The 57,671-nt window shown below is 37.5% G+C and carries 46 protein-coding genes, 1 tRNA gene, 1 pseudogene and 1 riboswitch (2 of these 49 running past the window's edge); of the genes and pseudogenes, 21 read left to right on the top strand and 27 right to left on the bottom strand.

Annotated features, from left to right (window positions below; genetic code table 11):
• Nucleotides 1–468, bottom strand: the 5' portion of a protein-coding gene (gene moaA, locus ACWIT3_RS05020) for a GTP 3',8-cyclase MoaA (RefSeq protein ID WP_457161700.1). The gene continues 546 nt to the left of window position 1, outside the view; only the first 468 of its 1,014 coding nucleotides appear in the window; the start codon lies at nucleotides 466–468; its stop codon lies beyond the left edge, outside the window.
• A riboswitch (molybdenum cofactor riboswitch) is annotated at nucleotides 457–596 on the bottom strand. It overlaps the preceding gene by 12 nt.
• Nucleotides 597–807: 211 nt before the next feature.
• On the opposite strand from moaA, the gene ACWIT3_RS05015 reads away from it, so the two are divergent.
• The gene (locus tag ACWIT3_RS05015; protein WP_457161699.1) at nucleotides 808–1,731 is read left to right on the top strand and encodes a gluconeogenesis factor YvcK family protein; all 924 of its coding nucleotides are present in this window, start codon (nucleotides 808–810) and stop codon (nucleotides 1,729–1,731) included.
• A gap of 60 nt (nucleotides 1,732–1,791) precedes the next feature.
• Here the strand turns inward: ACWIT3_RS05015 and ACWIT3_RS05010 are convergent, their stop codons facing one another.
• The 8 genes from ACWIT3_RS05010 to truA form a co-directional block, all read right to left on the bottom strand.
• Nucleotides 1,792–2,283, bottom strand: coding sequence for an NlpC/P60 family protein (locus ACWIT3_RS05010; protein WP_457161698.1), 492 nt, complete (start codon nucleotides 2,281–2,283; stop codon nucleotides 1,792–1,794).
• Between the two features lie 74 nt (nucleotides 2,284–2,357).
• The gene (locus ACWIT3_RS05005) at nucleotides 2,358–2,654 is read right to left on the bottom strand and encodes an integration host factor subunit alpha (protein ID WP_046338465.1); all 297 of its coding nucleotides are present in this window, start codon (nucleotides 2,652–2,654) and stop codon (nucleotides 2,358–2,360) included.
• A gap of 3 nt (nucleotides 2,655–2,657) precedes the next feature.
• On the bottom strand, nucleotides 2,658–5,045 hold the full coding sequence (pheT, locus tag ACWIT3_RS05000) for a phenylalanine--tRNA ligase subunit beta (protein WP_457161697.1): 2,388 nt from the start codon (nucleotides 5,043–5,045) through the stop codon (nucleotides 2,658–2,660).
• 59 nt (nucleotides 5,046–5,104) lie between these two features.
• A complete protein-coding gene (pheS, locus tag ACWIT3_RS04995) occupies nucleotides 5,105–6,088 on the bottom strand; it encodes a phenylalanine--tRNA ligase subunit alpha (protein WP_457161696.1) in 984 nt (327 codons plus the stop codon).
• A gap of 213 nt (nucleotides 6,089–6,301) precedes the next feature.
• Nucleotides 6,302–6,979, bottom strand: a complete 678-nt coding sequence (locus ACWIT3_RS04990; RefSeq protein WP_457161695.1) for a TIGR01621 family pseudouridine synthase — start codon at nucleotides 6,977–6,979, stop codon at nucleotides 6,302–6,304.
• Nucleotides 6,980–7,063: 84 nt separating this feature from the next.
• Nucleotides 7,064–8,392 (bottom strand): bifunctional tetrahydrofolate synthase/dihydrofolate synthase, encoded by a 1,329-nt coding sequence (gene folC / locus ACWIT3_RS04985; RefSeq protein WP_457161694.1) that lies wholly within the window; start codon nucleotides 8,390–8,392, stop codon nucleotides 7,064–7,066.
• Nucleotides 8,385–9,293 carry an acetyl-CoA carboxylase, carboxyltransferase subunit beta gene (gene accD, locus ACWIT3_RS04980; RefSeq protein ID WP_457161693.1) on the bottom strand — a complete coding sequence of 303 codons (909 nt, stop codon included), beginning with the start codon at nucleotides 9,291–9,293 and terminating at the stop codon, nucleotides 8,385–8,387. The genes folC and accD overlap by 8 nt, the downstream gene beginning before the upstream one ends.
• Nucleotides 9,294–9,376: 83 nt before the next feature.
• Nucleotides 9,377–10,171, bottom strand: a complete 795-nt coding sequence (gene truA / locus ACWIT3_RS04975) for a tRNA pseudouridine(38-40) synthase TruA (RefSeq protein WP_457161726.1) — start codon at nucleotides 10,169–10,171, stop codon at nucleotides 9,377–9,379.
• 165 nt (nucleotides 10,172–10,336) lie between these two features.
• Here truA and ACWIT3_RS04970 point away from each other — a divergent pair, with 165 nt between their 5' ends.
• Nucleotides 10,337–11,197: a patatin-like phospholipase family protein gene (locus ACWIT3_RS04970; RefSeq protein WP_457161692.1), complete on the top strand. Its 861-nt coding sequence runs from the start codon at nucleotides 10,337–10,339 to the stop codon at nucleotides 11,195–11,197.
• A gap of 312 nt (nucleotides 11,198–11,509) precedes the next feature.
• On the top strand, nucleotides 11,510–12,217 hold the full coding sequence (locus ACWIT3_RS04965; RefSeq protein ID WP_457161691.1) for an XRE family transcriptional regulator: 708 nt from the start codon (nucleotides 11,510–11,512) through the stop codon (nucleotides 12,215–12,217).
• A gap of 755 nt (nucleotides 12,218–12,972) precedes the next feature.
• Here the strand turns inward: ACWIT3_RS04965 and rplY are convergent.
• Nucleotides 12,973–13,257 carry a 50S ribosomal protein L25 gene (gene rplY, locus ACWIT3_RS04960; protein WP_457161690.1) on the bottom strand — a complete coding sequence of 95 codons (285 nt, stop codon included), beginning with the start codon at nucleotides 13,255–13,257 and terminating at the stop codon, nucleotides 12,973–12,975.
• A gap of 245 nt (nucleotides 13,258–13,502) precedes the next feature.
• Here rplY and ACWIT3_RS04955 point away from each other — a divergent pair, with 245 nt between their 5' ends.
• Entirely contained in the window at nucleotides 13,503–14,114 is a 612-nt protein-coding gene (locus ACWIT3_RS04955; protein ID WP_457161689.1) for a DedA family protein, read from the top strand.
• A gap of 77 nt (nucleotides 14,115–14,191) precedes the next feature.
• Here the strand turns inward: ACWIT3_RS04955 and bioD are convergent, their stop codons facing one another.
• Nucleotides 14,192–14,920 carry a dethiobiotin synthase gene (gene bioD / locus ACWIT3_RS04950; protein WP_457161688.1) on the bottom strand — a complete coding sequence of 243 codons (729 nt, stop codon included), beginning with the start codon at nucleotides 14,918–14,920 and terminating at the stop codon, nucleotides 14,192–14,194.
• A 169-nt stretch (nucleotides 14,921–15,089) separates the two neighbouring features.
• Nucleotides 15,090–16,307, bottom strand: coding sequence for an ROK family protein (locus ACWIT3_RS04945; RefSeq protein ID WP_457161687.1), 1,218 nt, complete (start codon nucleotides 16,305–16,307; stop codon nucleotides 15,090–15,092).
• Nucleotides 16,308–16,595: 288 nt separating this feature from the next.
• Between ACWIT3_RS04945 and asnS the strand changes: the two genes are divergently transcribed.
• Nucleotides 16,596–17,999: an asparagine--tRNA ligase gene (gene asnS, locus ACWIT3_RS04940; protein WP_457161686.1), complete on the top strand. Its 1,404-nt coding sequence runs from the start codon at nucleotides 16,596–16,598 to the stop codon at nucleotides 17,997–17,999.
• 69 nt (nucleotides 18,000–18,068) lie between these two features.
• Nucleotides 18,069–20,417, top strand: coding sequence for a penicillin-binding protein 1C (pbpC, locus tag ACWIT3_RS04935; protein WP_457161725.1), 2,349 nt, complete (start codon nucleotides 18,069–18,071; stop codon nucleotides 20,415–20,417).
• 50 nt (nucleotides 20,418–20,467) lie between these two features.
• On the opposite strand, the gene ACWIT3_RS04930 is transcribed toward pbpC, so the two are convergent.
• The 3 genes from ACWIT3_RS04930 to rsmI form a co-directional block, all read right to left on the bottom strand.
• Nucleotides 20,468–24,157 carry an nSTAND1 domain-containing NTPase gene (locus ACWIT3_RS04930; RefSeq protein ID WP_457161685.1) on the bottom strand — a complete coding sequence of 1,230 codons (3,690 nt, stop codon included), beginning with the start codon at nucleotides 24,155–24,157 and terminating at the stop codon, nucleotides 20,468–20,470.
• An 84-nt stretch (nucleotides 24,158–24,241) separates the two neighbouring features.
• Nucleotides 24,242–26,077 carry a hypothetical protein gene (locus ACWIT3_RS04925; protein WP_457161684.1) on the bottom strand — a complete coding sequence of 612 codons (1,836 nt, stop codon included), beginning with the start codon at nucleotides 26,075–26,077 and terminating at the stop codon, nucleotides 24,242–24,244.
• Nucleotides 26,078–26,289: 212 nt separating this feature from the next.
• Nucleotides 26,290–27,135 (bottom strand): 16S rRNA (cytidine(1402)-2'-O)-methyltransferase, encoded by an 846-nt coding sequence (gene rsmI / locus ACWIT3_RS04920; RefSeq protein WP_457161683.1) that lies wholly within the window; start codon nucleotides 27,133–27,135, stop codon nucleotides 26,290–26,292.
• 76 nt (nucleotides 27,136–27,211) lie between these two features.
• Between rsmI and ACWIT3_RS04915 the strand changes: the two genes are divergently transcribed.
• The 4 genes from ACWIT3_RS04915 (at nucleotide 27,212) to dolP (ending at nucleotide 30,537) form a co-directional block, all read left to right on the top strand.
• Complete coding sequence (locus ACWIT3_RS04915; protein WP_457161682.1) at nucleotides 27,212–28,930, top strand: penicillin-binding protein activator; 1,719 nt, start codon at nucleotides 27,212–27,214, stop codon at nucleotides 28,928–28,930.
• A gap of 1 nt (nucleotide 28,931) precedes the next feature.
• A complete protein-coding gene (locus tag ACWIT3_RS04910) occupies nucleotides 28,932–29,294 on the top strand; it encodes a YraN family protein (RefSeq protein ID WP_457161681.1) in 363 nt (120 codons plus the stop codon).
• Between the two features lie 2 nt (nucleotides 29,295–29,296).
• Nucleotides 29,297–29,881 carry a D-sedoheptulose-7-phosphate isomerase gene (locus ACWIT3_RS04905; RefSeq protein WP_457161680.1) on the top strand — a complete coding sequence of 195 codons (585 nt, stop codon included), beginning with the start codon at nucleotides 29,297–29,299 and terminating at the stop codon, nucleotides 29,879–29,881.
• A 71-nt stretch (nucleotides 29,882–29,952) separates the two neighbouring features.
• Nucleotides 29,953–30,537 (top strand): division/outer membrane stress-associated lipid-binding lipoprotein, encoded by a 585-nt coding sequence (gene dolP, locus ACWIT3_RS04900; protein WP_457161679.1) that lies wholly within the window; start codon nucleotides 29,953–29,955, stop codon nucleotides 30,535–30,537.
• A gap of 72 nt (nucleotides 30,538–30,609) precedes the next feature.
• On the opposite strand, the gene ACWIT3_RS04895 is transcribed toward dolP, so the two are convergent.
• Nucleotides 30,610–31,227 (bottom strand): riboflavin synthase subunit alpha, encoded by a 618-nt coding sequence (locus ACWIT3_RS04895; protein WP_457161678.1) that lies wholly within the window; start codon nucleotides 31,225–31,227, stop codon nucleotides 30,610–30,612.
• 56 nt (nucleotides 31,228–31,283) lie between these two features.
• Here ACWIT3_RS04895 and ACWIT3_RS04890 point away from each other — a divergent pair, with 56 nt between their 5' ends.
• Together ACWIT3_RS04890 and ACWIT3_RS04885 are read left to right on the top strand one after the other, a co-directional pair.
• On the top strand, nucleotides 31,284–32,678 hold the full coding sequence (locus ACWIT3_RS04890; protein ID WP_457161677.1) for an MATE family efflux transporter: 1,395 nt from the start codon (nucleotides 31,284–31,286) through the stop codon (nucleotides 32,676–32,678).
• Nucleotides 32,678–33,727, top strand: coding sequence for a Gfo/Idh/MocA family oxidoreductase (locus tag ACWIT3_RS04885; RefSeq protein WP_457161676.1), 1,050 nt, complete (start codon nucleotides 32,678–32,680; stop codon nucleotides 33,725–33,727). Before ACWIT3_RS04890 ends, ACWIT3_RS04885 begins: the two co-directional genes overlap by 1 nt.
• 293 nt (nucleotides 33,728–34,020) lie before the next feature.
• On the opposite strand, the gene ACWIT3_RS04880 is transcribed toward ACWIT3_RS04885, so the two are convergent.
• Nucleotides 34,021–34,097 (bottom strand) — tRNA-Val (locus tag ACWIT3_RS04880).
• Nucleotides 34,098–34,342: 245 nt separating this feature from the next.
• Between ACWIT3_RS04880 and pyk the strand changes: the two genes are divergently transcribed.
• Both pyk and ACWIT3_RS04870 read left to right on the top strand, forming a co-directional pair.
• Nucleotides 34,343–35,782, top strand: a complete 1,440-nt coding sequence (pyk, locus tag ACWIT3_RS04875; RefSeq protein ID WP_457161675.1) for a pyruvate kinase — start codon at nucleotides 34,343–34,345, stop codon at nucleotides 35,780–35,782.
• A 468-nt stretch (nucleotides 35,783–36,250) separates the two neighbouring features.
• Complete coding sequence (locus ACWIT3_RS04870; protein WP_457161674.1) at nucleotides 36,251–36,925, top strand: DUF7424 family protein; 675 nt, start codon at nucleotides 36,251–36,253, stop codon at nucleotides 36,923–36,925.
• Nucleotides 36,926–36,988: 63 nt separating this feature from the next.
• Here ACWIT3_RS04870 and cspE read toward each other — a convergent pair whose 3' ends face one another.
• A complete protein-coding gene (gene cspE, locus ACWIT3_RS04865; protein WP_046338519.1) occupies nucleotides 36,989–37,198 on the bottom strand; it encodes a transcription antiterminator/RNA stability regulator CspE in 210 nt (69 codons plus the stop codon).
• Nucleotides 37,199–37,543: 345 nt separating this feature from the next.
• Between cspE and tehB the strand changes: the two genes are divergently transcribed.
• Nucleotides 37,544–38,404 carry an SAM-dependent methyltransferase TehB gene (gene tehB, locus ACWIT3_RS04860; RefSeq protein ID WP_457161673.1) on the top strand — a complete coding sequence of 287 codons (861 nt, stop codon included), beginning with the start codon at nucleotides 37,544–37,546 and terminating at the stop codon, nucleotides 38,402–38,404.
• Nucleotides 38,405–38,531: 127 nt separating this feature from the next.
• On the opposite strand, the gene dapD is transcribed toward tehB, so the two are convergent.
• Nucleotides 38,532–39,356 carry a 2,3,4,5-tetrahydropyridine-2,6-dicarboxylate N-succinyltransferase gene (dapD, locus tag ACWIT3_RS04855; protein ID WP_457161672.1) on the bottom strand — a complete coding sequence of 275 codons (825 nt, stop codon included), beginning with the start codon at nucleotides 39,354–39,356 and terminating at the stop codon, nucleotides 38,532–38,534.
• 179 nt (nucleotides 39,357–39,535) lie between these two features.
• On the opposite strand from dapD, the gene ACWIT3_RS04850 reads away from it, so the two are divergent.
• A complete protein-coding gene (locus tag ACWIT3_RS04850) occupies nucleotides 39,536–45,262 on the top strand; it encodes an alpha-2-macroglobulin (protein WP_457161671.1) in 5,727 nt (1,908 codons plus the stop codon).
• A 102-nt stretch (nucleotides 45,263–45,364) separates the two neighbouring features.
• Here ACWIT3_RS04850 and cysB read toward each other — a convergent pair whose 3' ends face one another.
• From cysB to ACWIT3_RS04825, 5 genes and pseudogenes are all read right to left on the bottom strand, one after another.
• A complete protein-coding gene (cysB, locus tag ACWIT3_RS04845) occupies nucleotides 45,365–46,336 on the bottom strand; it encodes an HTH-type transcriptional regulator CysB (RefSeq protein WP_457161670.1) in 972 nt (323 codons plus the stop codon).
• 35 nt (nucleotides 46,337–46,371) lie between these two features.
• Nucleotides 46,372–47,232: pseudogene (rluB, locus tag ACWIT3_RS04840) on the bottom strand (23S rRNA pseudouridine(2605) synthase RluB); the annotation flags it as partial.
• Between the two features lie 229 nt (nucleotides 47,233–47,461).
• On the bottom strand, nucleotides 47,462–48,085 hold the full coding sequence (locus tag ACWIT3_RS04835) for an L-threonylcarbamoyladenylate synthase (RefSeq protein WP_457161669.1): 624 nt from the start codon (nucleotides 48,083–48,085) through the stop codon (nucleotides 47,462–47,464).
• 118 nt (nucleotides 48,086–48,203) lie between these two features.
• The gene (gene tyrA, locus ACWIT3_RS04830; RefSeq protein WP_457161668.1) at nucleotides 48,204–49,328 is read right to left on the bottom strand and encodes a bifunctional chorismate mutase/prephenate dehydrogenase; all 1,125 of its coding nucleotides are present in this window, start codon (nucleotides 49,326–49,328) and stop codon (nucleotides 48,204–48,206) included.
• A 3-nt stretch (nucleotides 49,329–49,331) separates the two neighbouring features.
• Nucleotides 49,332–50,393: a 3-deoxy-7-phosphoheptulonate synthase gene (locus tag ACWIT3_RS04825; protein WP_457161667.1), complete on the bottom strand. Its 1,062-nt coding sequence runs from the start codon at nucleotides 50,391–50,393 to the stop codon at nucleotides 49,332–49,334.
• A 380-nt stretch (nucleotides 50,394–50,773) separates the two neighbouring features.
• On the opposite strand from ACWIT3_RS04825, the gene ftnA (ACWIT3_RS04820) reads away from it, so the two are divergent.
• The 4 genes from ftnA (ACWIT3_RS04820) (at nucleotide 50,774) to uspE (ending at nucleotide 53,878) form a co-directional block, all read left to right on the top strand.
• Entirely contained in the window at nucleotides 50,774–51,259 is a 486-nt protein-coding gene (gene ftnA / locus ACWIT3_RS04820) for a non-heme ferritin (RefSeq protein WP_046338528.1), read from the top strand.
• A gap of 15 nt (nucleotides 51,260–51,274) precedes the next feature.
• Nucleotides 51,275–51,775, top strand: a complete 501-nt coding sequence (gene ftnA, locus ACWIT3_RS04815; RefSeq protein WP_457161666.1) for a non-heme ferritin — start codon at nucleotides 51,275–51,277, stop codon at nucleotides 51,773–51,775.
• Between the two features lie 289 nt (nucleotides 51,776–52,064).
• Entirely contained in the window at nucleotides 52,065–52,823 is a 759-nt protein-coding gene (locus ACWIT3_RS04810) for an FNR family transcription factor (protein WP_457161665.1), read from the top strand.
• Between the two features lie 113 nt (nucleotides 52,824–52,936).
• The gene (gene uspE, locus ACWIT3_RS04805) at nucleotides 52,937–53,878 is read left to right on the top strand and encodes a universal stress protein UspE (RefSeq protein ID WP_457161664.1); all 942 of its coding nucleotides are present in this window, start codon (nucleotides 52,937–52,939) and stop codon (nucleotides 53,876–53,878) included.
• A 78-nt stretch (nucleotides 53,879–53,956) separates the two neighbouring features.
• Here the strand turns inward: uspE and ACWIT3_RS04800 are convergent, their stop codons facing one another.
• A complete protein-coding gene (locus ACWIT3_RS04800; RefSeq protein ID WP_457161663.1) occupies nucleotides 53,957–54,331 on the bottom strand; it encodes a cytochrome b562 in 375 nt (124 codons plus the stop codon).
• 78 nt (nucleotides 54,332–54,409) lie between these two features.
• Nucleotides 54,410–56,290 carry a signal peptide peptidase SppA gene (sppA, locus tag ACWIT3_RS04795; protein WP_457161662.1) on the bottom strand — a complete coding sequence of 627 codons (1,881 nt, stop codon included), beginning with the start codon at nucleotides 56,288–56,290 and terminating at the stop codon, nucleotides 54,410–54,412.
• 125 nt (nucleotides 56,291–56,415) lie between these two features.
• On the opposite strand from sppA, the gene ACWIT3_RS04790 reads away from it, so the two are divergent.
• Nucleotides 56,416–56,970, top strand: coding sequence for an NAD(P)H nitroreductase (locus ACWIT3_RS04790; RefSeq protein WP_457161661.1), 555 nt, complete (start codon nucleotides 56,416–56,418; stop codon nucleotides 56,968–56,970).
• Nucleotides 56,971–57,005: 35 nt separating this feature from the next.
• Here the strand turns inward: ACWIT3_RS04790 and ACWIT3_RS04785 are convergent, their stop codons facing one another.
• Nucleotides 57,006–57,671: the 3' portion of a LicD family protein gene (locus ACWIT3_RS04785; protein WP_457161660.1), read on the bottom strand. The gene runs 138 nt beyond the window's last position; only the last 666 of its 804 coding nucleotides appear in the window; its start codon lies beyond the right edge, outside the window; the stop codon is at nucleotides 57,006–57,008.

The following is a 57,671-nucleotide window of genomic DNA, read 5'->3' as shown; positions in this document are numbered from 1 at the left end:
AATGCCACGCATGACGTCATCAAACTTGTCCACACCAGTAATACGATGGAACATTCTTGGATCAAGACTATCAATACTGACATTAATTGAAGTCACACCAGTATCCTTCCAAGCAGCGACCTCTTTTGCCATGCGAAAACCATTTGTTGTTAATGCAATTTGGTTAATTCCCTCTATTTGTGCAAGGGTCTCCACAATAGCTAAAAAGTCTTTACGTAAAGTAGGTTCTCCCCCTGTAATCCGTACTTTTTCTGTCCCCATGGCAGCAAAACTGTTGACAACACGATGAATTTCATCGCGAGTCAGGAAACTTGGCTTATTGGCTTCAGGCTGATAACCATTAGGCAGGCAATAATTACAGCGGAAATTACATACATCTGTAATTGACAGACGTAAGTAATAATACTGACGTTGGAAGGCATCGACTAAACGATGATGCTCAACTTGCTTAATTGGAATAGATTGCATTTTACACCTTTCTAAAACATGAGAGGATAAACCGTTTCCAGCGTATCCCTGAATAGCCTCTTCTGCTATTGGCATTACAACCATATTTAAAAAAACGTAGGTTAGTAAGCTCGGAGTTATGCGATAATAAGTGAATCAAATTGTTACCCAGTATTGTAAAAGATATATTCAAACGATTGCAAACAAATAATATGATCTAGCGCATAAAATAGAAAAATTCTTTAAAATCAATTATATAAATTATTATATAGCGTGATTATATACTACCCAAAATGGTGTAGAAACGAACTTTATCATCTGTCATATGTCTGTATTAAATAGACACAAAAGGAAAATAACATGCCAGAATTAACACGTCATCAATATGAACATCTAGACAGCATACAGCGTATTGTCGCCATTGGTGGCGGACACGGTTTAGGTCGTTTAATGTCAGCATTGAGCTTTATGAAAGAACGTTTAACGGGTATTGTGACTACCACTGACAATGGAGGCTCAACTGGTCGAATTCGTTTAAACCATGGTGGTATTGCATGGGGAGATTTACGTAATTGCTTAAATCAAATTATTACCGAACCGAGTACAGCATCTGCTTTATTTGAATATCGTTTTTCTGGTCATGGTGAACTAGCGGGGCACAATTTAGGCAATTTAATGCTCAAGGCACTAGAAAACATGAATATTCGCCCTATTGAAGCCGTGAATTTAGTCCGAGATTTGTTACGTGTAAAATCACATATTATCCCCATGTCAGAAAGTCCTGTTCATCTCGCCGCGGTCTTACAATCTGGAGCTAGCATTGTTGGTGAAGTCAGCATTGATAATCTCACTGAGTTACCTAAATCTATTTTTCTTGTTCCTCTTGTTCCTGCAACACCCGAAGCAGTGAATGCTTTGAAAGAGGCAGATGTAATTTTGTTTGGACCTGGCAGTTTTCTCACCAGCATTCTACCTCCGATTTTACTTCCCGAGATCATTCAAACTTTAAAGCAAAGCCAGGCAAAAAAGATTTTTATTGATAATTTGGGGGTTGAACATAGTCCTGCCGCGGCATTGACCTTATCTGATAGAATTAATTGGATTCATGATACGGTGGGTAAAGCGATTATAGACGGCGCGATTGTCTCAACAAATGCAGTCGATTTTTGCGAAAAACTGAATATCAATGTGATGGCTCGTCCATTACAAGCAAATGATATCACTTATCGACATGATCGTACGCTACTTTCCAAAGCTATTGATGAATTAGTCGGTGAATTATAAACCGTCCCTTAATACGTCTGAATTTCAACCGCGCGTATTAAGGAACACGACTGACTCATGTTAAATCCGTCTGGCTTGCCAATATTTCTTTGACCAATAAGGGCTATTGAGCGATGAGTAAATCACGCCACCTTTTGTTGAGGCATGCAAGAATAAATTATCTTTGACATAAATCCCCACATGGTAGCCATTTGGGCCTCTTCCTGTTTTGAAAAAAACCAAATCCCCTGTTTGAATATCCGTTTTCGTGATAAATTTACCTTGTTTGGCTTGTTGTGAGGTCATACGAGGTAACGCAATATTAAAACGTTCTAAAAAAGTTTTTTGTACAAAACCAGAACAATCTATCCCTTTTCTACTCTGTCCACCTAAGCGGTAAGGTGTCCCTGCCCATTCTCGTTGTTGTTCACTAAGTAATGTGATCACCATAATGGGATCAGTTAATTGCCCTTGATAATGAATAGACTGCGAACCTGATTGAGTGGAACTGCCACAAGCGGAAAGCAAGACAGCACCACTTAAGATCATCAATGCTTTTAAACAATTTTTCATTTTTTGCTCTTATAAAAAACTAAAGCTATCCAAGGTTTCCCGTGGATAGCTTAATAAATAGCTGAATTGAGAAATTAACTTTTCACTTTTGCTCTTTCGACTCTTGCACGGAGCTTCTGACCAGGTTTGAAAGCAACAACTCGACGAGCCGAAACAGGAACACTTTCACCTGTTTTGGGATTTCTGCCTGGACGAGATGCTTTATCACGTAGTTCAAAATTGCCAAAACCAGAGAGTTTAACATCATCTCCCATCTCTAAAGCAACGCGAATTTCTTCAAAAAAGTTTTCAACCAATTCCTTCGCATCACGTTTATTCAAATTAAATTTCTCGATTAAGTTGTCTGCTAGTTCTACTTTGGTCAATGTCATAATTTAATCTCTCAAATAAGCATTAAAACGTTGTTTTAACTCAGATAACACAACAGAAACCACCGCGTTGATATCATCTTCCTCAAGGGTTTTTTCATTGTCTTGAATAATCAAGCTAATTGCTAAACTTTTGTGTCCTTCAGCAACCCCTGTACCTTGGTATACATCAAATAAATTGACTTGAGTTAATTTATCACCCGCTACCTCTCGACATACGTCAAGGATATCACTTGCCGCTACGGTATCCTCAACAACAAGCGCTAAATCACGTCGGTTGGCAGGAAAACGAGAAATTTCTTTAGCTTGAACTACATTACGCGTTGCAATAGCATTCCACAATATTTCAAAAACGATTGCTTTACTATTTAACCCAAGCTGTTTCGCTACATTTGGATGAATGGTGCCAATAAAACCAATTTCTTCATTATTCAACATAATGGCTGCCGATTGACCAGGATGGAGCGCTGGATATGATTTTGCTACAAATTTAACCAAATTACCAGCTTTTGTTAAGGATAAAATGCTTTCTAAATCCCCTTTGAGATCAAAGAAATCAACACTTTCTGATTTTCCAGTCCAATGTTCAGATTTTTTCGCACCAGTAATCACTGCAGACAAGACAAATTCTTGGCGAACACCAAATTCAGCATGGCTATCAGGCACAAAGCGTAAACCCGTTTCAAATAAACGAACACGTGTTTGTTGACGGTTTTGGTTGTATTGCACCGCACCTAATAAACCGCTTAACAATGATAAACGCATTGCGGACATTTCTACAGAAATTGGGTTTGGCAACACAAACGCTTCTTGTTGTGGGTGTAATAGACCTTGTACTTTTGGATCAACGAAGCTATAAGTAATGGCTTCTTGATAATCCGCATCCACAAGTGCAGTCTTAATACGCGCTAAATCTAAATCCGCTTCTTTGTGTTGACGCATACGTAAATGGGCTAACGGTGCATGGTTTGGAATGCTGTTATAGCCATAAATACGCGCGACTTCTTCAATTAAATCTTCTTCGATTTCAATATCAAAACGCCAGCTTGCTGAGGTCACTGTCCAAACCTCATCTGCGTAGCTAACTTCTAGACCTAAACGTTGGAAGATTTCAGTCACAGTTTCAGTTTCAATAGAGTGACCAAGTAATGCATCTAATTTTTCACGACGTAATTTCACTTGATTTAATTTTGGTAAAAATTCATCGCTTTTCACTTCGCAGATTTCACCCGCTTCACCACCACAAATTTCAATTAAAAGTGCGGTCGCTCTTTCCATTGCTTTGTGTTGTAATTCAAAGTCCACGCCACGTTCAAAACGGTGAGATGAATCAGTGTGTAAACCATATTGTCTGGCGCGACCTGCAATCGCTAATGGCGCAAAGAATGCAGCTTCTAAAATAACGTCTTTCGTTTCTGCATTTACACCACTGGCTTCACCGCCAAAAATCCCTGCCATTGCTAATGGGCCCTGTTGGTCTGCGATTAATAAAGTATTTTCTTTTAATTTTGCAGTTGAACCGTCTAATAACACTAACGCTTCACCGTCTTTCGCCATACGCACTTGTACTGGCTGCGCAACTTTCGACGCATCAAAAGCGTGCATTGGTTGACCAAGCTCTAATAAAATATAGTTGGTAATATCAACCACAGGATCGATTGAACGGATACCACAACGGCGTAATTTTTCTTGCATCCACATTGGTGATTGTGCTTTAACATTCACATTTTTCACCACACGTAATAAATAGCGTGGGCAAGCTTCAGGGGCTTGTAATTGAATCTCAACTTTGTCTGCAATAGTTGCTTTAACTGGCTCAACGTGCGGTGCAGTTACAGCAAGTTTGTTTACTACGCCGATTTCACGTGCGATACCCGCCATACTTAAGCAGTCTGCGCGGTTTGGTGTTAAGCTAATTTCTACCGCATTGTCATCAAGTTTTAAATATTCACGTAAATTTGTACCGATTGGCGCATCTTGCGGTAATTCAATGATACCGCTTGATTCAACATCAATACCTAATTCACTGAATGAGCAAAGCATGCCTTCGGATGTTTGTCCACGTAATTTGGTTTTCTTGATTTTAAAATCACCTGGTAATACTGCACCATCTGTTGCGCAAGCCACTTTTAAGCCTTGGCGGCAGTTTGGCGCACCACAAACGATATCTAATAAGCGCTCACCGCCAACATTGATTTTTGTTACGCGTAATTTATCTGCATCAGGGTGTTGAGCACATTCAACAACTTCACCAACAACTACGCCAGTAAAATCGCCAGCGACTTTTTCAACCCCATCGACTTCCAACCCTAACATCGTGATTTGGTCGCATAATTGTTCAGTGCTAATCGCGGGATTTACCCATTCACGCACCCATAATTCACTAAATTTCATTATTTCTACCTTAATTTTGTCAGAACCTGTTCAACAAGTTCATTAAATCTATAATCGAATTACTTAAATTGTTTTAAGAAGCGTAAATCATTTTCAAAGAATGAGCGCAGATCTGTGACATTGTAACGTAACATGGTTAAGCGCTCTACTCCCATTCCTACTGCGAAGCCTGAATATTCGTTTGGATCAATACCGACATTACGCAAGACATTAGGGTGTACCATGCCACACCCTAACACTTCCAACCATTTACCGTTTTTCCCCATTACGTCAACTTCAGCTGATGGCTCAGTAAATGGGAAATAAGATGGGCGGAAACGCACTTGTAAATCTTCTTCGAAGAAAGCACGTAAGAAATCATGAAGCAAACCTTTTAACTCCGTAAAGTTTGCTTTTTTATCAACATATAATAATTCGATTTGGTGGAACATAGGGGTATGTGTTTGGTCATAGTCATTACGATAAACACGACCTGGTGCCATAATACGAATTGGCGGCTGCATTTTTTCCATGGTACGAATTTGTACACCAGAAGTTTGGGTACGTAATAATAATTCAGGGTTAAACCAGAATGTATCGTGATCCGCTCGTGCTGGGTGGTGTTTTGGAATATTTAATGCATCGAAATTGTAATAATCACTTTCAATTTCAGGACCACTTTCCACAGAAAAACCTAACTCAGAAAAGAATTTGGTCACACGGTCAATCGTAATCGTCACAGGATGTAAGCCTCCTGTTTCGACTTTACGTCCTGGCAATGAAACATCAATTTTTTCTTTTGCTAATTGTGCATTTAACTCTGCGGCTTCAAGCTGTGCTTTTTTCTCATTTAATGCGTTTTGTGCAATTTGTTTCGCATCATTAATTTTTTGTCCCACTACTGGACGTTCTTCTGGTGAGACGTCACGTAAACCCTGCATTAATGCAGTAAATGGCCCTTTTTTACCAAAATATTCAACACGAATGGCGTCTAATGCTTTGCCATCTTCCGCTTTGGCAATAGCTTCCAACGCCTGTGCGGTAATTTGTTCTAGGTTTTGCATACCTGTCCTCTAAAATTCAATTATGCTGTGAAAAATACGATTAATGATAATATTAACTGATTAAAAAATCACGCCTTTATTCGTGTTTTTTATGTTTTCATCTCCTTGTTTTTGGATGAGTTTATCTCACTATCCAAAACAATTGATCTAAGAATGGCGTTTAAATCCGTCTTAATGTAAAACATACCCAACGGAATATCCTATGACGATGCGTTAAAAGCATGTTGATGTCTGCATGGACTCATAATTCGCTAGCAAGGATTCAAGCGCAATTGTTTGAAACCGCTCACCACTTGGCAGACAGCGAATATCAATCTCTTGAGTTTGATAAGTAAACTGTAAGCGATAAGCATGTAGATAAGTGCGGTCAACGTTTACAGTGTTTGAACCATAGCGCGTATCCCCTAAAATTGGGCTACCTAAGCTTTTCATGGCGACACGTAATTGATGTGTTTTGCCTGTTTGTGGCATCAAAATAAATAAACGTAAATTAGGTTCACAACTCAGCGAATAAAAACGCGTAATGGCTGGATTTTCTTTTGTCGGGCACAGTTTCCATGCCCCACCGCGTGTTTTCACCATATCCCCTACCACCAAACCTTGTTTTTTCTTAGGTTTATGCGTGGAAAAGGCTAAATATGTTTTTTTAACCTGATGCTCTGCAAAAAGTAATGCCAAGGTTCTCGCCGCATCTTGATTTAACGCTAAAATCAACAAACCCGAAGTCACTTTATCAAGACGATGTACTAACCATACTTGTGCCACACCAAGTTGTGCTGCAACAACCTGGGTGAGACCTGTCTCATTATTATCCTTGTGAACACTGACGCCACAAGGCTTATCAATAATCACAAAATCAGTATGTCGATAAACGATAGAAATTGGTTGCATAATAATGATATAAGCTTAGGTTTTTGCCCTATTTTATTCGTACTACGAGGAAAATAGGACGATGATAAGTAGAAATTAAGTACGTTAAAGCAATGATAAAAGTTCGCCAACGGTATGAAAAGAGCCAAAAACTAACACCACATCTTCTGAATTAGCTTGCTTAATGGCATATTTTACACCGAATTCAACACTATCATCACGATCGGCAACGAGAACATGCCCATTTGATTGGGCGAGATGTTGTAACGTCACCAGTAACGCGTCTCCAGTCTGTCCTCGATAACCTGTTAATGTCACACAATGCCATATATCAATAACAGGTAATAAAGGTGTCAGTACACCTTGCACATCTTTGTCTTTTAAAATGCCACACACGGCAATAATTCTGCCACGTATTTGAGCTTTAAGTGCGGTCAATTTTTCCGCCAAATAATTGGCAGCATGCGGGTTATGTCCAACATCAATGATAATACGTGGAAGCTCAAGCAAATTTTTATCACATTGTTTCGCAAATTGAGTTAATACTTCTTGTTTTAAGGTTTGGAAACGCCCTGTCAACTCAACGTCTTGTAATGATTGGCGGATTGTTGCTTCTGAAACAGAAAAAGGCAACTGTTCAATTGTTGCAAGCGCTGTTGCAGCATTTGCAAGTGGAATTTGGCAAATCGGTAAATTTTCAAACCGCATTTTTTGCCCAACCCAATCCCAGCCGTTTTCATTCACTACAAATGTCCAATCAAGATCACGACAAGCCGTTTTACATTGCAATGATTTTGCGTGATTTATCAATTTTTGAGGAATATTTGGCTCACCAATAATGGCTGGCTTATGGGTACGGAAAATTCCCGCCTTCTCAAAACCAATTTGTTCTCGATCTGAACCTAAGAAATCAACATGATCAATATCGATGCTAGTAATCACAGCCACATCACTATCGACAATATTTGTTGCGTCCAGACGCCCTCCCAGTCCAACTTCTAAGATCACTACATCTAGTTTTGCTTGCTTAAATAAATGCAACGCAGACAAGGTACTAAATTCAAAATACGTTAAAGATTCTGTTTTATGTGTATCAATAAAAGCGAAAGATGCCGTATGGGCTTCATCGGGTAATTCTTGATTTTGGATACGCACTCGTTCGTTATAACGAATTAAATGCGGCGAAGAATACACACCGACACGATAGCCCGCATTCAACAAAATTGTTTCAAGCAAGCGGCAAGTTGTACCTTTGCCATTTGTACCACCGACAGTAATCACAAAAGGGGCTGGCGCTAATAAATCCAATACTTCTGCAACAGATTTAATGCGAGCCAAACCTAAATCAATGGCTTTAAAATGGCTATTTTCTAAATAAGAAAGCCACTGCGCGAGTGGCGAAGTGGCTGTTAATAAATGATTTGGATTATGCATTTGTTTCTTGAGTTTTCTCAACTAACAATTCAGGCTCAATAAAAGGTGATGGTTTATTGCTTAATTTGCTTAATACGCTGGCTAAGGTATGACGCATATCACCACGTTTCACAATCATATCAATAGCCCCTTTTTCTAATAAGAATTCGCTGCGTTGGAAACCTTCTGGTAATTTTTCACGCACAGTTTGCTCAATCACACGAGGACCTGCAAAACCAATCAATGCTTTTGGTTCAGCAATATTGATATCGCCAAGCATTGCAAAACTGGCAGAAACCCCACCTAATGTAGGATCTGTCAACACTGAAATAAATGGTACGCCTTTTTCTCGCATTTTGGCTAATACCGCACTGGTTTTTGCCATTTGCATTAACGAAAATAATGCTTCTTGCATACGTGCGCCACCACTTGCGGAGAAACACACAAATGGACAGTTTAGCTCAAGAGCTTTTTCTGCGGCCTGTACAAATTTCGAGCCAACAACAGACCCCATCGAGCCTCCCATAAAGCTAAAGTTTGAGGCTGCCGCCACAATAGGCATGCCATAAAGTGTACCTTGCATCACGATAAGAGCATCCTTCTCACCTGTCTCTTTTTGAGCGGCAGAAATACGGTCTTTATATTTCTTTAAGTCTTTAAATTTAAGAATATCTTTTGGCTCTAGATCTGCGGCTAATTCATGAACACTATCTTTATCTAATAAAGCTAACAGACGTTCTCTTGCATCAATGCGCATATGATGACCGCATTTTGGACACACTTCTAAATGACGCTTTAATTCATCACGATACAACACTTGTTCACAAGAAGTACATTTGGTCCAAACGCCCTCAGGTACATTAGACTTACGAGACCCTGTCGAAGTCGTATTTTTACTAAAAATTCGATCAATCCAGCTCATTTTAAACCTTTTTATTTAACGAAAAATTGGATGTATTACACCATAATTTGAGCAAATATGCCAGAAATAAAGGTCTGATCTGGCTACCATAAGTTATCCTCTAAGAACAATGGTCCTAAGGCATTTTGGGGAATAGCAAACCGCTCAGGATACATCACATTGACTAAATAAAGCCCCTCTGCTTTTGCTGTTGGTGCGGCTAAAGTGCGGTCTTTTTGTGCCAATAACCAACTTATCCACTCAACTGGCTGATTCCCCGCCCCAACTTCAATCAAACTACCGACAATATTGCGCACCATATGATGCACGAACGCATTCGCTTGAATATCAACAATAATATATTCGCCACGACGAATAACCTGTAAATGATGAACATGGCGGAATGGCGTATTTGATTGGCATTGTGCTGCACGAAAAGAAGAAAAGTCATGTTCACCTAAAAGTGCCTGACCAGCCTGATGCATTAATTGGTGATCAAGGGCTAAATGACAATGGGTAATACCTTCAGGTAAAATCGCTGAACGTAATTTATTACAATATAAAATATAACGATAGCGACGGGCAGTAGCACTGAAACGCGCATGAAAATCCTCTTCTACAATTTTCGCCCAACTCACTGAAATATCATCAGGCAAATTCGCATTCACGCCAAAACTCCATGCTTTTTCAGGACGGTTTGCATTCGTTTCAAAATGAATGACTTGCCCCGTGGCATGTACCCCTGAATCCGTACGACCTGCACAAAAAATTTGACAAGTTTCATTTGCAACAAAAGAAATTGCTTGTTCTAATTCTTGCTGTACACTTGCAACACGTTCTTGTCGCTGCCACCCAAAATACTGCTTCCCGTTATATTGAATACCTAATGCAACTTTCATCATCTTTAACTGGTTTTTATTCGATTACAAACGCGTTATTATAGAGCAGATTTCTATCTGCAGTAAGTAGAAAATCATTTCCCTCTTTTCAAAAATGCTTGAGCTTGAAGAACATGTACAATGTGCGGTTTGGATTTCTAACGTTTTACCCATTAAGGAGAAAAAATGAAAGTCGGTTTAGTATTAGAAGGTGGCGCAATGCGCGCAATGTTTACAGCAGGTGTACTAGACGTTTTCCTTGATGAAAAAATTCATGTTGACGGTATTGTGGCAGTATCTGCTGGCGTATTATTTGGCGTAAACTTTCCAGCCAAACAGCGCGGGCGTGCACTTCGTTATAATTTAAAATATCTTAATGATAAACGCTATATGGGATTATCAAGCCTACTCCGCACAGGGAATATTGTGAATAAAGATTTTGCGTTTTATGAAGTGCCTTTTACATTAGACCCCTTTGATATTGATACCTTTCTCGCTTCAAAAACAGATTGTTACGCTACATTAACAAATATCGAAACAGGTGAAGCTGAATACATTAAATTGGGTAATGTATTTGAACAAATGGAAGTTTTAAGAGCCACATCTGCGATGCCTTTTGTATCAAAAATTGTCGAAGTAAATGGGAAAAAATATTTAGATGGCGGAATAGCAGAAAGTATTCCATTAAAAAAATGTCAAGAATTAGGCTACGATAAAATCATTGTGGTTCTGACTCGTCCATTAGATTATCGCAAAAAACCTACACCTTCTTGGATATTTCAGGCTTTTTATCGTCGCTATCCTAAATTAGTCGAAAAACTGTCACTTCGTTACCAAAATTACAACAATTGTGTTGAAGAAATCATTAAATTAAGCGAACGCAATGAGATTTTTGTTATCCGTCCATCACAAACATTACCCATCAAACGAATTGAAAAAGATCCTGTAAAAATCCAAGCGATGTATGACTTAGGCGTTCAAGATGCACAACAAAGTATAACAGCCTTAAATGCTTTTTTAATGAATAGTGATGATAAAAAAGAGTAACTTCTTTATCACATTTTCTGCAAATAAGTATGGGGATTGGCTTTTTTACTGATAAATTTTATGGTTACGTTATAATTTTGTCACGATGCTTCTTTGTTAAGTCTTTTATCTAGTTATTTTTTAATAAAACCCCCTTATTAAAAATGAAGATTTTGATAATTATTACTCTTAATAGATATTTCTTTTATAATGTAATTAGCTATAATGATTATAGCTAAGGCTATTGTTAAGTGAATAAGCTTTATAGATTTAGTTGTTTTGAGTTTTAAAACTAACGTTTTACAATGGTATCTGTATAGATTAGGAGAGCTTATGACTACATTAGCAAGCAGGTTGCAATTATCTAGAAAAAACTCTGGTTTTACACAAGTACAGCTTGCCAAGCTTGCGGGTGTATCACAAAATGCAATTCAAAAAATTGAATCAGGGCAAACAAAAGAGCCTAAAAATATTCTTGCTCTTGCCAAAGCATTAGGAATAGAGCCAGAATGGTTACAGTATGGGACTGGTAAACAAGTCAAAATTGAAACAAATCGAATTGAATCTAACGTCAAAGAAATAGGATCATTTGAACTATGGGATTGCCATACTCCACTCAATGACGACGAAGTCGAGGTGCCATTTTTAAAAGATATTCGTTTCGCAGCAAGTAATGGATTTACGGACGATATAATGGATTACAATAATTTCAAATTACGATTCTCTAAAGCAATATTGAGACGACAAGGCGTACAATATCACAATGCTGTTTGTATCACAGCCGATGGCGACTCTATGGAACCCGTCATTCCTGATGGTTCGACAGTGGCAATTGATATTGGGAATCGAACTATTCGTGATGGTAAAATCTATGCGATTAACCATGGCGGTTTATTGCGCATAAAGATCTTGTACAAAATGCCGAACGAACAAGTCCGCATTCGAAGTTACAATATTGAATCAACGCCAGAAGAAGTCGTTGATTTGTCAGAAATTACTGTATTAGGCAAAGTATTTTGGTGGTCTGTTTTGTGTGATTAATATGAGCGGTTTATGCCGCAAATAATCAACACAGAACTGACTTCTAAAATACGATAATATATTATATAACTTATTGTAGTATACGATTAAAATAGAACAATTTGATATAACAAATTTCCCTCCATACTTTTATAACAAGCCATAAACAGACACAAACCTTACGACTCGTCATGACAAATTTCGCTTCCCCACTCTCTTTATCTAGTATTAAAAATATTCATTTCACGATCTTTAGTTATGGTAAAGCTCACAAATACATCAATCAGTTAAGAAATTGCTAAAATCTTTTCCACTCAAAAACAACCTATTAACAACCCTTTATAGCCATAAATATGATCATTTTCATCCAAAAAACAACTAAAGCTATTTACAAAATAAAACTTTAGCTATATTATAAATAACATATATAGAACGGAATATTTATAATAAAATCATAAGATTATTTTTAATCTATTAGATAAATGATAGCCATTTCTCCGTTTTAACAAGGGATTAACTCATTAAAAATATGATGAAATATTTAAATGAGCCCATTAAGACACAGATAATGCAAGATATTATTGACAAGGGATGTGGATAGGATATGCAAATGAAGAATATCAACATCATTTGGTTTAAAGAAAAAGCTCCCCTACTTTTTTAAGTAGAAGAGCTTTAACATTGATTATGTTCTTGATGATATGATTATGCTTAGATGATAAGCAAGAAAACAATCCATCCTAGAACAAAACGATACGCGATTCTCTAATTAAAAATTATACGCGTTTAAAATCGATGTGAACTAATTTTGGTTTAAATGGGTGACGTTGCATCGCTTGAGCTTTAACAGCAACTTCTTTACCATCAATAACCAATGTAATGACATCAGTATAAAAGGCATCATGAGCCTGTGCGTTATTTAAATCATCATGATTTAAAATGATTGAAACAGGCGCTTCATTCCCACCATAAACGATAGCTGGGATTTGACCATTGTGACGCAGGCGGCGGCTCGCACCCTTACCTTGCGTTTGACGAACTTCGGCATTAAATTTAAACATTGTTACTATTCTCATAAATTTGAAATTAATAAGATAAAACCGCAGGCGACCCAGCGATTTTCCATAAATTAGCTCAAAGGATCACTTTGAGAGCGTGGATTATATTGGATTTGTATTGACAAATCAAATCTTAATCAGAAAATTACTGAAATTCCGCTGAGGTTTTTAGCGACTTTATGAAAAAAACAAGGTAAAATAAATGCCGTTTTCATAAAAATCATCATGTTAACTAAGTGGCGTAATAAATGGATCTTCTTATCTCCTTTTTTTCAGACTACGGTTACTTTGCTGTGCTGTTTGTCTTAATTCTCTGTGGGTTTGGTTTACCTATTCCAGAAGATATTACTCTTGTTTCAGGTGGGGTGATCGCTGGTCTCTACCCAGATGATATTAATGTACATATTATGTTAGTTGTTAGTATGTTTGGTGTATTAGCAGGTGATTCTACGATGTACTGGCTTGGTCGGGTTTACGGTGCCAAAATACTTCGTTTTAAATTAATGCGTAAATTAATTACGCTCAAAAGATTACGTGCAGTGCGTGATAAATTTGAAAAATATGGCAATCGAGTATTATTTACTGCGCGATTCTTACCTGGTCTAAGAGCTGTAATTTACATGGTGTCAGGTATTACAAGACGTGTCACTTATACTCGTTTTGTACTGATTGATTTCTTTGCTGCTATTATCTCTGTTCCTATTTGGGTCTATTTAGGTTTTTTTGGTGCTCAAAATTTAGATAAATTGCATCACCAAATCCAGCAAGGACAAACTTTCATTTATATCCTCCTCGGCTTGCTTGCTATTTTCTTAATTTGGCAATGGAAAAAAAGTAAAAAGGCGAAAAAAGAAAGTTAAATAAATAAACAACTCAAAAAATAAAGCGTTTTGTTAACATATAAACAAAACGCTTTATTTATTCATTATCATCCTTATCACAATACCGTTTCCATATAAGTTAATCTATCTAAATTAGTCATATAATGCCCTAATTCTTGCTCTTCAGGCTTATATAAATAAGGGATTTGACCAAGTAATGGACTATCAATTTTTGTTTTCAAAAAATCAATAATGTCAGCATAATGACCTAAACAAGGATTTATTCTATTGGCAATCCATCCTAACAACGGTAATCCCTTTTGTTGTATTGCTTCCACCGTTAATAACGCATGATTAATACAGCCTTCTTTAATGCCAACAACGAGAACAACTGGCATATTATGCTCACGTACCCAATCAGCAAAATAATAATGGTGATTGAGTGGCGTTAACCAACCGCATGTCCCTTCTACCAATACAGATTGGTACTTTTTGTTTAAACGCTCCAAATCAGCATTGATTTTTTCTACATGGATATCGTTTCTATCATGACAAAATACGGGTATAGCTTGCTTAAATGTATAGCTGTTTATTTCTTGATATGACACATTCATCTCTGTTGATTTCATCAAAGTCAGCACATCCATATTGTCTTCTGATGCGTAGTCACCATTTACTATATCAAGGCATTCTGTGTCGGGATACACCTCCTCTTCACGACTAAATGCAACGGGTTTATAACCCACAATTTGAATATTTTTATGTTGCAATGCCTGTATTATTGCTCGACTTGCTACTGTTTTTCCCACATTCGTGTCAGTGCCTGTTACAAAAAAACTACTCATTGCGAATCCCCTTTATCGTTATGTGCCTGCGATCTTAAAGGAATTCAATAGTAGAAAAATTGAGATAACACAACTTTTTTTGAATTAATGCGATTAATTCAAAAAATAAATAAAAAAGCACTGTTCACGTCAAAAGTAAAACAGTGCTCATTCATTTAACGACCTTATGCTAATCTTTAATAAAATACCCGAGTAAGCTACCATCATAGATACTTTGCTTAATCGCAGATGCAGCTACAACAGGCGTATTCCATTCATATTTTCCTGTGATCACTTCTACTCTTGAATTGTCATCGGCTAAATATTCCCATAGCTGCTGATTGACTCGATTTAGAAATAGCTCTTTTGATGATAAAAAGCTAGAACTCAACATGATTTTTTGGGGAGAAAAAATCTCCACTAAAGTCATTAAAATATAGGCTAAATTATCAGCAACATGAAATAAAATACGTTGTGCCTGTCTATCACCTTGATTGGCTGTTTCACACAAAAAAGCAATTTTCTCAGCATTATTTGACAAGGCATTCTGTGGGAAATAACGATCAATTAACGGGTAAATTGCTTTATGAGTAATTTGATTTTTTAATTGGTATTGCTCAACGTTATTCAAATGACTGCTAATTTGCTCTTGTAATTCATTCAATTTCGGTACAATCATTTTATTAATCTGACTTCTTACTTGATTTTTTTGTGACAGCAATTCACCTTTCGTCAACACATTAAAATTAATCACATCGTCTAATTGTAAAAATAAAACATTATCACAATTGATTACACTACCTAAGGTTGATTCGGCAAGTAACCATGTTTTAAAGTATTCTGTTACTAATACTGGAACTTTGAAATAAGGAGTAAAGAGTGTCTTTAAATCGAGATCAAGCGCAGTTTCACCTAATCTGATCAAGCGATTGTCATGATCAAACTCTCCCCCTACTGCAACAGAAAAGGTGATTAAATGATTGAGTTTATCCTGGGTTTCATTTAAAAACTGTTGCACATACTTGACTAAAACAACATCAAGATTGTTCAAATCTGTAGGCGTAAGTGGATAAATACTGTGTTTAATAGCGCCGCCATCAAGTTCACTTAAAATGATTTCAAATTGGTTTTCAACTAAAGTCGCACATAAAGATTGCCAATAAAATGGCGACACACATAAACCAATTGCAGGACGTCCGCGGCTTTCTGTATTTTGTACCGCTCGTTCAACAATTAATTTCTCTTGGATGAGCTCTCGAGTTAAAGATGTGATCGTAGCTGGCGCTAAACGCGACAATTTTGAAAGATCAATACGAGAAATTTCTTCAAACTGTTCAATTAAACGGTAAATACGTCCAAGTTGTTTTAAACGTAAGGGTAATTTATCTTCTTTTCTAATTTTGGGCATGGTCAATACCTAGTACACATATGAAGTTTAGTACGTTATTCACTTATTCAACATGCTGGCAACAGTGTCGATTAGATTCACTTACCAGTGACATTCTAATACAAATAAGAAATAACAAATTTTTTACTTATACCAGTTACGTTAATAAAAACAAGTCCTTTAATTCAATAATGAGTCCTATTTCACAAAAACAAAACGTTTAATACATTTTGGCAATTTTCCTAAGTTAAGGTAAACTATATCAGTTTATTTATTCACAAAATTTTGTTGAAAACTGAGGTTTTTTATATGACTAAAATTGCATCTATTGTTGATGTATTGCAAGGTAAAATTGCCATCGGGGAAAATGTGACTGTCCGCGGTTGGATTCGTACTCGTCGTGATTCAAAAGCAGGACTTTCTTTCTTAGCAATTTACGATGGTTCTTGTTTTGATCCAATCCAAGCGATTGTTAATAACGATATCGAAAATTATGATTCTGAGGTATTACGTTTAACGACAGGTTGTTCGGTAATTGTAACTGGTACAGTAGTGGAATCACCAGCAGAAGGACAAGCCGTTGAATTACAAGCAGAGAAAGTCGAAGTAACAGGTTGGGTTGACGATCCTGAAACCTATCCAATGGCCGCTAAACGCCACTCTATTGAATATTTACGTGAGGTAGCACACTTACGTCCTCGCACGAACATCATTGGTGCCATTGCACGTGTTCGCCACTGTTTAGCGCAAGCAATTCACCGTTTCTTCCACGAACAAGGTTTTTATTGGGTAGCAACACCATTAATCACCGCATCAGATACTGAAGGCGCAGGTGAAATGTTCCGCGTTTCAACCCTTGATTTAGAAAATCTTCCTCGTGATGACAAAGGTGCGGTCGATTTTTCACAAGATTTCTTTGGTAAAGAATCATTCTTAACCGTGTCTGGTCAATTAAACGGTGAAACTTATGCTTGTGCATTAAGTAAAATCTATACCTTTGGTCCAACATTCCGTGCAGAAAACTCAAACACAACTCGCCACCTTGCAGAGTTCTGGATGATTGAGCCTGAAGTTGCGTTTGCAACCCTAGCGGATAACGCAAAATTAGCAGAAGATATGCTGAAATATGTGTTTCGCGCAGTGTTAGCTGAACGCAAAGATGACTTAAAATTCTTTGAAAAACACGTTGATAAAGATGTGATTACTCGTTTAGAAAACTTTATTAACTCAGATTTTGCACAAATTGATTATACTGACGCGATTGAAGTGTTATTACAATCAGGCAAAAAATTCGAATTCCCAGTATCTTGGGGGATCGATCTTTCTTCCGAACACGAACGCTATCTTGCTGAAGAACATTTTAAATCACCAGTAGTTGTGAAAAACTATCCAAAAGATATTAAAGCATTCTACATGCGCTTAAATGATGATGGTAAAACAGTTGCAGCGATGGATGTGTTAGCTCCCGGAATTGGTGAAATTATTGGTGGTTCTCAACGTGAAGAACGCTTAGAGGTGTTAGACAAACGTATGATCGAAATGGGGTTAAATCCAGAGGATTACTGGTGGTATCGCGATTTACGTCGTTATGGTACCGTCCCTCACTCTGGTTTTGGTCTTGGGTTTGAACGTTTAATCGTTTATGTGACTGGAGTACAAAACATTCGTGATGTTATCCCATTCCCACGAGCACCACGTAATGCGAACTTCTAATTTAAAATAGAAATACATAGATAATTCCCCTTATTTTACGATAAGGGGAATTTTTTAGGTCACTTGATGATGAAGCTTTCTCGTAAAACTGGCATTTCTGCTTTAATTCTTACCGCACTTTTTTGTGCGCTTTGCATTTTAGTGACGCGACTCCTCCCTTATCCTTCTTTAAAAGATCATTTTCCTTACTCTACAGCAGTTTATGATGAACACAACAATCTGTTGCGTTTAACAACTGCAACAGATGAAAAATACCGTTTATGGACACCATTAGAAGACATTTCGCCTAAACTCATTGAAGCAGTCTTATTTCAAGAAGATGAATGGTTTTATTGGCACCTGGGGATAAACCCCTATGGCTTAATACGGGGAGCATGGCAAACCTATATTTTAAAAAATGCCCCACAAGGTGGGTCAACGATCACTATGCAGCTTGCTCGGGTACTTTGGCATATCGATAGTCGGACATTATCTGGAAAAATTGAGCAAATTTTACGTGCAATTCAGTTAGAAATCCGTTATTCCAAAAAAGAGATATTGGAAGCATACTTTAACTTTGCCCCTTATGGACGTAATGTCGAAGGGGCAGGAACCGCTAGCCTTATCTATTTCAATAAACACAATACGCAAATTAATTTAGCTGAAGCTATGACCTTGGCTATTTTACCTAAAAATCCTAACAGTTATATCCGCCAGAATAATCATCAATTAAATGCGGCTTTATTTAACGCTCGTAATTATCTTTATCAACGCTGGTTGCGCACTCACCCTGATGATGCGAAATGGCAAACTGATTTTCAACTTAACTATGCCCTACGCCCTTTAGAAAAACTGCCTTTTTTTGCACCGCACTTTGTGGATCAGCTATTACAGCAATACCCAACTAAAACCACACTTGTCAGCACATTAAACAGTAAGCAACAACGCTTAATTGAACGTATTACCCAACGTTATTTATCACAACAGTATCAATTAGGAATTCATAATGCGTCTGTTTTATTAGTTGATAATAATACAATGGAAATCAAGGCGTTAGTGGGTTCAGGGAATTATTTTAATTCTGCCCTATCTGGACAAATTAATGGCACATTAACTAAACGTTCCTATGGTTCAACCTTAAAACCGTTTATCTATGCGCTGGCGTTTGAGCAGGGACTTGCGCATAGCCAAACGATCTTAAAAGATTTACCTACAACATTTGGTGAATATCAACCCGAAAATTATGAAGGAAATTTTTTAGGTCCTGTGAGTGTCACCCAAGCTTTATTACAAAGTCGTAATATTCCAGCGATTGAAGTAGCAAGCAAACTTTCACCTGATTTATATGACTGGCTAAAACACGCCGATATCACTTTCCCTCAACCTAAATCGCATTATGGTCTTTCTTTAGTGTTAGGAGGCGCAGAACTGAATGCTCAACAATTGGCAAGTTTGTATGCTATGCTTGCCAACCAAGGCAATTGGTCACCTCTTAAAATGTTGAAAAATGCCACTTTACCCGCACCTAAATCACTGCTCAGTAAAGAAAGTACGGTCATGATTCACGATATTTTACGGCAGAATAGTCGACCAGATAGACAAAATAAAGCAATTCTCAGCCCTTTACCACTTTACTGGAAAACAGGTACATCAAATGGTTTACGCGATGCATGGACGGCGGGCTATTTTGGTCATTATACGTTAATTGTTTGGCTGGGAAATTTTAACAATAAAAGCAATCCTCACTTAATTGGTCGTCATCTCGCCGCTCCCCTTTTTCTGCAACTTGCAGATAGTCTAGTCGCGAATGAACCCAATATTCGTGACATTGTCACGGAAAATACGAATCTAAAAGATGTGTTAGTTTGTCAAGCTGATGGCAACTTACCAAATCAATATTGTCAGCAACAAATTAAAACGTTATTTATTCCAGGTACTTCGCCTATTAAAGTGAGCCAGCTGCACCAAGCCTTTACGGTCTTAAAAAATACGGATATGTTAGCTTGTCAGCCCTATTCCCCAGAAATAACCGAACAAAAAATATATGAAATGTGGTCGAGTGACTTTCAACAGCTATTTGCCCAAGCTGGTATCATGAAAAGGGTCCCTATTGTGAATCCAGCTTGTCCTTATGAACAGCAAAATCAGGCGTTACAATATCTACACGACAATAATCCCATCATTCAATCACCACTTGCCAATCGAGATTACTATATCAGCCCACAAGTTGAGAAAGATAACTTAACACTTTCTGCTACGGTGGCCGCAAATGTAAATACATTATTTTGGTTTGTTGATAATACATTTATTGGTGAAAGCAAACCTAATCAGCCTTTATTTTGGCATCCTAAAAAAGCGGGGAACTATCACATTGCCGTTACGGACGATCAAGGAAGAGAATCTTCTGTTCTCATTCGCGTCAAACTGAAAACTTTTTAAAAACTGACCGCACTTAAATAATAAAAGCAAAAATAGGAACGGATAGTCTCTTACTCTTGCTCCAGTTTTTGATGTAATGCTGTAATTTGTTTCAGTAAGTACAAATTCTCAGGTTGTTTAATAAATAATCCATCCCCAATTGCCAACGCCTGCTGGTAATAATAATGTGCTTGTGTTTCATTCTGTTGTAAACGAGCAAGATCACCTAACTCTTCATAAGCTCGCGATAAATCTGCCTGCATCGTTGGGTTTTCAGGTGAATTCAAATACAATGAATAGAGAATCATAAAACCTGATTGGTAATAATAACTTGCATTTAAAAATTCTTTTTTAGCCACTTCTGCCGCACCTAATTTATAATACAACATTCCCAAGAAACGCTGCACTTGTTGATTAGATGGGCTGTCTTCCGAAAGTTGATTAAAAATTTTAAAAGCTTGTTGATAATGTTCTGTCGCCTGTTCAAATTTCTGTTGATACAAAACAATGTCGCCTAATTTAGAATAAGCAATACCTAAATTACGCTTATTTTTACGATGATTTGGATATTTCGCATCGAGATTACGGAAAATTAATACCGACTCTTGTTGGTACATTAACGCTTTATCTAATTGATTTTGCTTTTGATATGTTTTACTGATTTTTTCATAAGACAATGCCAAATCATGCTGAATTTGTAAATTATCAGGATCTTGTGTGATTTGTTTCTTATCAATATCCAACATTTTTTTATAATAAAATAATGCTTCTTTTTGATTATTTTCAGCAAATTTAACATTACCCAGGTTTTTATAAGCAATGCCCAGATCTTGTAGGGCTCGTTGGTTATTGGGATATTTATCGACTAAGTGTTCTACAACAGCAAGCTCTTCTTGATAATAAGCAAATGCCCGAATATATTGATGCTGGGTTTCCATCAAATTACCTAAACTATCATAAGACAGTCCTAATTCTCGTTGTACATAATAATTATTCGGCTGATGCTGATAAAGTGCCTTATCAATTTTTAGGGCATCATTATAGTAATCAAGTGCTTGATTGGGTTGATGATTAAGATAACTCACATTGCCTAATTTTTTATAAACAACACTAAGACCTCGTTGCACATCAAAATTCTGAGGATTATCATTTAACAATCGCTTTCTGATTTTAAAGGCAACTTGATACTTTTCTTCTGCAGTCTTAAAGTCTTGTTGAATCTCAGCAAGATAACCTAAATTTTCATAAGCAGTACTTAAATCTTGTAATGCTTCTGTATTATCAGGCGATTTACACATTAAATGTTGAAATTCTTCAAACGCCCGTTGGTAATAAAAATTGGCTTTGTCTACATTTCCAATTTCGCGTGCATGATTGCCTTGATTCATATAAGCAATCGCAATTTGTCTCAATTCTTTAGAAGAGGCATCGTTTTCTAAATGCTGTCTTAATTTATCAATTTGATCATAAATCACCGTTTGCTTTGTTGTCGGAACATACTGTTCCAATACATCATGAACATCAAAGTTGAGAAAACGAATCTCTGTTTCAATTTCTTTTAATAATGTTTGAGATTTCTCAAGTTCCATTTGATATTTTAAGGTTTGCTGTACTGCCTCTTGCTTCTTTTCAAAAGCAAATAAGCCAACACAGATAGAAACCGTCAATAATCCAAACGAAATAAAAAGGCTGGATTTTACTCGTTTTAGTGCGAGGGAGCGCTCTTTTACTAATTTTTTTGCTTTTTTTAATTCATTGATTTCTTGTAATAATTCCTGTTCCCTACAACTATTCAAATACTCACGCTGTATTGGGGTAATATAAGCTTTAAATTTTCCTTCTTCTAAGCGAGCCATTTCTTCTAAACGGCAACCACGTAACCTAAGCCATTCTGGATGTTTTTGGGTGCGTAACCATACTGTCGTTTCAGCTTGCAACATTTCAAGTAAGAATAAATCTGCGATGTCCTCTTTTAGCCAATCTGATAACAAACGCCACTGACGTAAAATACTCTCGTGAGCAAATTCAACCGTAATACCCTGCTCATTAGGATGCCGTCCTTTTTTATCTAAAAATTGCACATTATAATCTTTAGTTAACAAACGGCTTTCTACTAAGCTATCAATAAGTGGACGAACATCTTCTGGAAAATCAGCATAATGTGCTACTTTACGATAAGGTTGATGTGTTTTAACGTCGATGCTGGCTAAATATGGAATAAATGCACGACGTAATAATGCAAGTCTGGCGTTGTCCGACTTAGGTAAACGCGGATCCTGTTGTGCATTCGTTAACGCTTCATCAATTGCAATAGAAACTGCGCCTTGTAACCCACCTAGTCCAGAGTGTTGTTGTGTTTTTTCATCTTGGAAAGTTAAATATTCTTTTAATTCTAGCTTTCCATTATTTCCATAATCTAAATACAAACGTTCCAAGGTGAATGCCAACAATGGTAACGCATCTTTCCCGCCATCTTGCTCCAAATCTTTTAATAAACGATCAGTCAATTGTGGATCAATCCACAATGGCTTCTGTGTTTTTTCTAATAACTTAGCGGGTCCTTCGATGATTTGTTGGTATGCGCCACGCACAATTGGAGGTAATGAAAAAAGATATTGGATAATCCCTTCTAACTTTTCAGCCACTTGTAATGAAGAATAGGCATCAGTACGAATAGTCGACAACACCATAACATCTAATTCGTGAGAAGTAATCAGTTCCGCTAACAAGGCCAAAAACAGATTGGTCTCTGTATTATATGAAGTAAATAATTCTTCTGCCTGATCGATGGTAATCACTAATGTGGGCAAATGAAGGGTTTGCTGAAATTCTAACCCTGTGCGCGTTTTCCGAATCGCAGAAATCAAGAGGGCTTTAAGTGCCTGATATCCCTCTTTTTGCATGACCATATCTGTAATCGCTTGTCTTGTGCACCGAATTTTTAAACCATTACAAAAATGTACTAATGCTTCAACCAAGCCCTTCTCACCATTCAACACTGATTGATTAGGACGAATAAGAGGAAGAATCACAAAATCCTGTTGTAAACGTGCCAAACGCGGCAAAATCCCAGCACGTAAGAAAGAAGACTTTCCTGAACCAGATGCCCCCTGTATCGCGATAAAACGAATATGTGTTGTATCACGCAAACGTTGTAATTCAGACATTAAGGCTTTAATTGCCCCATCACGTCCAAATAAAAGCCCTGCATCTTCAAACTCAAGTGGTTTTAATCCCTTATAAGGACTAGGCGGATCATTATATTGCGATAAAAGTGGCCATTGGAAAAAATCAGAATGGAGTCCAGCATAAGTCAAGCCGCGTTGTAAACTATTTAGCCCGATTTGACTGAACGATATCATCCGAGACTGTCCAGAAGGTAACAAAATGGGAATACTGACTTTCGGATGACCAATTTCTAAATTACCAATATTCCATTTGTCTAAAAGTGCATGAGGTATACTATATTGAGTCGGTGATTTAATGATTAAAGGGAAAATAGGTTTGTTTAATGCCTCAGCCATCTGGTATTCAAATAAGCAATGTGATGAACTTAGCCAGCTATCTGAAATCAGCAACACCATGCCTTCACATTCATTAATCGAATTATTTAACTTTTTTCGCCACATCTCCCCGACATGAATACCATTATTGGGATCTAAATCAAGAAATAATGACCATCCGAGTTCACTCAACCAATTATATAACGCAATTGCTTCAGCATTATCTACGCTAGAATGGCTAATAAATAATTGAGTCATAATTGAATTTCCTTATATAAAATAACACACTCTTCATTTCCAAAAATCATCTTTCCATATTGGAATGTCAGTAAACTAACGCATTTATTCTTTTAATTTCATTAATTGATAATATTGACGGACCATGGGTTGCGCTAAAATAAAAGGAATTAAGCGGATCATGCTCTCATCTTTATGTTTTTCTTGTTCTGAAAGTTTTTCGAATGGGATTAAGCTACTATTAAGCTGGCGTTTTTCATCATTTTTTTCAGCATATAACCAGCCATCCGTTAAACGTTCTTGATAAAAGCGTTGATGCTCCAACCGTAATAATGGCACTAAATATTGCTGAATTGCACAATTAAGCTCTGCTATCAACAAGTCATCTGAACGATTATCTTGCTGATAAACTAACTCGAACCCTAACTCTCTTAATTTAATAAAAAGATGATCAGCGGCACAACGACTAGAATGTCGAAACCCTTCTTGTAAGGATTCACGCCAATGTTTATTGGCTGATTCAATATTATCCAAAAAAGCATGTGCAAATTGTGGTCCAAATTCCACAGATTTAATTGATGGGAAAGGTCGACTGTGGATCGTTTGATACGCCGTGTGGATACTCAATGATAATACGTCATGAGAACGCTCATAAGGATAATTAATATTACTTTGAATAATGGAAAAGTAATAAATATCTTGATTATCAATTTTATTTTTTTGAATCGCCTCATTTAACTTTTCAATATCTTTTAGTTCTTTCCCCGCAAAACAAGCCGTCAAACTTGATGCAATTTGCAACGAAGTTAATACCTGACTCACCTTATACAGTGTCTCAAAAACGACATAGTCATTTTCATCAATAATATAAATGTGATTGAAATGTCCATATTGCTTCATCACATCTGACAGTAATGCAGGAGAAATATGTGTTTCCTGGCAGGTATAGTGCCTGATATGTACAGGTAAAACGCTCCCGCCATAAATATGTTTATTTTGATTTTCGGGTAATAGAACCGGATTTTCTTGTAAAAATTGTTCATATTGATCAGGAGATTGACTAAAAATACTTAAATGAATCTCTGTAATATTCAAATAGACGCAATTACGCATAATATTTAAGGCTAGCTGAGGAGTTAAGCGTCCATAACCGACAATACCAATATGCAGTACGCCATTCGTGACTAATGAACTACTGCGTAGTGGTGGACGTAATTGCAAAAGCAGTCGCGCCGCACTATGAATTGCATTTCCCCAAACAATTTCACCATTCTGATGACGATATTGTTGAAAAATCCGTTCTCGACTTGCAATGCGTAGCATTAATTGATTCGTCATATTAATTAATAGACGTGGTTTTCTCTCGCGTCGTTTAAAAAGTGGAATAATCGATTTTGCTAACGCTATATTTATTTCATCTCGTTGTGCAACAAGGTAAATCACATCCGCAGAGGGTAAGTTTAAACTTTTTAAATCAGCAAACGTGACTTCAGGAAAGTGTAATAATCGATAATTATGAGTAGGAAATCCCTCATAATAAGGAATGCCATCAGGAGAAATATCCACAAATAACTTTTTACCAGGATGACGTATAAAAATACTAGAAATAATCGCTGAACGTGTTGTGCCAATCATGACCATCCGAGCAGGACATAATTTAAGCGTTAAGAAAGTAAGTTTTTGTCCAATAATTTGTAGAAATAATTTAATTACTGCAACAATCGTAAATAATGGTAATGCAAAACGCGCTAACTCCACTTGCCAATTTGGGACATGAACATCGCCATTAATTACAATCAGCTTAATGCTACTATATAACGCATCAGTAAAAGAGAGATGGTATTCATGATACCCCCATACTCCAACACAAAAAAATATACTTAAAAGAAAATAGATCGCATAGCCTTTATTTTGCGCTCTACGCTTTAGTTGATTCATCATATTTGATTTATATTAGAAAAAGGAACTACTAATTGAAAACTACTTAATTGAACAACCAAGAAAGGAATAATACCCACAAAAAAATCAGGGTCGCGATTATAATCAAAAATAAGAACGAAAGACAAACAATTTATAACAAAATGGATTTATTTAATTTAATAAAAAAATGATCATATCTCATCATGAAATATAATCATTTTTATAGCGAACAATTAATTTAAATGTTCTAGTGCATATTGATATAAAAAATTCTTTTTATAATGATACAGTTCTGCCACTATAGCAGCCGCTTTTTTGAGTGGCAATTCTTGGCTAATGAGTTTCAACGCTTTAATTGCTTGAGGATCAATTTCATCTGTTTGTACTAAAACTTGTCCTTCAATAATTAATACCATCTCGCCTTTTGTTCGGTTTACATCCTGCTGTAGCCATTGACGTAAATTCGTCACAGTATCACCACTGATCGTTTCCCACGTTTTTGTAATTTCCCGAGCCAGCACCACATAGCGATCTGCCCCAAAGATTTTTTCAATATCCGATAACGTGTCTAAAATGCGGTGAGTAGACTCATAAAAAATTAATGTCCGAGTTTCTTGCGCCAGTGCCTGTAACTTGTCACATCTTGCTTTATTTTTTGCAGGCAAAAAACCTTCAAAACAAAAACGATCTGAGGCGATGCCCGAAGCACAAAGTGCAGTAATTGCCGCACATGCGCCAGGTAGAGGAACGACTTGAATGCCAGCTTGACGACATTGACGAACGAGATGGAAGCCAGGATCACTAATTAATGGTGTTCCTGCATCAGAAATAAGTGCAATCGTTGTACCTTGCTGTAATTTTTCGACTAAAAGTCGCGCTTTTTGTTGCTCATTATGATCATGCAAAGCAAAGAAAGGTTTTTTAATGCCATAGTGGCTCAGCAACAATCCACTGTGTCGAGTGTCTTCTGCTGCCACCAAATCAACTTGCGAAAGAATTGTTAAGGCGCGCTGTGTAATATCTTGTAAATTCCCTATTGGCGTGGCGACAATATATAAAATTCCTGTTAAATTATTCATTTGAGACTTCTTTTATTTGCTTTTAATCAGTGAGATAAGTAAGATCGTTTCATTGTTGTTAACAAACGGAGTAATCATGACTATTCTATTACAACACATTAATTTAAAAAATCGATTAATGCCTTTTTTCTTCACGTTTTTCCTCGCAAGTTGTACAACACTTTTTGATGGTGGGTCAACAAACATACTGAAAAGTGATGCCAATGCCAGTTCTGATTTCTACATGAATAAAGTTTATCAAGCACAAAATTCGCAAGAACAACAGACTTATAAACTTTTAGCTGCCCGTGTCTTGATTACAGAAAATAAATTGCCACAAGCACAAGCACTACTTGCAGAGTTAAAAGAGTTAACTGATGAACAATTCATTGATAAATCTATTCTTGATGCTCAAATTGCTGCAGTAAAACAACAAAATACGGCGGCAGAAAATCAATTAAAATTGATCAATCTTGAGCAATTAAGTGCCTCTCAAATCGCTCGCTATTATGACATTGCGGCTCGAATTGCAGAAAATCGTTACGATGTAATAGAAGCAGTGAAAGCAAGAATCAAAATGGACAACTACTTATCCGATGTCCAACGAAAACAAGCCAATATTGACCGCACTTGGACCTTATTGCGTAATGCAAACCGAGGTATCATCAATAACACCTCTGCTGCAGGTGATGCGGCATTAGGAGGATGGTTAGCGTTAACCCGTACGTATCATGATAACCTTAACAACCCTGCACAATTAAGCCAAGCAATTCAACAATGGAAGTCATCTTACTCCACACATTCTGCAGCTTACCTCTTTCCAACAGAGCTACAAGGGTTATTCAATTTCCAGCAAACCAACTTTTCACAAGTAGCTCTTTTGTTACCGCTAAGTGGTAATGCACAACTGATTGGTAATACAATTAAAGCTGGATTTGATGCGGCTAAAAATAATATGGGCACACAGGTACAAGTCTTCGACACAATGGCTGCACCTGTCGACACTATTTTTGAACAAGTGAAACAAGCTGGCATCAAAACTGTCGTTGGTCCACTTTTAAAACAAAATGTTGATGCAATTTTAACAAACCCTAGCGCAGTACAGGGACTTGATGTACTGACATTAAACTCTACTTCAAATGAACGCACGATTGGTCAACTCTGTTATTATGGGCTTTCACCTGAAGATGAAGCAGAATCAGCAGCGAATAAAATGTGGCAAGATGGGATCCGTAATCCATTTGTGTTCGTGCCACAAAATGATCTTGGTCGTCGAACTGCCTCAGCCTTTAACGTTCGTTGGCAACAATTAGCAGCAACTGATGCTAATATCAAATTCTATACACTCGCCGCAGATATTCTCTATAGCTTAGAAACAAGTAATCAACAGGAACAGGGCATTTATATTGTTGCCATGAGCGATCAATTAGCAGAGATCAAAACGAATCTCGATAATAGTGGAAAACAATTGAAACTCTATGCAAGTTCACGCAGTAACTCGGCGAATAATGGACCTGAATATCGTTTACTCATGGAAGGGTTACAGTTCAGTGATATTCCATTCTTTAAAGATGTCACTTCTGCGCAATATAAGAAAATTGAGAAATTAACAAAAGGCGACTTTTCACTCATGCGTCTCTATGCCATGGGAGCTGATGCTTGGTTACTCATTAACCACTTCAATGAATTACGCCAACTTCCAGGCTATAACATTGATGGATTAACAGGAAAATTACGTGCAGGTTCAAACTGCAATATCGAACGAGATATGACGTGGTTCCAATATCAAAATGGCGGTATCATTTCATTGAACTAAGATGTTCTCACTCAAACGTCAGCAAGGGGCGAGATTTGAATACCAAGCTCGCCTCTTTTTAGAATCTAAAGGTCTGAAATTTATCGCAGCGAATCAAACGTTTAAGTGCGGTGAACTTGATTTAATCATGTTAGATCAAGATACCCTTGTTTTTATTGAAGTGAGACAACGATGTAATACACGCTTTGGCTCTGCAATTGAGAGTGTAGATTGGCATAAACAACAAAAATGGATTAATGCCGCGACACTCTGGCTGGCTCAACAAGATAGAAGCTTAGAAGATACAGACTGTCGCTTTGACCTGATCGCTTTCGGGAAAACAGAATTAGATATTGAATGGATTAAAAATTTTCTTGATGAATGACTATGTTAGAAAAAGTTAAAGATTTATATACAGAGAGTATTCAAACTCAAATTTCTGCTTCAAGCCTATTGCCTGAACATATTGCCCAAGCGACGCAATGCCTCGTCAATTGTTTACTCGGGGGCAATAAAGTGATCGCGTGTGGACATGGTCGCTCCTACATTAATGCCCAGCTTTTAGTTGCAAATTTACTCAATCGTTATGAGTTGGCGAGACCGAGCTTTCCTTCTGTCTTGCTGAGCCTAGACAGTGCTGTCCATGCAGCAACAATGCTTGATAACAGTGCAGAAACACTGTTTCAGCGCCAATTTAATGCGGTGGCACAACCTGGTGACATTCTAGTCGCTTTTTCTCCCCTCCCTCAAAATGAAGAATTAATCACTAATGTGATTAACAGTGCTGTCAATAAAGGGATTCAGGTCATTGTCCTTACAGGCGCAGGGAACGATCATATCCAAGGTTTTTTAACTGAAAATGACTTAGAAATATCAGTTCCTGCAGTGAAAGAAAGCCGCATTATTGAAAACCATTGTTTGATTGTGAATCTCATTTGTGAGCTCATTGATTACAGCCTATTCTCTCACTGATAACTTGACAACACGCAGAATTTAAACAACACTAAATCTCGTTTCGTTATATATGACTAAGGAGAATTCATATGAAGATGAATACATTGAAAAAATTTTCTTTCATTTTAGGCGCTGCAATACTCTTACAAGGTTGTGTTGCTGCAACGATTGCAGGCACGGCTGCTGTGGCAACAAAAGTGGCGACAGATCCAAGAACGGTTGGAACACAAGTCGATGACGAGACATTAGAAGAAAAAGTACGTATTGCAATTCATAAAGATGAGCAAGTCAAAACTGAAGCGCGTATCAATATTGTGTCTTATAGCGGACGCGTACTCCTTATTGGTCAAACACCAAATAGTAATCTTGCGGAAGTTGCAACTAGTCTTGCTAAAGGAGTTGAAGGCGTAAATGATGTTTATAATCAAATTCGTATCCAACCTAAAATTAGTTTTGGACAAATTACCAAAGATGGTTTAACCACTACAGAAATTAAATCTAAAATGTTAGTGGATTCTCGTGTTAAATCTACAGATATTAAAGTCATCACAGAAAATGGAGAAGTATTTTTGATGGGGAATGTGACACAAGCCCAAGCAGATGCAGCAGCAGATGTCGCGCGTAATGTGTCTGGTGTCAAAAAAGTCATCAAAGTATTTCACTACTTAAACTAAACAAAAAGTGCGGTTGAAATCGTATCAGTTTCAACCGCACTTTCTTTATCGGAAGTTCAAAAAGACTAAGACTTATTCTCCCTTTTTGCCCGCCAGATAGCGCTCAACAGTATCAACAATTGCCTGTGTTTGTGGATCAATCTCAATATTGACTTTATCGCCTATTGCACGTTTCCCAATCAATGTACGAGTTAATGTTTCAGGAATCAGATTGACACAAAATTGTTGTGCGTTCACTTCACCAATCGTCAAGCTGATACCATCTATTGCAATAAAACCTTTAGTTAAAATATATTTCATGACTTCAATATTCGGTAATTCAAACCAAATTTGGTAATTATTTTCTGACAAAACAATCCGTTTTACTTCCGCGGTACAATAGACATGACCAGATAAAAGATGTCCACCAATTTCACTGCCCATTTGCATCGCTCGTTCAATATTAACGGAATCCCCAACAGATAACGTGCCTAAATTAGTAATACGTAATGTTTCTGCCATTAAATCAAAACTCACTAAATCTTGATTTATTTCTGTAACGGTTAAACAAACGCCATTATTAGCGACAGAGGCACCAATTTCTAATCCTTTCAGCATTTCTTGTGGCATTTTCACAATCTGTGTTCTAAAATTAGCCTTGTCTTGAATAGAAACAACCATTGCTGTTCCCTGAACAATACCTGTAAACATCGTCTTCTCTCTATTTAAACTAACTATTTTATTATTATAACAAACTCGGAATTTTTATGAAATTTATAGATCTTAATGCGTACAAAACGGAAGCCCAAAAATTAATTCTCATTGCGCTCCCTATACTGATGGCGCAAATTGCCCAAAACTCGATGGGCTTAGTGGATACGATTATGGCTGGACGAGTCAGTTCAGCAGATATGGCAGCAATTTCAGTTGGCGCATCAATTTGGTTCCCATTAGTACTCTTTGGTCATGGTCTCTTACTCGCCTTGCCACCCACGATTTCTTATTTAAATGGCTCAGGGAAACGCCACCAAATCGCCCACCAAGTACGTCAAGGTATTTGGATCATTTTATTTAGTTGCCTACCATTAGGTTTACTCATCTATTATAGTCATTATGTCTTTGATTATATGCAAGTCGAGACACACCTTAAAGACATCACAATTGGTTATTTACGTGCAATGCTATGGGGACTCCCTGCTTATCTCTTGATGATCAATTTCCGCTGTTTAAATGATGGGATTGCAAAAACAAAACCAGCAATGGTAATTACTTTTCTTGGTTTAATCTTAAATATTCCTCTTAACTATATTTTTATTTATGGCAAACTCGGGGCACCTGCTTTAGGGGCAGTAGGATGTGGTATCGCTACTGCAATTGTCAATTGGTTTATGTGTATTCTTATGATTGCTTATTGTAAACATGCACGTAATCAACGCGATCTCCATGTCTTCGAAAACCTTATTGAAAAACCTAACGTGGCCACGCTGAAAAAATTACTAAACTTAGGTTTTCCTATTGCAGTTGCCTTATTTTGTGAAGTCGCTTTATTTGCCTTAACCGCACTGCTGCTATCCCCATTAGGGACGAATATTGTTGCTAGCCATCAAATCGCACTCAATACGAGCTCATTCTTATTTATGTTACCGATGTCATTAGGGATGGCGACCACAATTTTAGTTGGTCAACGTTTAGGAGAAGGTGCCGCCGATAAAGCCAAAAAAGTCTGTTATTCTGCCTTGATTGTCGGTTTACTTATTGCTGTCATGACTGCTGCCATGACGGTCATTTTTCGTACTGAGATCGCACAAATCTTTGTAAAAGATACCCAAGTCATCGCGATGGCTGGTACACTCTTACTACTAGCGGCTTTGTACCAATTCTCAGATACCGTCCAAGTTGTTGCAGGAGGCGCTTTACGCGGCTACAAAGATACGAAAGCCATTTTATATATCACACTCTTTTGTTATTGGGGAGTGGGTATGCCTATTGGCTATAGTTTAGCTCGTACTAATTTTTTCATTCCCGCCTTAGGTGCAGAAGGGTTTTGGATAGGCTTTGTCGTCAGTTTAACTATTGCAGCTGCATTACTGATGATGAGAATGAAGAAAATCCACGCTAAGCCAGATGAAATCTTATTCGCACAATTAGAGAAATTGAAATAATGAAAAAAATAATTAACGTAGGGATTGCTGGTTTTGGGATGTCCGCAAAAACGTTCCACTCCCCTTTTCTCGATCTTGATCCTCGCTTTCAAATTAAAAAAGTATTTGAAAGAACCACTGAGGTCGCAAAAACGATTTATCCTTATGTTGAAGTTGTGCATGACTTCAACGCATTACTCACACCAGAGATTGATCTCGTCATTATTACTACACCGAATCAAACACACTATACACTTGCCCAACGTGCTATCCTTGCAGGAAAGCACGTTATTGTAGAAAAACCACTTGCGATTACCGCACAACAAGCATTAGAACTTGATCAGTTAGCCCAAACCCATCATGTTGTTTTATCCGTCTATCAAAATCGACGTTGGGACAGTGGTGCATTAACTGTCAAAAAACTGATTGAAAAGAATATATTGGGCGATATTGTTGAATATGAAATCCGCTATGAACGCTTTAATCCAACTAAAAATAAAAAAGCTTGGAAAGAAACGGGAGAATTAGGCACTGGATTAGTTTACGATCTGGGTGTTCATCTTATCGACGAAGTCGTCGATTTGTTTGGTATTCCTACCGCACTTTATGCTGATGTAACAAAACAAAATCCAGACAGTGCAAGCGACGACAGTTTCCGTATCACCTGTTATTACGACTCAAAAAAAGTCACGTTATCTTCAACAAAATTTGCTCGAGAGCCTGCCCCCCATATTATTTTACAAGGAAAACGCGGCTCCTACATTAAGTCCAAGTTAGATAATCAAGAAGCCCTTTTAATTGCTGGAGTAAAACCCGAAGGTAATTGGAATCAAGAAAAAGAGGAAGATTGGGGAATATTACATACAGAAATTGCTCAAACGACTATACGTCAAAAAATTGCCTCTGAAACAGGTAACTATCAAGCCTACTACGATAATATTTATGCGGCGTTAGTCCATAATGCCCCTCTTGCTGTTACAGCCAAACAAGCTTATGACGTATTACGATTAATTGAAAAAGTATATGAAAGTGCAAAAAAAGGTCAGAAAATAGCGATTAATATAAACTAGAGTAGATGATCACTCGAATAATAATAAAAAAAGAGAGAAGAGGATGCACAGTTCTCCAGCCAAAACAACGCGATTCTAGGCATGATAAATCCCAGCCTTAGAAGGTTTTAGGAGTACGCTATTTTCGCGCTTTGCTAATATATTACTAAGCATACGGCTAAAATAAACGGTTATAAATGTATGAGAGCGTAAGCGAAAATAAGCAAGTGAAAGATAAAATTCAATAAAATCAGATAGTTGATTTATTAAAGCACAATAAAAAATCCCTCGTCGTAAGACAAGGGATTAGAAAATGGTGCGACTAGCTGGACTCGAACCAGTGACCCCCACCATGTCAAGGTGGTGCTCTAACCAACTGAGCTATAGTCGCGTTGTAAAAAGCAGCGCTATCATATAAAGTTTTAAAATATAAAACAAGTTTTTTTTACGCTCAGCCTTTTAACTGTTAAAAAAATCACCACATACCCTTAACTAAAACGGGGAATTTCGAATTTGTGATCTCGATCTAATTTTATTTTCGGCGTATAATACGCCCAGTTTTTTCTTGCAACCTTGAAATGAAATTAAGAAAGCAAGAATCAATATTTTACAACTTATTTATTTACGGAGCAGGTAATGTCTAGAAGATTAAGAAGAACAAAGATCGTATGTACAATGGGTCCATCAACAGAGCGTGGTAATAATCTTGAAAAAATTATCATGGCAGGTGCTAACGTTGTGCGTATGAACTTTTCTCATGGCACACCAGAAGATCATATCGGTCGCGCTGAAAAAGTACGTGAAATTGCGAAAAAACTTGGTAAAACCGTTGCAATTTTAGGTGACTTACAAGGTCCTAAAATTCGTGTTTCAACTTTTAAAGATGGAAAAATTTTCTTAAATATTGGCGATAAATTTGTTCTTGATGCTGACTTACCTAAAGGAGAAGGTACACAAGAAGGTGTTGGTTTAGATTATAAAACCTTACCACAAGATGTTGTTCCTGGTGACATTTTGTTATTAGATGATGGACGTGTTCAGTTAAAAGTACTTTCAACAGAAGGTGCAAAAGTATTCACTGAAGTTACAGTAGGCGGACCATTATCAAATAATAAAGGTATCAATAAACTAGGTGGTGGTTTATCCGCTGATGCGTTAACCGAGAAAGACAAAAACGATATTTTATTAGCCGCGAAAATTGGTGTAGATTATTTAGCAGTTTCATTCCCTCGTTCAAGTGCTGATTTAAACTATGCACGTGAATTAGCTAAAGCTGCAGGTTTAAATGCAAAAATTGTAGCAAAAGTTGAACGTGCAGAAACAGTAGCAACAACAGAAGCAATGGATGATATTATTTTAGCATCTGATGTGATTATGGTTGCACGCGGTGACTTAGGCGTTGAAATCGGTGATCCTGAACTTGTTGGTGTACAGAAAAAATTAATTCGTCGTGCACGCCAATTAAACCGTGTTGTCATTACTGCAACACAAATGATGGAATCCATGATCAGCAACCCGATGCCTACTCGCGCAGAAGTGATGGACGTTGCCAATGCCGTGTTAGATGGTACAGATGCAGTAATGCTTTCTGCTGAAACGGCTGCAGGTCAATATCCAGCCGAGACGGTTTCAACAATGGCTAAAGTATGTTTAGGTGCGGAAAAAATGCCAAGTATCAATGTTTCCCGTCACCGTATGGATGTGCAATTTGATACAATTGAAGAGTCGGTTGCTTTATCTGCAATGTATGCTGCTAACCATATGAAAGGTGTTGCTGCGATTATTGCTATGACACATACAGGTCGTACTGCACTGTTAATGTCACGCATTAGTTCTGGTTTACCAATTTTCGCGTTATCACGTAATCAAAGTGCATTGAACCTTTGTGCATTATACCGTGGCGTCACGCCAATTTATTTTGACGGAGTGAGCCGTAACTCAAAAGGTGCCGCTGCCGCAATTCAATTATTGAAAGAAAAAGGCTTTTTAGTTTCTGGTGACCTTGTATTATTAACACAGGGTGATGAAATCTTATCGAGTGGTACAAATACTTGTCGTACACTTGTGGTTGAGTAATCCACGCAAATACAAAAGAAAAGCGGAGAAACTTTTTCTCCGCTTCTTTTTTTCTGATTCAACTTAATTACCCTTATTTATTCCAATAGTTCCAACGATATTGTCTATTACTTAGACATATCGCTATTCATCTTTTTGACTCAATACATTCCTAAGGACATCATCAATCTCATACTTTACAACAAAGTTAAAACAGACTCCCCCTACTTTTACGTTCTAAACGTAACAGCAATATTACTTACTCTTCACTTATGAGCTTTCCTATTTATCTTGCCTGATTTAATCTACGCCAAGATCACATTTTTACTTTTCTTTGAGTGTTATTTTTGTACTCTTTATGTACAATCAAAGTATGCTTTTTATTCATTTTAGTGGTATGAATACAGATTAAAGCAAACTGCTGTTCATGATGTAAATGAGCGAATTCTATATCACATAGGAGAAACAAAATGAAAAAGCAAATGTTTATTGACATGCTGTATATTAGCTTTAACAGCCTGTAAAACCGAGATCGAAAAAAATGTCTCTCTCAATGCGCTATTAAACGATGCAATGAAAACGGAACATGCAACGTTAAATGTCCAAATTACCTCGTGCCATAGCCATGAGGACTCAAGAAAACCTTCAGAAGATTTGCTCAAAATACAGAAAAAAATTCCGACTGTCTTTACTAAAGCAACCTATAAAGAATGTTTTTCTAAACAATTTAATACATTTGCGAGTTTTGAAATCCCAATTGATATTGATAAACTAAAACATGAATCAGAATTCAAAAATGATGTGAGTCTCTATAGCTATAAAAATCGTCAATTAAATGTCAGAACCACAGCAACGTTAGCAAAAAACATTCGCAACTTTGTTGAAAATGAATTTATCAATGAGCTGGATTTTAATATCTTAATTACGTTAAAAAATGATACAAAGGAAAGCCACACCTTTAATGTCTACTCTGCTTATATTGATGACAATCCAACAGCAATTAATTATTTGACGTTGGAGTCTGGTGAAGAAATGAAAATTAAGCTTTCCAATGCCTCAGCCGACACCTTATGGGTATATGATGATGGCGGTGACACAACAGTTCTCAGTTCACCTTTTGAACTAGATGAGATCTTAGATGCACTTTATAGCCCATCAAAATAGGAATACTAAAAAAATCCCCTAATTGATATTAGGGGATTTTTTATTTGCGAATATTAAACGCGATTAAAGTACTTTAACATCAATCGCAGCTGGACCACGTTGAGAGTCTTGTACGCTATACTCAACACGATCACCTTCATTTAATGTTCTGTAGTTAGAACCCACAATGCCAGAAAAGTGAACGAATAAATCTTTACCGCCATCTGCTGGAGTAATGAAACCGAAACCTTTGTCAGAATTGAACCATTTTACTGTACCATTTAATTTAGACATATTGTCTTCCTCTTATAAAATTGAAATTTAAAATAGATGCTTGAAACAAGCGTAGTGCTAATAACTGTTACTTAAATAGAGAGAAGTAAAAGTGCTTTTCAAGTAACAAATAACGCTTGTAAATGAGGAAGAACTGTACTAACTAACATATATAAAACGGGTCTAGCGGCAAGCATTAGAACACGTTGATAAAATTAAAGCAAACAATATTTCAAATTATTTATTACGCTTTGATAAAATCATCATGCAACTCATCAAAACACAGTGTGCTGTGCTCATTGCATTTTAGCCAATTTTTCATTATGTTATTTTTTGAATCCATTATTCAACTCATTGGAGTAAACAATGAAAAATAAACTGATTTGTTATAAAAAAATGCCAATTTGGACCCGAGCATCACTGCCACGCCAGTTTCAAGAAAAACATAATACTCAAGAAGGAACATGGGCGAAACTCACTATTCTTAAGGGAAAACTCAAATTTTATTTTTTGACTGAAGCTGGTGACATTATCAGCGAGCATATTTTTACAGCAGAAAGTGATACGCCATGGATTGAGCCACAAGTTTGGCATAAAGTAGAGGCACTTTCTGATGATATGTGTTGCTATCTTGAGTTCTATTGCAAACATGAAGAATATTTTCATAAAAAGTATGACATGACACCAACACACTCAGAAGTCAAAAATGCCGTCACCTATTTAACGCCCTGTAAAGTGTTAGACTTAGGTTGTGGTAAAGGACGTAATTCATTGTTTTTGAGCTTACTTGGTTACAATGTCACATCTTTGGAGCGTAATGAAACAAGTCTCCGTTTTCTCACAGAAACCGCGGAAAAAGAAAATCTACCGATCCAGACCGCACTTTATGATATTAACACTGCCAATATTAAAGAACATTATGGTTTTATCTTATCCACAGTAGTATTTATGTTCCTTAATCCAGAGCGTATCCCATACATTATTCAAAATATGCAAGAACATACACTCTCTGGGGGATACAATCTGATTGTTTCGGCTATGTCTACTGCTGACGTACCTTGTCCTGTGCCTTTTCCTTTTACGTTTAAAGAAGGCGAATTAAAGCAATATTATCAAGATTGGGAACTGATAAAATACCATGAAGAAATGGGCGAATTACATAAAACGGATGAAACAGGTAATCGTATCAAAATGAAATTTGTCACCATGTTGGCAAGAAAGAAATAAGCTAGCGAGAGATGGCGGATTTGTCTTGTTCTTCAAGCTGATAGAAATCAAACGCGAAATAAATAGACCGCACAATAAGGGAACTGTGCGGTCTATTTTTAGTGTTTTTTATGAAAAGCTGAGAATGTTATTCATCAATACTGCGTAATAATTCGTTGATTCCTACTTTACCACGTGTTTTCTCATCTACTTTTTTCACGATGACGGCGCAATATAAGCTGTATTTACCGCATTTAGATGGCAGACTGCCTGAAACCACAACTGAACCTGCAGGCACACGACCATAAATAATTTCACCTGTTTCACGATCATAGATTTTGGTTGATTGACCGATAAACACGCCCATTGAGATCACTGAGCCCTCTTCTACAATCACCCCTTCAACAATTTCAGAACGCGCGCCAATAAAACAGTTATCTTCAATGATGGTTGGATTCGCTTGCAACGGCTCTAATACTCCACCGATCCCGACGCCACCTGATAAATGCACATTTTTACCGATTTGTGCGCAAGACCCCACAGTTGCCCAAGTATCAACCATTGTACCTTCATCAACACGTGCGCCGATATTGACATAAGATGGCATTAATACGGTGTTTTTAGCAATATACGCACCTTTGCGTACTGCTGCTGGAGGTACAACACGGAAACCTTCTTGTTGGAAACGTGCCGCATCATAGTCAGCAAATTTCATCGCAACCTTGTCATAATAATTGGTTTCGGCTCCTGCAATCACTTCATTGTCATTGATACGGAAAGATAATAATACTGCTTTTTTCAACCATTGATGTGTCACCCATTCGCCATCAATTTTTTCTGCAACACGGTATTTTCCACTATCTAATCCTTCGATGACTTCTTCGATTGCTGCTCGTGTTTGCGCATCTACTGTTTTAGGCGTAATCTCTGCGCGTTTCTCAAAAGCGGTTTCAATAATATTTTGTAATGACATGTTCTTTTCCTTAATCGGTTAAATGAATCCCCTATTTTTATCATATTTCACTTGAAAACTCACCTGTTAATTTAAAAGGTAACCTTTTATTTTGTATAAAAAATAATGTTCAAAGATTGCTCAAAGAAAGACATTTCAGGTAAAATCAAATCATCTACTTTCTAAGTGAGGATCTCGTTATGCAAAAACGATCTTTTGTCTCTCTCTTCAGCTTACTCACTATGATTTTTATGCTCTCAGGGTGTTGGGAGGAAAAAAAAGAAGATGCCAATGCCATTAGCTTTGAGCTCAATCCGATTGAAATCACTAACTATGCTGAAACGCCTAAAGAGGTTTACCCATTAGTCATTTCTTTTTCTGGTCCAGCTGCGCCTATTAGTGCGGTTAATCAAGAAGTGACTCGAGGTATTACGCTTGAGCCCGCATTAAAAGGGAAATGGTTCTGGCACACTGATACTACCCTTTCCTTTAAACCAGAACAAGATTGGCCCGCTGGACAAACTTATCAAATTAAAATTGATCCCCAAATACTTAATCCACAGCATACTTATGTCAAAGCTTTACAAAATGTCCAAACAATTACGACTCCCGCTTTTCGTGCTGAAATAACTGAACAACAGTTCTATCAGGATCCTAGTCAAGCTCATATTCGCCATGCGATTATTGGAGTATCCTTTACTCACCCTGTTGATCGTCAAAAATTTGAAAACGCGATTCAAGTGAATTTAGTGCGTAAAAATAGCGACGGCACACAACATATTATTTCACCGCTTCATTTCAAAGTCCGCTATACAAATAATGATACGGCCGCGTGGATACAGTCAGACAGTGTTAATCTTGCACAAAGTGATAACCAATATATTGAGACAAAAATTACTAAAAATCTAACCGCACTTTTAGGACAAAATCCTCTAGAAAATGAGCTTGTCGCGGATGTCAAAGTTCCCACAAAATTTAGCCTTGGTTTTTCAACAGGTATTTTAATTGCCCAAAATGAAAAACATGAAGCAGAACAAATCTTACACTTAAACTTTACTCATTTGGTCAAAGGTAGTGAGGTGGAAAAACATGTTTCAGCCTATCTGCTACCTGAATTTGCACCTGACAATTCAACGTATTGGCGCTACAACCAGATTACACAGGAGGTTGTAGATAAAGCACGTCAAGTCACATTAACACGCTTACCTACCGAAACGGCTTATGCCAATGGACAAAGTTTTAAATTAGCGATTCCAGCAAAACGTTGTCTCTACCTCTATGTTGATAACAAAATTTCTGCCCTAGGAGGTTACCAATTTAAAACACCTTTAGGCGATTTAATTTGTGCACCAGAATATCCAAAACATGTTAGTTTTGTAGGTAAGGGGTCGATACTGTCCTCTGTAGGTGATAAAAAAGTTACGATTAGTGCTCGTAACTTTGATGAAATTAAATTAGAAGTCGGTCGTATTCAAGAAGAACAATTACGCCATTTAATTTCACTTAATCAAGGTGATTTTCAACATCCTAATTTAGGCGAATTGAAAATTGATCACATTGCCGATTTCACAACAAAAACCTATAAAATCAACAATAAAAGACCACAAGAAGCCAACTACTTTGGGATTGATTTAACAACAATCATGAAACCACGTAATAAGCCAATGGGTGTCTATTGGCTAAAAGTGAGTGGAGAAAGCAAAACTGCACAAAATAACTTGCGTGATACCTCACAATATGAAGACTGGCGCAACGATGCGAACAACCAATTCAGTGATTACCGTTTAGTTGTTCTAACTGATTTAGGTATTATTGCTAAAAAAGCCATAGATGGTTCACAAATGGTCTTTGTTCAATCGATTAGTACAGGTGAAGCTGTTGAAGGCGCATCAGTGTCTGTCATCAGTCGCAATGGTTCGATTATTAAAACTGATTTTTCTGACGAAAATGGTGTGGTTCATTTTTCCTCACTAGATCATTTTAAACAAGAACTTGCCCCTGTTATGTACATTGTGTCAACAGAAGACCAATTGTCTTTCTTACCTATTGATAAATTTGATCGCAGTCTTGATTATTCACGCTTTGATGTGGGAGGCGTTTATGCAGATCAAGACATGGCAAGCTTAAAAGCCTATTTATTCAATGATCGCGGTATCTATCGTCCAAACGAAACAATCCATACTGGGATGATTACGAAATCACAAGATTGGAAAGTTGTATTGAATAATGTGCCACTTCAATTCATTATCACTTCGCCAAGTGAAAGAACGATGCTCAAACAAACCATTCGATTAGATAAGAGCGGTTTCAATTCTGTGAGTTTTACCTTACCTGAAAATGCGGAAACAGGAGAATGGTTTGCACAGTTATTAGTAGGTGAAAAGCACAATCAGAAAGAAGTGGGTTCTATGACGTTCCAAGTTCAAGAATTTCAACCTGATAGCTTAAAAATCCATACTACTTTTAATCAACCCGTCGTCGAAGGATGGATTGCGCCACAAGATTTAGTTGCTACAGTACAGCTATCAAACCTGTTTGGTACCCCTGCTCAACATCGTCGAGTTAACGCTGAACTCGCGTTATATCCTGTGCTCCCCGCATTTAGTCAATATGAACATTATCAATTTTTTGATAATCAACGGAATAAATCTGCTATCTTGTATGAAACAACGCTAAATGAGCAAATGACAGACAAAGAAGGAAAAGCCATTTTCCCGATTGATCTCAGCCAATATGCTGAAAATACAGCACAAATGCTGTTCTTTACCGCTGATGGATTTGAGAATGACAGTGGTCGCGCTGTATCGACAGTCAAATCAGTCATGGTGTCGGCTCAGCCATGGCTCGTAGGTTATCGAAGCGAGGTTGATTTAGCTTATTTGAAACCTCACATTCCATCCAATATTCACTTAATTGCTGTCAATCCAGCGTTACAACAAGTAGCAGTAGACAACTTGAAGGTCACATTGTTTGAACGAAAATATGTTTCGGTATTAACTCAACAGCCTTCTGGTGCTTATAAATATGAATCCAAACTAGTTGAAAATGAAGTTGAACAACGCACGATTACACTTGCACAAACAGGCTTGAATTTTGACCTCAATACAGAAAAAAGTGGTGACTTCGTCTTAGTATTAAGCAATGAATACGATCAAGAAGTAAACCGCATTCACTATACGGTGATCGGGAATAAAAATCTTACCGTTGCGATGGATAAAAATACCGAGTTGAAATTACGTTTAAACAAAAAACAATTCCAACCTCATGAAGAAATTGAGATCGCGATTCAAGCCCCATATGCAGGCAGTGGCTTAATTACGATTGAACGTGATCGCGTCTATGCACATAAATGGTTCAAAACAACAACAAACAGTTCAGTGCAACGTATTACTCTGCCAGCTAACTTTGAAGGAAATGGCTATATTAACGTGCAATTCTCTCGTGATATCCACTCAAATGATATTTTCACGAGTCCGTTAAGTTATGGCATTGCACCATTTACAGTGAATGTTGATAATCGTCGTTTAGACTTAAGCTTATCTGCACCGAAACGCGTGAAATCAGGTGAAGTGATTGAATTTAAACTGCAGAGTAATAAACCAAGTAAAGCGATCATTTTTGCAGTCAATGAAGGGATTTTACAAGTCGCTAATTATAAATTCACTGATCCATTAACATTCTTCTTCCCTAAAAATGCGTTACAAGTACAAACCTCTCAAATTCTTGATTTGATTTTACCTGAATTTAGTAAGGTGATGCAGTTCGCACAAATCGGGGGAGATACCGATATGGAGATGGACATCGCGATGAAAATGGCGATGGCTAATACGAACCCATTCAAACGTAAAACGGATAAACCTGTTGCTTATTGGTCTAACATCATCGAAGTAGAAGGCGAAAAAACGGTCACCTACCAAGTTCCAGAAGCGTTTAATGGTAAATTAAAAGTCATGGCGATTGCAGTCAGTCAAACAGGTAACCAAGTTGGTCATGCTGAAACAGCTACAACTGTACGTAATGATCTGGTTCTGTCCCCCACTGTTCCTCTTACTTTAACCCCAGGGGATCAAGCTGATGTGAGCGTTGCTATTGCCAATAATACGGATAAAGAGCAAAAAGTGAGCTTAAATGTCAGTGTGGATCCTCAACTTAGCTTAGTGGGTGAAACTGAAAAAACGATTGACATTGCACCGATGTCAGAAGGCATACTCCATTTTTCGATTCATGCTACGAAACAATTAGGCGCGAGTACAATGCGTTTCACAGCGTCTTATCAAAATGATCAACAACAAATGGTCCAGGCAGTTCGCCATGTCAACCTTTCCATACGCCCAATTATGCCAAAACAATTTGTGACACAGTTGGGTAAGGTTGATGCGGGTAAACATGCTGAGCATCAATTACCGATGACGTTGTTCCCACAATATCGTCAGCAATCCGCCTTATTTTCCCCTGTGCCACTGGTTTTAGCACAAGGCATATCTGCGTATCTGACTCAATATGATAATTACTGTACGGAGCAAATGATCAGTGCAGCAATACCAACACTCTTATTTGCTCACAACTCAGCTTATCAGCCACTATTAAAAGCGCTATCAAATAGCACTGATAACAGCTTAACGCAAAGCTCATCACAGACTCTTCACCAAGCGTTAGAAAAAGTCTTCACTTTACTGCCAAATCGCCAAACGGAAGAGGGTTACTATGGTGTTTGGAATAATATTGAACAAGGTGATCTGTTCTTGACCGCTTACGTTGCTCATTTTTTAACTGAAGCACAACAGCGAAACATTGCTTTACCGCAAGCTTGGTTTGGTCAAAATGGATTGTTTAATAATACAATCAGTGCCTTAGAAGAACAAAGCATGCCACAAGAAGGTGATGGTATCACTGAATTGCGTCAACGCGCTTATTCTGCCTATTTATTAACACGATTAGGTCAAGTGCCATCTAATGCTTTGATGTCTATTCGTACTCAATTAGAGCAAAATTTTAGTGCACAAGATTGGCAACATGATACGCTTTCTGCTTGGTTAGCCGCGGCCTACCATATGCTCAAACAAGAAAATGAAGCCAATCAGCTCATTGCGCCGATTGTTAAGCAACTCAATACCCCTCGTACAGAACAATGGTTGTACCGAGATTATAGTGACCCGTTGATCCAAGACAGCACGATGCTGTATGTCATTGCGCGTTATTTCCCAACACATCTCTCTCAAGTCGGCGATCATGTGTTGGCACGTATCACTCAAGACCTTAATCAACAACGCTATAATACGCTATCCTCTGCGATGGTACTGCTTGCACTTGATGCGTATGCTCAACAACATCAAGCAACGTTATCCAGCCTACAAATTCAACAAAATGGACAAGATGTCAGTCAAAATAATGATCTATTCCGTTTTGTTGATTTAAATAATGCACCAGCGAATGTGACTTTTGTAAATAACAGTAGCCAATCTGCTTGGTATGCATTAAATCAAGAAGGCTATCCAGAAAAAGTAGATGATAAAGCCTATGCAAATGGCTTAGAAATCCACCGCACTTATACGGATAAAGAGGGCAATAAACTGAATTCCGTAAAACTCGGAGAAACGGTTTATGTTACGATTAACCTGCGATCAACGGCTGACTATTTAAGTGATGTCATTATTACGGATCTCTACCCTGCAGGCTTCGAAGTCATTTGGCAAGCAGAAGTAGAAAATGAAGCGGATGACAGTTGGTCTCCACAGCATACAGAGATACGCGAAGATCGTATCCTAAATTATGGTGGAGTAGAAGGAACATTGCAGACGTTAAAATACCAACTTAAAGCAGTTAACGTAGGAACATTCCATATTCCACCGGTTTATGCTGAAAGTATGTACGACCGTAGCATTAAAGCTTACTCAGCAAGTGAAGGTCGCATAGCTGTTACACAATAACTCTCCTAAGACAAAACGCCCACCGTTTTACAACGATGGGCGTTTCTTTATTAAGCTATACACTGTTTGCTGGCAACTGCATACCCGCTTTTATTTGACATCTTATCGAACAGCTAACTCGACCCCTTCAAACAATTTTTTAATCGCATTATTATCACGTAGACGCTCCGCTTTTTCGACGAGATCACGTGTTAAATGCGGAGAAAAATACTGCATAAAGTCATACATATAAGTACGCAAGAACGTACTATGTTTGAAAGCAATTTGTACAGTACTCGGTGCAAATAAATGATCACCATTCAATGCCAGCAAATCATTGTCTGCTTCAGTATGTGCCATGGATGCCATGATCCCGACACCTAAACCTAAACGTACATAAGTTTTAATCACATCAGCATCTGTCGCGGTAAACACAATATTGGGTAAAATACCCGCACTATTAAATGCGTAGTCTAAATCAGATACACCAGTAAAACCGAATGTATAAGTCACTAATGGATATTTACCAAGCTCTTCGATTGTCAGCTGTTTACATTGTGCTAAAGGATGGTCACGCTTCACAACAATAGAGCGATTCCACATATAACAAGGTAATAACACGACATCATCAAATAAATATTGAGCTTCAGTCGTGATCGCGATGTCCACTTCACCAGATAATAACGCATTATAAATTTGCGTAGGTGATCCTTGATGGATATGTAAACTCACATCAGGATATTTTTTGCAAAAGCGTTCGATTACTGAAGGTAATGCATAGCGTGCTTGTGTATTAGTGGTCGCAATACGCAACACCCCATGATTAGGCTGAGTAAACTCATTGGCAACCGCTTTAATACTTTGCGTTTTAACCAATAACTCACGTGCAATCGCAACAATTTTCTGCCCAGCAGGTGTCAAGGATTTAATATGCTTCCCATTACGCTCAAAGATTTCTAAACCCAATTCATCTTCTAATAAACGTACTTGTTTACTAATACCAGGTTGAGAAGTAAAAAGCGCATTCGCTGCTTCTGTCACATTCAAATTCTGATTAACAATTTCAACAATATAACGTAATTGTTGTATTTTCATACACTAATCCTCGCCGCATTTGCACAGAAGAAAAACTATTTTTTATAACGCTTACTTAACTCAGAATAACGCTTCACCGCTTTGCGAATTTTACCTGTTTTCGCACGGCGACGAGGCTGTGTCACGTCAAGTTTCGTTTCCACCTCTGGTGGCAGCCCAACCAGCTCCCTTAGATAATTCACATTGGTTAAATCCATTTCTTCCCATCCTCCTCGAGGTAATGATTTCATCAATGAAATATTGCCATAACGAGTACGGATCAAGCGGCTGACTTGTACACCCTGTGACTCCCATAAACGACGCACCTCTCGATTACGCCCTTCCATCAAAGTCACATCAAACCATTGGTTCATCCCAACTCCCCCCGCGAATTTAATTTCTTTAAAATTTGCAGGACCGTCTTCTAATTGCACCCCTTTTTTCAAGCGATGTAACATGGCGTCGTCAACCTGTCCAAAAACCCGCACAGAATACTCACGTTCCACTTCTCGACTTGGATGCATTAAGCGATTAGCCAATTCACCATCTGTTGTAAACAAAAGTAATCCTGATGTATTAATGTCCAAACGTCCAACGGCAATCCAACGTGCCCCTGTTAAACGTGGTAGGCGATCAAAAACGGTTGCGCGTCCTTCTGGATCATGACGAGTACATAACTCCCCTTCGGGTTTGTAATACATCAACACTCGGCATACTTCTTTTTGTGCGGGTTTCAAATTAATAATATGCCCATCAATACGGATCTTCAGCCCCGCATGTACATTCACTCGGTCGCCAAGCGTCGCGATTTTACCATCAACACTCACACGATTTTCAGCAATCATTGCTTCAATTTCACGACGTGAACCTTGTCCAGCTCGCGCCAACACTTTTTGTAGTTTCTCCCCCTCTACATTTACCTTTTGCGCAGATGAACTTAGTGTAGCCACTTTTTCAATATTAAGTGGTTTAACCTGCTTTTCCGTGCTTTTACTATTGAAATGAGAAACCGTTTTGGGATTCGCCTTATGTTTTGCGATTGGCTTTTCAACGTGCGGCTGATTTTGACGAGAATTTGTCTTCGTAAACTTCATATTTCCTCTAACTTGTCGCTTTCACAAGCGTCTATTTTTAAAACAATATACCCTAGACAAAAGGTGTTATATCACCACTGCCCTCGCGTAAAATGACTGGCGTTGCTTCAGTTAAATCAACGACAGTTGTGGGATCTTGCCCAAGATAACCACCATGAATAATTAAATCTACATGACGTTCTAAACGTTCACGGATTTCTTCTGGATCAGACTGAGTGACATGCTCTTCACCAGGTAACATGAGTGAACAAGACAAAATTGGTTCACCTAATGCTTTTAATAAATCGAGTGCAATCTGATTATCAGGCACACGAATACCAATTGTCTTCCGCTTTGACGTCATTAAACGTCGTGGTAATTCTTTAGTTGCTGTTAAAATAAAAGTATAACGCCCAGGCGTATTATTTTTTATTAAACGATAAGCACTATTCGTCACTAACGAATACGTGGATAATTCAGAAAGATCACTACACACTAACGTAAAATTGTGCCCTTCTGGTAACTGACGAATTTGTACAATGCGGTCCATAGCGTGCTTGTCCCCGATCATACAACCTAACGCGTATCCTGAATCTGTCGGATAAACAATCACACCACCATCACGTAAAATATCAACTGCTTGGTTAATTAACCGCACTTGTGGATTTTCTGGGTGAATATAAAAAAATTGGCTCATCGTTCTATGTCCTTGGCAATAATATTATTTATTATACACTTTGTTAGGTTAATCCTATAACGATTTGATGCAAAAAATAAAAAAGACGGTTTAATACACTAAACCGTCTTTTCTGATCTTACCTTTGCCTATAGTCATTTGCCTGTTGTAAAAGTTGCCGACTTTCTTTAAGAAATTGCTCCGAATACTCACCAAACCATTGTTTAACTTGATTAAAGCTGTCAATAAACCCTTGTTTATTATCTTGTTTAAAAAAAGCTAAACTTTCTTCATAACTCTGTTTAAGACTTTCAATCACGGCTAGATTTTCAGGTTTATCCATAATGATATCTGCATAAAGCTCTGCATCTTGAGCAAATAAACGCCCAATCATCGCTAATTCTAAGCGATAAATAGGAGAAGAGAGAGCCAATAAACTGGCTAACGCTACAGGCTGCTTTGACAAATGCAATCCATTGGCAAATGTCGAAAAATGACGTAAAGCTTGTACATAAGTCATACTGTGATCATGTTCATCCGCATCTACCGCATAGCACGTGGCTCCCCACATTTGCATTTGTTCAATCAACCATTGATAACGTTCTGCAAAACGACCATCACAGCGAACAATAACTTGTTTAGCCATACTTGCAATATCAGGGCCAAACATAGGATGTAGTCCTACAACTGCCCCATTGTGCACATTTAGCATTGCCGTTAAAGGCGCACGTTTTACTGAAGTCAAATCCGCTAACAACATATTTTCCGTTAAAAAAGGTTGTAAACGTGTGATCGTTTCAACGGTTTTCGCAATCGGCACAGAGACAATGACCACATCAGTTTCTTTCAAAATATTTGCCGCACATTGCCAATCTTCTTGTTCTAATACCTCAACTTGATAGCCTGATAACATAAAATAACGGGCGAACAAACTCCCTAATTTTCCTCGTCCTCCCACAATAACAATTTTTCTTACCGCAGGGTTAACAGTTTTAAAACCGAACTGATTTTCTCGTGTATAAGACTCTCGCATAACACGCCGCAATACATCTTCGATTAAATCAGCAGATATGCCTAAGGCTTCTGCTTCCTCACGTCTGTCTTTTAGCATCTCGGCTTCACGTTCAGGCACATAAATAGGCAAGCCATGCTGATGTTTAACTTCCCCCACTTGTTTAACTAAATCAAGCCGAGTTGCTAATAATTGCAATAATTCACGATCCACTTGATCGATTTTAGCCCTTAATTCTTTCAGTGCATCCACGTGTTATCCCTTTTTCTTATCTCGTAATGCTGATGCCATATGACGTAACAACATATCGGTTGTTTCCCAATCGATGCAAGCGTCAGTAATCGATACACCATATCGCATTTCACTCACAGGTTGTTCCGCACTTTGATTACCTGCATGTAAATTGCTTTCTAACATGAGACCAATGATTGACGTATTACCATCAACAATCTGTTGAACCGCATTTTTTGCCACTTTAGGCTGAAGACGATAATCTTTATTCGAGTTACCATGACTACAATCAATCATAATACTTTTTTCCAATCTAGCTTTGTCTAACTCTTGTTCACATTGTGCGATATATTCTGCTTCATAATTCGGTGTTTTCCCACCACGTAAAATGACATGCCCATCTGGATTACCCGCAGTATGTAATAAGTTGACTTGCCCCTGTTGATTGATACCAATAAAACTATGTCCCATTGATGCCGCTTTCATTGCATTAATCGCTGTCGACAAGCTGCCATCTGTTCCATTTTTAAACCCGACTGCCATCGACAAACCAGATGACATTTCTCGGTGTGTTTGTGATTCTGTTGTTCTTGCCCCAATCGCTGACCAACTAAATAAATCCGCCATATATTGCGGGGTAATCGGATCCAACGCTTCTGTCGCGAGTGGCAAGCCCATTTCGGCTAATTGTAACAATAACGCTCTTGCAATATGTAAACCGTTTTCTACATCAAATGAACCATCTATTTTAGGATCATTAATCAAGCCCTTCCAACCCACTGTCGTTCTTGGTTTTTCAAAATAAACACGCATCACAAGATACAATTGATCTTGTAATTCATCGGCAAGTGCTTTTAAGCGAGTGGCATACTCTAAAGCGGCGACAGGATCATGAATCGAGCAAGGTCCAATAACAACTAATAAACGAGGATCGCGTTTATGAATAATATTGGCAATATCACGACGTGACTGCTCTATTTGTACACGAAGTGGAGATAAAAGTGGGAGTTTTTCTTTGAGTTCTCGTGGGGTAATAAGTACTTTTTCACTTACAATATTCACGTTATGAATACTATCTTTATTCATTTTTCTATCCTTAAATTCATTATATCAAAACCAAAGTGTAAATTTATTTTTACGAAAAGTGTAATAAATACATTACATCAAAATCAAAGATGATTCAATCATTAAATGAATTTTAATCGAAATGTATATAACGACACCAAATTGTTTTAAAGTTGTTAATCATCGTTTACGATAACGATTGATAATTCATTTCAATTACATTTTCCAAATGAGAATAGTTTTTGTTGGATTTTCTTTATAAATTAATTAGTTACATTTAAAATTAAATAAAAATCGCTTGCTAATTCTCAATAACAGCTATACAATGCCCAACATTATATAGATTAAATAACAATCTATTATTCATTATTTTTTAACATATCAGCGGAAAGAGGTGAGTTATGCTAAGCAAAGCAATTGCTGAAAAGCTAAACGAACAAATCAATTTAGAATTTTATTCTTCAAATGTTTACTTACAGATGAGCGCGTGGTGTGCCCATCACGGCTATGAAGGTGCGGCGGCATTTCTTTTACGTCACGCTGATGAAGAAATGCAACATATGCAAAAATTATTTAATTATGTGAGCGAAACCAGCGGTATGCCATTATTAGGTAAAATTGATGCACCCAAAAACGACTACAAAACATTAAAAGAAATTTTTGAAACAACCCTAGAGCACGAGAAATTAGTGACATCAAAAATTAATGAATTAGTTGAAGTCACGTTTGCTCATAAAGATTATTCTACATTCAATTTCCTACAATGGTATGTTGCAGAACAACACGAAGAAGAAATGTTATTCAATAGCATTATCGATAAATTTAATTTGTTAGGCGAAGATGGTCGTTCTCTTTATTTCATCGACCGTGATTTAGCGACATTATAAGGTAGGAGAAAAAATATGTTATCGCAAAATGTCATTAATTTATTAAATGAACAAATGAACTTAGAGTTCTATTCTTCTAATTTATATCTACAAATGAGTGCGTGGTGTGAACAAAATGGATTCAATGGAACTGCCAAATTTCTTGCAGCCCATGCGACTGAAGAAATGCAACATATGCGTAAATTATTCACTTACTTAAATGAAACAGGCGCATTGGCTGTTATTGGTGAAATTGCCGCGCCAGCGCATCAATATTCATCACTTAAAGATGTACTTGAAATTACCTATAAGCATGAAAAATTAATCACACAAAAGATTAATGAATTAGTTGGCAAAACTTTTGAAGAAAAAGATTACTCCGCTTTCAATTTCTTACAATGGTATGTTGCAGAACAGCATGAAGAAGAAAAACTTTTTAGTGGTATTTTAGACAAGTTACACTTACTCGGTGAAGATGGTAAAGGGTTATTCTTGATCGATAAAGATCTTGGTAACATCGCGATGGCAACAAAATAACCCCCTATTTTTCATCCTCAAAGGCACGTTATCACGTGCCTTTTTGTTATCAAAAAATCCTGATTGCCCTTCTGAGAATTACACGTGTGTATAAGTGCGGTAAAAAAACAAAACTAGCAAAATACACAACATAATCACAATTTGAATTAAGCGTTTTTTGGTTAATTTTTCTGCTGCCATTTTTCTCTCTCTTGCTGATATTTAGTACTTCTTAATTTTAACATTTGATGATATTATTTGAGATAGATCAAGTTTATATTATTTTATTGTGTTAATTAAGGTTTTATCTATGGACACTAAAATTGGGCGTAAAGTGCAATCCGGCGGATGTGCAATTCATTGTCAAGATTGTAGTATCAGCCAGCTCTGTATTCCTTTTACGTTAAACGAACAAGAGCTCGATCAGCTTGATAATATCATCGAACGTAAAAAACCAATACAAAAATCACAGGTGTTATTCAAAGCAGGCGATCAACTTTCCTCTCTTTACGCGATTCGTTCTGGCACAATCAAAACTTACACAATTAGTGAAACAGGCGAAGAACAAATTACGTCTTTCCAACTTCCTGGGGATTTAGTCGGGTTTGATGCGATCATGAATATGCAGCATCCTAGCTTCGCACAAGCATTAGAAACCTCAATGGTATGTGAAATCCCATTTGACATTTTAGATGATCTGTCTGGCAAAATGCCGAAGTTACGCCAACAAATCATGCGTTTAATGAGTAATGAAATTAAAAATGATCAAGAAATGATTTTATTGCTCTCCAAAATGAACGCTGAAGAGCGTTTAGCGGCGTTTATTTATAATCTCTCAAGACGCTATTCAGCACGCGGATTCTCAGCTCGTGAGTTTCGTCTCACGATGACACGTGGCGATATTGGTAATTATCTTGGGTTAACCGTTGAAACGATCAGTCGTTTATTGGGTCGTTTACAAAAAATGGGGATCCTTTCTGTACAAGGTAAATATATTACGATTAATGATATGGTAGCGCTGATCGAATTATCAGGTACAACCAAAACCAATATTCGTATGGGCATTTAAAAAACACTAGTGCAATGTCGCATTGCACTAGATGTACTTTTTCAAATCTTGCCTTGTCATTTCTCTAAATCTTTTCTATGCTATATCCAACCCAATCAGTAATGGAGGTTGTGATGAAGTTCAATAATATACTTGTTGTTTTAAATCCTGAAAATGAAAAGCAGTACGCCTTAGCGCGTGCCGTCCGCTTAGCTAAAGAACAAAAAAGCGACCAAAAAGTCCATATCACTGTTTTTCTGTCGGTTTATGAGCTGTCTTATGAAATGTCTGCACTGCTTTCCTCCGAAGAACGAGAAGAAATGCACCAAGGTGTTATTGCACAAAGAACCTTAGCCATTCAACCCTATTTAGAAAAATACGCTGATCCCAATATTGAATTCAATGCAGTTGTTGTATGGCACAGTAATGAAGCAGAAGCGATCGCTCATGAAGTTGAACAAAACCAATATGATTTAGTAGTCAAATATACAAAAGAAGAAGAAGAAAGCATCACGTCATTAATCTTTACGCCAATGGATTGGCAACTTTTACGCAAGTGTCCGAAACCCTTACTTATGGTAAGAGATGGCGACTGGAAACATCAACGCCGAATTTTAATTGCCGTGAATGTGGCTGATGATGAAGAAAAAAACCATAACGTATTCAATGATCAACTAGTCTCTCTGGGTATTGATCTCGCTGACAATCTTGAACGTGGGAATGTCCATCTAGTTACCGCCTATCCTCCTACGCCAATTAACATGGCAATTGATTTACCTGAATTTAATAGCGGTGAATATGAGAAAAATGTTCGCAATCAGTACTTATTAAATATGAAAGCATTGCGTCAGCAATTTGGTATTGATGATGATCATACCCATGTACGAGAAGGGTTTCCAGAAGAAGTCATTCCTCAAGTCGCAAAAGAGTTAGAAGCTGAGCTGGTTGTATTAGGTACGATTGGTCGCACGGGTCTTTCTGCTGCATTTTTAGGCAATACCGCAGAACATGTTATCAATAAGCTGAGTTGTAATTTGCTTGCAATCAAACCAAACAAAATGGACATTACGCCTTAATACGTGGTCAATTTTGCAAAAAATTTAATAAAATAGCCTGTCAAACTTAACAGGCTATTTTTAAATCAAAAGAATACATTATTTGTATTTTTTGTGATATTCATTACGGATATCAAATAATTTTTTCGCTGTTGCTTTTGCTGCGTCTAATTTACCTTCTTGTGCGAGTTTATCTGCTTCATCAATGACGCTAATAAACTCTTTCATCCCCTCTTGATAACCTTTGAAATCCGTATCATTATCAATGCTAGAAGGTTTTTTCTCACTTGATTGAAGCGCTAATTCACGTAATGCTTTTGCTGATTTTTGGAATTCAGCAACATCATTCGCATTCGTCAATGCAGCGGCAACGCCTTTCATTTGGTTCATTTCAGCACGAACGTTTGCTTCCGCAACTGTCGCAACGGCTAATCCCACAATGGCAATAGAAAATAATTGCTTTAATTTATTCATTCTTATTCTCCCACAAAATTATAAAAAAATAACCAAACCATCAAAATATATTCAATGGTCTGGTCATTTTAACGAATCTTATTTTATTACGCTACAAGTTAAACAATATAAATATTGTCCTTTCGGATCATTCATTTTATTTAATAGTCCTAACTGTTGTGTGACATGATGGTATTCAGTCGGTACACCAATAGTTTCAGACAACGTTTGTTTCACAAAGAGTTGCATATTATGTTTGACATCACGTAATACGCTATTCAATAAGCTTTCATCTGTTTCCACCAACCATTCAATTGCAAAATCGGTCACTTGTTCTGACTCTTTTAATGATTGATTGACTAACTCAGCCGCCTTTGCTACAGCAATATCAAATGTTCCTAGCTCATCCACTAACTGATGGTTTAGTGCCTCTTGTCCCAACCAAATTTTACCTTGTGCAACCTTATCTACCTCAGCTTTGCTTAAGCCACGCCCTTCACTGACAAGAGATAAAAATTTATCGTAGCCATGCTCAATTTCCAGTTGGAAAACATCATTCAATTCAGTAGATACCCCACTTAGCCCAGAGATATCGCTCAATGGAGATGTTGATACACCATCGGCAAAAATCCCGACTTTTTGAATTGTTTTCTCGAACGTTGGAAACAAGGCGAAAATGCCAATAGAACCTGTGATCGTATTTTTATCTGCAACAATATAATCTGCTGTACTTGAAATCCAATAGCCTCCCGAAGCTGCCATCGCCCCCATAGAAACTACTACAGGTTTACCAATGTTTTGTAACTGTTTGATTTCTTGACGAATAATCTCAGAAGCAAAGGCACTGCCACCAGGACTGTTTACACGTAATACTACTGCTTTTATCGCATCATCATAATATGCCTGACGCAATAAACGAGCAATAGTATCCCCCCCCACTTCATGTTCATCACTTTCCCCATCAATAATTGCGCCTTCTACATTCACCACCGCAATCTTATGTGTCCCTTCTTTCACTAAACGATCGGGTAAGGCTGACAAATATTGATCGAACTCGACTAATTTTGCATTTCCTTCTTCATCTTCACCAAACCATTCAATGAGTTTATTTTCCATGTCTAAACGGGTTGCCAAACCTGTTACTAGACCACGTTGTTGGCTATAAGCTGTTTGATTACCTTTTAATTCTCGAAGTGACTGAATATAGGTCTTTGCATCAGGTAACACTACATGGCTATCAATCTGACGATTCTGTGCAACGGTTTGTTTATAATTGCTCCACATCTGCCCCAACCATTGTGCTAAATCCGCTTTTGCTTCTGGTGACATATCATCACGTAAAAAAGGCTCAACAGCGGATTTATACGTTCCGACACGGAAAACATGAGCAGTAGTATCAAGTTTATCTAGCATCGACTTAAAATATAAACTTTCTTGACGTAACCCAGTTATATCAACATGACCAATCGGGTTAATATAAATTTCATCCGCATAACTGGCTAATAAATATTGTGACTGGCTCAAGCTATCCGCAAATGCAATAACGGGTTTCTTCGATGTTTTAAATGTATTAATTGCTTGCCCAACATACTCCAGCGCAGGTAAATCCGCACCTTCAAAGAAATTTAGATCTAAAACAAGACCACGAATACGTTCATCGTTTGCAGCCTGTTCAATACTATATACTACATCAAAAGTCGAAATCTGTCTTGGAATATGTTGATTGTTTAATTCTTTTAATGCATTCTGCCAAGACATTGTTTCTTCGCGGTTATCTGCTAAATACCCATCTAAATTCAAGAGCAATGCCCCTTGATCGCCTGTTAAGATTACATCGTGTGTTTTATTAAGATTCGCAAAAATCCCTACTAATGCTGCAAATAACAGCACAAAAACCAAAAATACAATATTCATGACGACATCACGAATAAAATTGAGAACACGCCAACAATATGTCAAAAAATGCATAATTAATTGCATAACACCTCATCATGATTAGAACCGAAAAAGAAGTTGCGCTAAAATACCATAAACTTTACTGACAATAAACGTCCCTTCCCAAATATGCTAAAATCGACCGCACATTGATGATAAGGAGAAACTTCATGGATGCATTACAGTTATTAACCACACGTCGCTCAGAAAAAAAATTAACGTCCCCTGCACCAAATAAAGAACAGCTACAATTGATTTTTCAAGCTGCACTCAATGTTCCCGATCATGGTCGTTTACACCCCTATCGATTTGTCGTTATCGAAGGGGAGGCTTTTGCAAGATTTGAAACATTATTAAAGCAAACAGTACACGAGTTTGCTTTAGGAGAAGAAAAACTGAAAAAAGCAGAAAATCTGGCACAACGTGCTCCGATGGTCATCGCTGTCATTTCAAGTATTAATGACAGCAATGCCAAAATACCAGGGTGGGAACAAATGCTTACAGCAGGTTGTGCAGCTTATGCCATACAACTGGCTACTAATGCGCAAGGCTTTGCTAATGTTTGGATAACAGGAAAATGGGTAAATGGTACCGCACTACGTACGGCATTTCATTGCCAAAACAGTGAAAAAGTGATCGCACTTCTTATGCTGGGCACAGCCGCAGAAAAAACAGAAAGAGAAAAAAAATCCCCCGAAATAGCTTCATTTATCTCTTATTTATAAGACAAAGGACAGAGTAGTCTGTCCTTTTATTTTCCTCATTCTTCCAATATATAAGCTTCAAGCGTATGATGAGGTTTTTGTTGCTCTAGTGGAGGGAGTGTCATGTAGTCCCCATAATACATCGTAAGGTGCTCATGATACCCATTCATAACTGGTAATTGATATCCTTCAAAGTCCAAATAAACGACATCATTAAAATACGATTTTGGCATATAAGATTTTTGCCAACCACCATAGTCTGATAAGACTAAGCCAATATAATCCGTTTTCTCTATTGGATATTTATCTTGAAATGCCTTTAAATTCGCCATCATCTTATTAAATAAATAATGAGATAACTTAGAAAACAGCGTATGAGCCAAGGAGTTATCTTTTGCTCGGTACCATCTTTTACGGCACGAAGAAAAACGCAATTTAACCCGTCGATGCTTTTTCATCACTTGATAAATGATATCTGGTTGGTGAGGAACGCCATCCCAAATAAAAATATCAATAAAAATACCAGATACTCTCCCCTTGGTATCGACAATTTGTGTTTTATTATCAAAAATCTTCGACATTTCTCCAGGAATCGCACCGTGAATATCTTCAGCGAGGGATAACGTATATCTTGTATGCTGCTGTGCAGACCAAACTTGAACGAATCGCGTATATTCATCCCGACACATATACACATCAATATCATCATCCCAAGGGATAAA

This window comes from Pasteurella sp. P03HT, from assembly GCF_054052285.1.
The sequence above is the reverse complement of the archived record's forward strand: the minus strand, read 5'-3'. Positions and strand labels throughout refer to the sequence as shown.

Bases quoted from the DNA above. Each gene is read 5' to 3' on its own strand.
- ACWIT3_RS05015 (WP_457161699.1), top strand. From the start codon at position 808: ATGCCAGAATTAACACGTCATCAATATGAACATCTAGACAGCATACAG.
- ACWIT3_RS05010 (WP_457161698.1), bottom strand. From the start codon at position 2,283: ATGAAAAATTGTTTAAAAGCATTGATGATCTTAAGTGGTGCTGTCTTG.
- ACWIT3_RS05005 (WP_046338465.1), bottom strand. From the start codon at position 2,654: ATGACATTGACCAAAGTAGAACTAGCAGACAACTTAATCGAGAAATTT.
- pheT (WP_457161697.1), bottom strand. From the start codon at position 5,045: ATGAAATTTAGTGAATTATGGGTGCGTGAATGGGTAAATCCCGCGATT.
- pheS (WP_457161696.1), bottom strand. From the start codon at position 6,088: ATGCAAAACCTAGAACAAATTACCGCACAGGCGTTGGAAGCTATTGCC.
- ACWIT3_RS04990 (WP_457161695.1), bottom strand. From the start codon at position 6,979: ATGCAACCAATTTCTATCGTTTATCGACATACTGATTTTGTGATTATT.
- folC (WP_457161694.1), bottom strand. From the start codon at position 8,392: ATGCATAATCCAAATCATTTATTAACAGCCACTTCGCCACTCGCGCAG.
- accD (WP_457161693.1), bottom strand. From the start codon at position 9,293: ATGAGCTGGATTGATCGAATTTTTAGTAAAAATACGACTTCGACAGGG.
- truA (WP_457161726.1), bottom strand. From the start codon at position 10,171: ATGAAAGTTGCATTAGGTATTCAATATAACGGGAAGCAGTATTTTGGG.
- ACWIT3_RS04970 (WP_457161692.1), top strand. From the start codon at position 10,337: ATGAAAGTCGGTTTAGTATTAGAAGGTGGCGCAATGCGCGCAATGTTT.
- ACWIT3_RS04965 (WP_457161691.1), top strand. From the start codon at position 11,510: ATGACTACATTAGCAAGCAGGTTGCAATTATCTAGAAAAAACTCTGGT.
- rplY (WP_457161690.1), bottom strand. From the start codon at position 13,257: ATGTTTAAATTTAATGCCGAAGTTCGTCAAACGCAAGGTAAGGGTGCG.
- ACWIT3_RS04955 (WP_457161689.1), top strand. From the start codon at position 13,503: ATGGATCTTCTTATCTCCTTTTTTTCAGACTACGGTTACTTTGCTGTG.
- bioD (WP_457161688.1), bottom strand. From the start codon at position 14,920: ATGAGTAGTTTTTTTGTAACAGGCACTGACACGAATGTGGGAAAAACA.
- ACWIT3_RS04945 (WP_457161687.1), bottom strand. From the start codon at position 16,307: ATGCCCAAAATTAGAAAAGAAGATAAATTACCCTTACGTTTAAAACAA.
- asnS (WP_457161686.1), top strand. From the start codon at position 16,596: ATGACTAAAATTGCATCTATTGTTGATGTATTGCAAGGTAAAATTGCC.
- pbpC (WP_457161725.1), top strand. From the start codon at position 18,069: ATGAAGCTTTCTCGTAAAACTGGCATTTCTGCTTTAATTCTTACCGCA.
- ACWIT3_RS04930 (WP_457161685.1), bottom strand. From the start codon at position 24,157: ATGACTCAATTATTTATTAGCCATTCTAGCGTAGATAATGCTGAAGCA.
- ACWIT3_RS04925 (WP_457161684.1), bottom strand. From the start codon at position 26,077: ATGATGAATCAACTAAAGCGTAGAGCGCAAAATAAAGGCTATGCGATC.
- rsmI (WP_457161683.1), bottom strand. From the start codon at position 27,135: ATGAATAATTTAACAGGAATTTTATATATTGTCGCCACGCCAATAGGG.
- ACWIT3_RS04915 (WP_457161682.1), top strand. From the start codon at position 27,212: ATGACTATTCTATTACAACACATTAATTTAAAAAATCGATTAATGCCT.
- ACWIT3_RS04910 (WP_457161681.1), top strand. From the start codon at position 28,932: ATGTTCTCACTCAAACGTCAGCAAGGGGCGAGATTTGAATACCAAGCT.
- ACWIT3_RS04905 (WP_457161680.1), top strand. From the start codon at position 29,297: ATGTTAGAAAAAGTTAAAGATTTATATACAGAGAGTATTCAAACTCAA.
- dolP (WP_457161679.1), top strand. From the start codon at position 29,953: ATGAAGATGAATACATTGAAAAAATTTTCTTTCATTTTAGGCGCTGCA.
- ACWIT3_RS04895 (WP_457161678.1), bottom strand. From the start codon at position 31,227: ATGTTTACAGGTATTGTTCAGGGAACAGCAATGGTTGTTTCTATTCAA.
- ACWIT3_RS04890 (WP_457161677.1), top strand. From the start codon at position 31,284: ATGAAATTTATAGATCTTAATGCGTACAAAACGGAAGCCCAAAAATTA.
- ACWIT3_RS04885 (WP_457161676.1), top strand. From the start codon at position 32,678: ATGAAAAAAATAATTAACGTAGGGATTGCTGGTTTTGGGATGTCCGCA.
- pyk (WP_457161675.1), top strand. From the start codon at position 34,343: ATGTCTAGAAGATTAAGAAGAACAAAGATCGTATGTACAATGGGTCCA.
- cspE (WP_046338519.1), bottom strand. From the start codon at position 37,198: ATGTCTAAATTAAATGGTACAGTAAAATGGTTCAATTCTGACAAAGGT.
- tehB (WP_457161673.1), top strand. From the start codon at position 37,544: ATGAAAAATAAACTGATTTGTTATAAAAAAATGCCAATTTGGACCCGA.
- dapD (WP_457161672.1), bottom strand. From the start codon at position 39,356: ATGTCATTACAAAATATTATTGAAACCGCTTTTGAGAAACGCGCAGAG.
- ACWIT3_RS04850 (WP_457161671.1), top strand. From the start codon at position 39,536: ATGCAAAAACGATCTTTTGTCTCTCTCTTCAGCTTACTCACTATGATT.
- cysB (WP_457161670.1), bottom strand. From the start codon at position 46,336: ATGAAAATACAACAATTACGTTATATTGTTGAAATTGTTAATCAGAAT.
- ACWIT3_RS04835 (WP_457161669.1), bottom strand. From the start codon at position 48,085: ATGAGCCAATTTTTTTATATTCACCCAGAAAATCCACAAGTGCGGTTA.
- ACWIT3_RS04825 (WP_457161667.1), bottom strand. From the start codon at position 50,393: ATGAATAAAGATAGTATTCATAACGTGAATATTGTAAGTGAAAAAGTA.
- ftnA (WP_046338528.1), top strand. From the start codon at position 50,774: ATGCTAAGCAAAGCAATTGCTGAAAAGCTAAACGAACAAATCAATTTA.
- ftnA (WP_457161666.1), top strand. From the start codon at position 51,275: ATGTTATCGCAAAATGTCATTAATTTATTAAATGAACAAATGAACTTA.
- ACWIT3_RS04810 (WP_457161665.1), top strand. From the start codon at position 52,065: ATGGACACTAAAATTGGGCGTAAAGTGCAATCCGGCGGATGTGCAATT.
- uspE (WP_457161664.1), top strand. From the start codon at position 52,937: ATGAAGTTCAATAATATACTTGTTGTTTTAAATCCTGAAAATGAAAAG.
- ACWIT3_RS04800 (WP_457161663.1), bottom strand. From the start codon at position 54,331: ATGAATAAATTAAAGCAATTATTTTCTATTGCCATTGTGGGATTAGCC.
- sppA (WP_457161662.1), bottom strand. From the start codon at position 56,290: ATGCAATTAATTATGCATTTTTTGACATATTGTTGGCGTGTTCTCAAT.
- ACWIT3_RS04790 (WP_457161661.1), top strand. From the start codon at position 56,416: ATGGATGCATTACAGTTATTAACCACACGTCGCTCAGAAAAAAAATTA.